We start from the raw sequence: 56,866 nt of genomic DNA, 5'->3' as shown, positions 1-56,866 counted from the left end.
CAGGTCGCCGCGGGCAGGCTGCTGTGCCTGTGCAGCAAGAACGAGGAGAAGGACGTCCGCGAGGTGTTCGCGCGGCATCCGGAGCTGCCGGTCGGCCTGGACGACATCGCCGCGATGCGCGTCGGGTGGGACGCCAAGTCGGTCTCGCTGCGCTCGGTCGCCGCCGAGCTCGGCCTCGGGCTCGACTCCTTCGTCTTCCTCGACGACAGCCCGGTCGAGTGCGCCGAGGTGCGGGCCGGCTGCCCCGAGGTGCTGACGCTCAGGCTCCCGGCGGACGCCGCCGAGGCGGCGGCCTTCCTGCGGCACTGCTGGCCGCTCGACCTGGCCGCGGTCACCGAGGCCGACCGCGAGCGCACCCGGCGCTACCAGGAGGAACGGCAGCGCGAGCAGGCCAGGGGCGAGATGTCCCTCGCCGACTTCTTCGCCACGCTCGACCTGCGGGTGACCATCACCCCGGCAGGTCCCGAGCACGAGGCGCGGGCCGCGCAGCTCGCCGAGCGGACCAATCAGTTCAACCTCTCGGGGACGCGCCGCCTGGACGGCGACGAGAAGTTCGTCGTGGACGTGCGCGACCGCTTCGGCGACTACGGCGTCGTCGGCCTCACCGACGTGCGTACGGACGGCGACACGCTGCGCGTGGGCGCGTTCCTGCTGAGCTGCCGGGCGCTCGGGCGCGGGGTGGAGCACCGCATGCTCGCGCACCTGGGGGCGCTCGCGCGGGAGCGCGGGCTGGCCCGGGTGGCCCTGGCGTTCCGGGAGACCGAGCGCAACCGGCCGGCCAGGGACTTCCTCGCCGCGCTGCCCGCGAAGGTCGAGCCGTACGGCGAGGAGTCGGCCTGGTATGTCCTCGACGCGGCCGACGCGGCCGCCGTCGTCCACACGCCGGGCCCTGCTGAGGAGAGGGCAGCGGGGCCCGCCGGGACCACCGGCTCGGTCGAACCCGCCGGGCCCGCCGGATGGGCGTCGGTCGAACGGATCGCGACCCGGCTGACCGGCGCCGACGCGATCCTCGACGCCATGCGGGCCGGCCGCCACATGACGGAGGTGGCGGGGGCGAGCCCCGTCGAGGCGGCCGTCATGCGGATGTGGGCCGAGCTGCTCGACGTGGCGCCTGCTTCCGTGAGCGACGGCTTCTTCCAGCTCGGCGGCCACTCGCTGCGGCTGGTGCAGTTCATGGCGCGGGTGCGTGCCGAGTTCGGCGTCGAGCTGCCCTTCGACACGCTCTACACCACCTCGTTCACCGTCGCCGAGGTCGCCAAGGCGATCGAGGAGCGGCAGCTCGCCGACGCCGACGACGAGGAGCTGGCCGGGCTGCTCGACGAGCTCGCGGGCCTGTCGGACGAGGAGATCGACGCCCTGCTCGACTCGGAGAACGGCTGATCCGCATGGCCACGATGCTGCTGAGCACCCACGGCACCAACGGCGACGTGCTCCCGTTCGTACGGATCGGGCGCGAGCTGGCGGAGCGCGGCCACGACGTCGTCGTGATGACCCACGCGTGGTTCGCCGACCGGATCGCGGCCGCCGGCCTGCGGCACCTGCCGATCGACACGGACGAGGGCTACGACCGCCACCTGGACGACGCCCGGCGCTACATGCTCGATCCACTGAAGGACCCCGAGGGCGTGCTCGCGCTCTACCGGCGCAACGGCCTGTTCGAGCTGCTGGCCGACGAGGTCCGCATGATCGAGGCGCACTACCGTCCGGGGGAGACCGTGGTGGTCGCCCGGCACACGTCGGGCATCGCCGCGCTGATGGCCGCCGAGCGCCGCGGGGTGCCGGTGGCGCTGGTGTCCGTCACGCCCCACCAGTACGTCTCGCTGCCGGTGCTCGCGAACCTCTTCAGGCGCGTGCTCGGGCAGGGGTACGACGAGGTCTTCCAGGAGTTCGGCCTGCGACCGGTCCGCGACTGGTCCGCCTATCTCAACAGCGCCAAGACCCAGCTCGCGCTGTGGCCGGAGTGGTTCGACGCCGCGGGCCAGCCGGCTCCGGAGGGTGTCGTCCGCTGCGGGTTCGTGCTCGGTGACACCGCGGAGGGGCCGGTGCCCGACTGGGCCGAGCCGCCCGTGCTGATCACCGGCGGCACCGGGCAGGTGCTGCACGACCGCTTCTACGACGTGGCGGCGCGGGCGTGCCGGCGGATCGGCAGGAAGGCCCTGCTGGTGAACCGGCATCCGGCGTTCCAGCCGGAGTCGCTGCCCGACGGGGTGGAGTGGATGCCCTCGGCGCCGTTCGCCTCGTTCATGCCCCGGGTCGCCGCGGTCGTCCACCACGGCGGGATCGGCACGCTCGCCCGGGCGCTGTCGTCGGCCACCCCGCAGGTGCTACTGGCGCACGGCGTCGACCGTCCGGACAACGCCGAGCGGCTGGAGCGTGCCGGGGTGGCGACCTGGCTGCCCGTCACGCACTGGACCGAGGACCGGGCGGCCGATCTGCTGGCGCGGGCCCTTGAAGACAGCGGGGAAGACGGCGGATATCGGGAGCGGATCGCGCCGCTCGCCGCCGACGCGGCGTCGGAGAACGCCGTGCGTGTCGCGGCCGACCACGCCGAGGCGCTGCTCGGCATCGACGCGGTCATGACGCGGCCGGATCCGCGTGAGCGGCTGGCGCGCCTCACCCCGGAGCAGCGCACGCGCCTGGCCGCCATGGCCCGCGCCCGCCGGGCCGTGTAGAGGACCGTGTGACAGGCCGTCACGGTCACCCGGCGGGGAGCGCGGCGGCCAGGCCGTCGAGCACCTGCCGCAGGCCGGACGCGAAGATCCGCTCGCCCTGGTCGGCGCGGTGCGGCCCCTCGGCCTCCACCATGATCCGGATCAGCGGCGTCGAGGCCGAGCCCGTCGACCGCCCGCAGCCACGCCTCCATCCAGGGCAGACTGCCGGGGCCGAGCCCGGGCCGCGCCGCCGTGGCGAGCGCGAACCAGGGGCGGCGCAGCATGAGCGCGCGGGTGCGCTCGGCGAGCTCGCGCAGGTCCGCGCGCCATTCCCCGATGGGCTCCGGCGGCGCGTTCTCGCGCAGCACGGCGTCCACCATCAGGTCGATGAGGTCGTCCTGACGTGGTGGTGGCGGGTGCGGGCCCGGCCGGGCTGATGCTCGCCTGCGAGCTGCGGCTGGGCGGGGTGTCGGTGCTGGTCCTGGAGCGGGAGGCCGAGCCCGGGGCGGCGCACAAGGCGGGGGCGATGGGCGCGCGGTCGCTCAACGCGCCGACGGCCGACGCCTTCCACCGGCGGGCCGGGGCTCGCCGCACGGGCCGAGGGTTTCGCCGGCCGTCTCACCGTGCTCCCGGGCGCGCCGGCCATGCTCGTACGGCCGGACGGGCTCGTGGCGTGGACCGGCGAGCCGCCCGCGGACCCGTTCGCGCCCTGGCTCCGCTGAGCGGACCCGGGCCCTTGTCGGGCGGCCCGGGCGTGGGTGACGATGGCGCCTGAAGACGCGGAGAGTGAGGGCGCCGTGACCAATCCATGGCTCGCGCTTGAGTCCGGGGCCGACGCTGCGGAACGCACCGGTGAGCTGCGCCGCGCCCATGAACGCTTCCTGTCGGCCGGGGTGATCGACGGCCCGATCGACGGCCCGGTGCGCTCCGTCGTCGCGGACTCGTGGCGGCGCTCGGCGCGGGCCGTCGATCCGGACGCGCTCGCGCCGCTGGAGCTCAGCGACGCCGAGCTGGAGGAGTATCGCCGCGCGCACCCGCTGGCCCAGGTGCTGCCGCTGTTCCGCGACCTGCTGGGCGGCATCGCCGACGACGGGCGGCACCTGCTCGCGGTGTGCGACGCGGCCGGGCGGCTGCTGTGGGTCGAGGGCCATCGCGGGGCGCGGGCGCGGGCCGAGCGGATGAACTTCGTCGCCGGGGCCCGGTGGGACGAGTCCCACGCGGGCACCAACGCCCCCGGCGTCGCGATCACGGTCGACCATCCGGTGCAGATCTTCGCGGCCGAGCACTTCGCCGTGCCGGTGCAGCCGTGGACCTGCGCCGCCGCGCCGATCCACGACCCGCACACCGGCCACCTGCTCGGCGCGGTCGACGTGACCGGCGGCGACAACCTGGCCAGCCCGTACAGCCTGGCCCTCGTGCAGGCGGCGGCCCGCGCGGCGGAGGCCCATCTGGCGACCCTCCCGGCACCGGATCTCGCGCCCGCCGTGACGCTCACCGCCCTGGGCCGGGACGACGCCGTGCTCGGCGAGGGCCCGCGCCGCATCAGGCTCGGCCCCCGGCACAGCGAGATCGTCGTGCTGCTGGCCTGCCACCCCGAGGGACTGGGCAGCGACCAGCTCAGCATGGAGCTGTACGGCGACCGCGCGCTGAACCCCGTCACGCTCCGCGCGGAGCTGTCCCGGCTGCGCCACCGGCTCGGCCCGCTGCTCGACTCCCGTCCGTACCGGCTGCGGGTGCCGGTGCGGGCCGACTTCCAGGAACTGGCCGAGCACCTGGCCGCCGCGGACGCCGACGCCGCGCTGCGGGCCTATCGCGGGCCGCTCCTGCCCGGCTCGGACGCGCCCGGCGTCGTCTGGCAGCGCCGCCTGCTCGACGACGGCGTACGCGACCTGCTGGTGGCCCGGCGCGACCCCGCGCTGCTCGAACGGTGGACGCGCGCGCCGTGGGGGAGGGACGACATCGTCGCCTGGCAGGCGCTGCTGGCCGCGCTGCCCGCCGGATCCCCGGCGCGGGCGCGGGCCGCCCGGCGGGTGCGGTACCTCGACGCGGAGTACGGCCTGCCGTCGCTGTGAAGGCTCAGGCGAGGTTCCTGAGCCATCGGACGGCGACCGCCGCGGCCAGGCGGGGCGGCACGGTGCCCGCTCCGAGCCCGACGTCGACGAGCAGGTCGAACACCTCGGTGCGGCGGGCGGCGACGTCGATCGCCGCGTCGATGAACCCGGGGGAGCGGGCGGCCAGGGCGAGCGTGTCGGTGGTGCGCAGGTGCCGTCCGAGCGCCCGGCGCAGCCCGCGCCGGTAGGCCCGCAGCGGGGCGTCCGGTGACCCGATCGCCGCCTCGGCGGCGAGCCGTCCCGACACCAGCGCGTAGTAGATGCCCTCGCCGGTCAGCGGGTTGATCAGGCTCGCCGCGTCACCGGCCAGCAGCACCCGGCCCGCGCCCGGCACCGGCCGCCCGCTCGACAGCGGCAGGTGGTGGGCCCGCAGGTCGCGCACCTCGCCGGGCGGGCTCTCCATCATCTCGGGAAGCAGCCGGGCCAGCCGGCCGTGCAGCACCTCGCGGCCCGGCAGCCCGGTCTCCCGCATGCGGGGCAGCAGCAGGCCGTAGCCGACGTTGGCCGTGCCGTCGCCCACGGGGAACGACCAGCCGTAGGCCGGCCACGCCTCGCTCTGCATGACGATGACCTGCACGTCGTCGTCCGGGGGCACGTCGGCGTACCCGCGCACCGCGATGGCGGTGTGCCGCTCCGGGCTCGGCGGCACCCCGATCAGCCGCCGTACGGCCGAGTTGGCGCCGTCGGCGGCGACGACCGTCCGGGCGACCAGGTGACCGTCGACCACGACGTGCCCGCCGAGGGCGGTCAGCGTGCGCACCCGGTGGCGGCGCACCTCCACGCCGCGCGCCCGCGCCGCCTCGACCAGCCGGGCGTCGAAGACCCGGCGGGGCACCACGTGGTTGGGCCGCGCGACGACGGCCGAGACGTGGGCGCCGCCGGGCGACGTCACCGACAGGCGCGGCGTCGGCCGGTGGTCGTCGAGCAGGCCGGGCAGCCCGAGCAGCGCGAGCTCCTGCCGTGCGTGCGCCGCGATGCCGTCGCCGCAAGGCTTGTCCCGCGGGAAGGCCGCCCGGTCGAGCAGCAGCACCCGGCAGCCGGGGTCGAGCTGCCGGGCCCGCAGCGCGGCGGCAGAGCCCGCCGGCCCGGCGCCGACGACCACCAGATCCCAGACGTCGTCCACATTTACAGACCGTACGTGGAGAAGAGGTCGGTGGTGGGCCAGGACTTCACCGAGTTGGCGGCGGTGTGGAGAAGGGAGTCGATGTCCCCGTAGCCGAGCCCCGAGGCGTCGTCGCGCTGGTCGAACAGCACCACCCAGCTCAGCCCGTCGTAGCGCCGCACCATGAGGGTGGAGGTGCCGGCCAGGGAACCCGTGTGCCAGGTGTTGCGGCCCCCGGTGACCGGGCGGACCTGCCAGCCGAGGCCGTAGTACCAGCCGTTGGAGTTGATCCCGATCGACGGCTTGGCGAACGCCTTGGAGATCGACGCCGAGGTCAGCACGCCGGCCGCGTCGAAGAGGGTGGTGAACTTCGCCAGATCGACGGCCGTGGCGAGCCAGCCGCCGTGGGCGGCCATGTTCTCCAGGTTGAACTCGCCGTACGGGTAGGGCAGCACGGAGCCGGAGGTGTCGATCACGCTCGTGCCGGTGTACTTCGAGAAGTACGGCACCTCGCCCGATTTGCGGAGACTCTTCGCCGTCCTGCCGAGCGTCATCCGCTTGATCTTGAGCGGCGTCAGGATCTTGCTCTGAACGTAGCTCGCGTACGAGACCCCGCTCGCCTTCTCGATGACCTTCTGCAGGAGGAGGTATCCGTAGTTCGAGTACGCGTACGTCGTCCCGGGCGCGTGGTCGAGCTTGCGGCCGGTGACGTACTGGATGATGTGCGCCTGGGTGACCGGCAGCGGGACGCCGAACTTGGCCGCGATCGTCCGGTCGCTGAACATCGGATCGCCCGACACCTCGGAGTCCCAGCCGCCCAGGTGCTGCAGCAGGTGGGTCACGGTGACGGAGGCGAGGCGCGGGTCGGCGGCCGTGCTCAGCCCCAGCAGCGGCGCGACCTTGGCCGTGAGGCTGAGCTGGCCGTCCTGCACCAGCTTCAGCACCGCCGCGGCGGTGATCGGCTTGCTCAGGCTCGCGATGCGGAACAACGAGGTGGGCCCGGCCGAGAACGAGGTGTCCGCCGTCCAGTTGTAGCCCCGGGCGAGCACCAGCTTGCCCTTGCGGGCCACGGCCAGGGAGGCGTGCGGGATCGTCCGCGCCTGCATGAAGCTCTTGAGCGTGTCGTCGAAGGGCTTGAGCGACGTCGCGCCGCTGCCGGTCACACTCCACGTGCGGGCCGCCGCGCTCGCGGGCGACGCGGGCAGCCCGGCGGCGAGCCCGGCCGCGGCGCCGCCCGCCAGCAGGCGCAGCGCGTCCCGACGGGAGGCGGAAAACGATTCCGAAATCATGACGCGTGATTTTAGGACAGACTTGACCGGCCGTAACCTTATTTCTGACTATCCGGATCGGAGGCTCAGCTCGGTGAGAGGCTGTTTCCGGAAAGGCGCCGGGAACATGGACGCAACGTGTCGGCAACGTGCCCGTGACTAAGGTCCGGGGCGTCAGACCCACACCCTGTCCGGGAGGTCCATCCCATGACCCGTTACGCCGCGCCGGGACAGCCGGACGCCCTCATGGCGTACGAGCAGCGTTACGACCACTGGATCGGCGGGGAGTACGTCCCGCCGCAGCGCGGGCGGTACTTCGAGAACCCCACGCCGGTGACCGGTCAGACCTTCACCGAGATCGCGCGCGGCACGGCCGAGGACGTCGAGCGCGCCCTGGACGCCGCGCACGGCGCCGCCCCCGCCTGGGGACGCACGTCCGCGGCCGAGCGGGCGAACATCCTCAACCGGATCGCCGACCGCATGGAGCAGAACCTGGAGCGGCTCGCCGTCGCCGAGACCTGGGAGAACGGCAAGCCGATCCGGGAGACGCTGGCCGCCGACATCCCGCTGGCCATCGACCACTTCCGCTACTTCGCGGGGGCGATCAGGGCCCAGGAGGGCAGCCTGTCGGAGATCGACGCGGACACCGTCGCCTACCACTTCCACGAGCCGCTCGGCGTCGTCGCGCAGATCATCCCCTGGAACTTCCCGATCCTGATGGCCGCCTGGAAGCTCGCGCCCGCGCTGGCCGCCGGCAACGCCGTGGTCCTCAAGCCGGCCGAGCAGACCCCCGCGTCGATCCACTACTGGATGAGCCTGGTCGCCGACCTCCTCCCGCCGGGTGTCCTCAACATCGTCAACGGGTTCGGCGTCGAGGCGGGCAAGCCGCTGGCCTCCAGCGCGCGGGTCGCGAAGGTGGCCTTCACCGGGGAGACCACCACCGGGCGGCTGATCATGCAGTACGCCAGCGAGAACATCAAGCCGGTCACGCTGGAGCTCGGCGGCAAGAGCCCCAACATCTTCTTCGACGACGTGTCCTCCGCCGACGACGAGTTCTTCGACAAGGCGCTGGAGGGCTTCACGATGTTCGCGCTCAACCAGGGAGAGGTGTGCACCTGTCCCTCCCGGGCGCTCATCCAGCAGGGCCACTACCAGCGGTTCCTGGAGGCCGCGGTCGAGCGTACGGAGAAGATCGTGCGCGGGCACCCGCTGGACCTGGCCACGATGGTCGGCGCCCAGGCGTCCAACGACCAGCTGGAGAAGATTCTGTCCTACCTCGACATCGGCCGGCAGGAGGGCGCCAAGGTGCTCACCGGCGGGCAGCGCGCCGACCTCGGTGGCGAGCTGTCGGGCGGCTACTACGTCGAGCCGACGATCTTCGAGGGCGCCAACCACATGCGAGTGTTCCAGGAGGAGATCTTCGGACCGGTCGTCTCGGTGACCTCGTTCACCGACTTCGACGACGCCATCAAGATCGCCAATGACACGTTGTACGGCCTCGGGGCCGGTGTGTGGACCAGGGACGTCAACAAGGCGTACCGGGCCGGCCGGGCCATCCAGGCCGGGCGGGTCTGGACGAACTGCTACCACGCCTATCCCGCCCACGCCGCCTTCGGCGGCTACAAGCAGTCGGGCATCGGCAGGGAGACCCACAAGATGATGCTCGACCACTACCAGCAGACCAAGAACCTGCTGGTCAGCTACTCGCCCGCGAAGCTCGGCTTCTTCTGATGCCCGAGGTGTCCCGCGTGGACCTCACCCCCGCGGCCGCCGACCTCATCCGGCGGCTGCGGGCGGCCCACGGCCCGCTGATGTTCCACCAGTCCGGCGGCTGCTGCGACGGCAGCGCGCCGATGTGCTATCTGGAGGGCGAGTTCCGCACCGGCTCCTCCGACGTGCTGCTCGCCTCACTCGCCGTCGAGGGCGTCGACGAGCCGGTCACGTTCTGGATGTCGGCAAGCCAGTTCGAGCGCTGGCGGCACACCCATCTCACCGTGGACGTCGTCCCCGGCCGGGGCAGCGGCTTCTCCCTGGAGGCACCCGAGGGCGTGCGCTTCCTGATCCGCTCCCGCCTGCTCACCGACGCCGAACGCGCCGCCCTCGACAGCTGAATGTCGATTACGCGTTGACGTCGCAATGTGACGGTAAGTAATGACTTCGCTGTAGTTGGGCGCGGTGGTGGACGGACCGGGAGGGGCACGGTGAGCATGCGGCTGATCCGGGGAGGAGCGGTGATCAGCATGCCCATCGATATGCCGAATCCTCTGGCGGGTCCGTGCTGTCCATACTCCTGGCGGCACGGGAGCTGGACCTGTCGGTGACCGAGACCCACCTGGTGGGGCTCCTTTATCTCACCGACGTCGCCGCCGTCGAGGCGGGACACGCGCCGATCAGTGGGGCCACCTGGCGCCTCGGGCGCCGTGGCCCCTACGACCCCGCCCTGATGCGGGCCCAGGACTATGTGGTGGAAAGCGAACTCGCGGAGCGTGGCGACGACGAGTCGGCCGACGCGGGGGCGGGCGTTCTGTCCCTAACCCTGGTTGTGGACGATCCTCTCGATCGTGAGGCCATGGACTTCGTCCGTACGGTCGTGGCTCTGCATGGCGGCAAGGACACAGCCGCTCTTCGGAGCGTGGTGGACGCCACCGTGCCCGTCATCGAGGCGCAGGCGGGCGGAGAGTCCGGCGTTCTGCTCGACCTCAGCCGGGCGCGGCGGCGCAGGCAGGCCGAGGCGCTGCTCGCGCGAGCGAGGACGACGCTCAAAACGGAGTATTGCGTCAAGCTCGCGCAGGGAACCGCCAATCTGCCCAGCAAGTGCTGGGTGCGCACCGTTTGCGCGCAGCCCTTTCTCAAGGAAGAGCTCGGCGACTACCTGGGGCGGCTTCCGCCGCAGGTGGTGGCCCTGATCGAGGACAACCTGCTCGCGTGTCTCGGCCTGGTCGACTGACGGGCGAGCGGAGGCCGCGGCGTGGGGAGCCGCGGCCTCTGGGGTCTTCCCTGGGCTCAGATCTTGCCGGTGCCCGCGTTGGCGAGGACGTTGGCCTTGACGCCACTCGGGTTGTCCACCGTGTACGAGTACGGGATGGAGGCGACGCTGCCGGCGGTCTGCGGCGTGCCGGAGTTCACGAAGTAGTTGTCGCGGGCGACGATCGACCCGCCCGGCGACGAGCCTTCGGCGGTGTGGGTGGGCTCGGCGATGTTCTCGAAGTAGTTGCCCTCGACGAGCACCCCGGCGCCGCAGGTGGAGGCGATGCCGTAGCTGTAGCCGGTGTAGGACGGGTCCTTGTAGTAGTAGTTGTTGAACACGTGCACCGGGTTGGCGAAGCGCACCCGCGGGTTGCGCTGGGCGCAGGTCTGGAATGCGTTGTGGTGGTACGTCACGCGCAGGTGCCCGGTGTCCTCGGAGCTGTTGTTGTCGCTGTGGCCGACGAGCGAGCACTTGACGTGGTCGTGCAGCTTGTTCCAGGAGACGGTGACGTAGTCGGAGCCGTGCGTGATGTCCAGCAGGCCGTCGTAGTAGTCGGTGCCGTGGCTGGTGTCGCTCGACAGGTCGTTGTGGTCGAGCCACACGCGCTTGGCGTTGTCGAGGTGGATCGCGTCGCCGTTGCCGTTCCCGGCCCGGACCTTCGAGATCTTCATGTTGCGCACGATGACGTTGTCGACGTCACGGATGTTCAGGCCGCAGCCGGTCAGCCCGGAGTCTGCGCCCACGCCGACGATGGTGGTGTTGCCGCCCACGCGCACGTCTTCCGAGCAGGTGAAGTTGCCGTTCACCTGGACGATCTTCGCGGCGCTGTCCTTGACGGCGGCGGTGAGCGCGGTCAGGGAGGTGACCGTCGTCGTGCCGCCGCCCGCGCCGCCGGTGGTGCCGCCGCCCTGGGTCGCCCAGCCGATCAACCCGGTGGTGGGCGGAGTGGTCGGGCCACCGGTGGGCGGGGTGCTCGGCGAGGGGGTCGGGCTGCTCGTCGGCGTCCTGGTGGGGGTGGGGGAAGCGGGCGGCTGGGAGCCGGTGGGCTGGAGTGACCACTGTTTGGTGGACACCGAGTCGCAGGAGTTCTGCTGCACGAGCGCGCCTGAGGAGGTGGAGTTGTCCTTGGTGTTGAGGCACTTGTCGCTGTTGGCGTTGACGATGCGGTAGTTGGAGCCCGAGGCGGTCAGTTCCCAGGTCTGCGATGTGGAGCCGGTGCAGGACTCCTGCTGGACGGCCCTGCCCGCGGAGGTGGAGGCGTCCTTCACCCCGGCGCACTTGCCGCTGTTGGCGGCGGCCAGGCGGAAGCCGCTGCCCTGGGTGGACAGGTTCCAGGTCTGGTTGCTCGCGCCGTTGCAGCTGGACACGGTGAGCTGCACGCCGTCGGCGGTGCTGTTGCCGGGGACGGTCAGGCACAGGCCGCTGGCGCCGTTCACGATCCGGTAGGCGCCCGCGCTGGGTCCCGCACTGGGTCCCGCACTGGGTCCCGCACTGGGCGCCGCGTTGGACACGCCGACGAAGACGCCGCCCACCAGGGCGGCGACCCCGACAACGGTGCCGATCACCCCGACTCCGGTTCTCGTTGTGGTTCTCAAAGCCGAGCTCCTTGCATGTCGTGCAGGACCCCTGACCGAGGGGGGCTACTCCTGGTCCCGCGAAGGGCCGTTCATGAATGCGAACAGCATTCATGAGGAGGAACAACACGCATCAAATTACGGACCTGTTAAGCACCGGTCAATGGATCCGCCCGCCCGCGTTCCGGCCCGCCGGGGTCGCGCGTACCGGCTGGGCAGGTGGAGGCGGACGGACGGCCTTTGAGATCATCGTGAAACGTTCACGCCGCGACACGGGGAGAGATGCCGGATGACCGAGGAATCGACGACGCCGTTCAGCGAGTGGTTGCGGTCGGGGAGCGAGCCGGACTGGACGGCGGTGGTCACGCACCCCTTCGCGGAGGCGATCGGGAGCGGCACCGCCGACATGCGCCGCTATCTGGAGCAGGATTTCCAGTTCGTGGACGCCTTCACGGCGCTGCTCGGTGCCGCCGTCGCCGCCGCCGACGCCTTCGAGGCACGGGTGGCCGTGGGCCGCTTCCTCGGGCTGACCGTCGCCGACACCGAGCGGGGCTACTTCCACCGCGCGCTCGCCGAGGTCGGCGGTGAGACGGCACCGGCCACGCTGGAGCCGGTGACGGTCGAGTTCCGGGATCTGATGGACGAGGTGCGCCGCGGCCAGGACTATCCGCTGATCCTGGCGGTGCTGTGCGTGGCCGAATGGACCTATCTCGGCTGGGCCTCCCGGATCACGAAACTCCCGGAGGGCTTCGTCCACCGGGAGTGGATCGAGCTGCACAGCGGGCCGGAGTTCGAGGCGTGGGTGGGCTTCCTGCGTGGCGAGCTCGACCGGCTCGGCCCCGGGCTCGACGCGGACGGCCGGGCCCGGGTGCTCAGGGTCTTCCGGCGGGCGACCGCGCTGGAGCGCCGCTTCTTCGACATGGCGCTGGGCTAACCGCGCAGGGCGAGGGCGGCGAGGCGGCGCAGGGACAGGCGCAGGAAGACCGCGCTCACCGGCCCGGCGATCCGCCAGCCGATCCGCCCGGCCAGGCCGAGGGGCAGGTGGAGGTTCTCCTCCCAGATGATCCTGCTCCCGCCGTCCGGGCGGGGCAGCACGTGGAACCGCCCGATCCCGCGTATGACACGGCCGGTGTGGCGGACCTCCACCTCGTGTGGGGGCCGCCAGCCGGTGACGTCCATCGTGTCCACGAACGACAGCGGGCCGACACCGGTGGACGCCGCGAGCCTGCTGCCCCTGCTGCGCCCGTCACCGGCCACCACCCACGCCCGGGTCAGCACCATCCACTCGTGATGCCTGGGCCAGTCGGTCAGCACGGCGAACACCCGATCCGGGCTCGCCTGCGCGTCCACCGCCACCGAGAGGGTCTCCACCCCAAGGGTCCTACCCCAGGAAGCGGATGTCGCGCGCGGGGGCGTCGCCGGCCGCGAACTCCAGCAGGCGCTCGCCCCCCCGTTCTCGTCCCGGTAGGCGACCAGATCAAGACCCTTCACGACGGAGCGCAGCCCGGTCAGCCCCGACCAGACCTGCATGTCCTTTACCGACGCCGGACCGAAGGCGCGCAGATAACGCAGCACCATGTCGCCGGCGGCCGAGCCGTCGCCGAGCGGGCGGCCCAGCCACGACTCGGCGGGGACGTGCCGGGCCTGGCCCGAGGCGCCCCACACGCCACGCGGCGGCACCTGCACCAGCGGCACTGCCGCGCGTACGGCCTGGGCCAGCGCGTCGTGGCCCGGCCACCGCTCGCCGAGCAGCTCGTCGAGCTCCGCGAAGCTCAGCGGCCGCTCCTCCATGAGGGCGCGGGCGGCGCTCGCCACCTCGCCGAGATCCACCCCGCCGAGGCGCCTGCCGTACGACGTGCGCAGCAGCCGGTCGAGGAGCGGCTGCACGACCGGGCGCAGGGCGAGGCAGTCGTCGGCGCTGACCAGGTGGATGGTGCCGCGCATCAGCACGATCCGTACGGCACTGCGGTCGGTGAGCAGCCCGGCCAGGTCCTCGTGCCGGAAGCCCCGCAGGCGGGTCCAGAGGCCGACGTAAGGTGAGAGAGGAGTCTGCGACTGCATGCCGACCAGGTGCTCGATCGCGGCAAGAGCCTTGACGTCGTGGCGACGCAGCAGCATCTGGCGGTCGAGCAGCGCGCGGTTGAGCAGTGTGCGGTCGAGCAGTGTGCGGTCGAGCACGCGTCGGGTCAGCACACCGCAAATCTAACGACCGGCACCGACAGAACCGGGGGAGTGCCGATGATCAGAATTGACGTCCCGCACTGGGCCGCCCGGCTGCGAGCGCTGCGCCGCGGCCGCCTGTGGAGGCGCCGGGACCTGGAAGAACGGCTGAACGAGGCCGCGGAGGAGACCCAGGAGACCGAGCCCCCGCCCGCGGAGGCGGTGCGCGCATGGGAGACGGGGGAGCGGCGGCCGGATCCCGGCCATGTCGAGCTGCTGTCCCGCGTCTTCGGCATGGACGAGGCGGACCTGTTCGTCGGTCCGTCGTCGGGCACCGTGCTGTGGCACCACCTGACCGGCATTCCGCTGATGCCGGGCCTGTTCTCCGAAGAGGAGGAGGAGCGGGTCGGCCGGGCCGTCGAGCGTCCCTGGCGCGCCGACGCCGCCACGGCCGGCTACTTCGAGCGGATGCTCGACGCCTGCGCCGCGCCGTACGCGCGGCCCGCCGATCTCGTGGCGGCGCTGCGGCCCGTCTTCGCGGGCATCGAGGCGTTCCGCCGCGACGCCGGGTCGTCCGTGCGGGGTGCGCTGGTCGCGCTCGCCGCCCGCGACGCCGAGCTGATCAGCGGGATGGGGCACGAGGCGGGCGACGCGCCGGGGGCGCGGGCCTGGTCCGACCGGGCGATCCGGGAGGCACGCGAGACCGGCGATCCTCTCACCGAGGCCTTCGCGCTGGTCCAGCGGGCCGGGCTGGTCGACGCCGCCGAGCCGGGCGAGATCGTCGCGGCGGCCGTGGCCGCCCGCGAGCGTGCTGGGGTCCCGGCCGAGGTCGGCACGCTGTCCCGGCGGCACGAGGCCCAGGCGCACGCGCTGGCGGGCGAGATAGAGCCGTGCCACCGCTGCCTTGAGGAATGCGAGGCGGGGGCGGAGCTGTGCGCGGGCTGCCTGGTCGACCTCGGGCGGCCGGGAGGCGCGATCGAGATCCTTGAGAGCGAGCCGCCCCTGTCCGTGCCTGCCTATCTGGCCGCGTACGGGCTGGCCCGCAGGGCGCACGCGTACGCCGAGGCGCACGAGCGGGACCAGGCGGCCGACCTCGCCCGGCAGGCGCTCGCGCTGGCCCGTCGTACGGGTGCCGCCCGGGCCCTGCGTGAGCTGGGCCGCGTGCACCTGCCGCCGCCGGTGGAGGCGGGCAGGCGCGTACTCGTGTGACGACACGGCACTGTTAAGTTGTGGGCGTTTCGCCTGATTCTTCCTGAAAGGGACGCCCATGACGGCCGGATCCTCGTTGCCGCCCTCCCTGCTCCGGGCGCTGGCCCGGCCGGTCCCGCCGGGGAGCCTGGCCGACGTCGAGCACGTCGTCTTCGTCATGCTGGAGAACCGCTCGTTCGACCACTACTTCGGGCGGATGCGCGGGGTGCGGGGATTCGGCGACCGCAACGCGGTGTCCACCCGAGCGTGGCGGCCGATCTTCGAACAGGACGGCGTGCTGCCCTTCTCCGTACGGGAGGCGGCCGAGCGGGCCGGTGCCGACCCGATGCTGCTCGACACCCACGACCACACCTGGCTCGGCACCCAGAACGCCTGGGCCCTGGGCTGGAACGACGGCTGGGTCGCGAGCAAGGGGCCCGGCTCGATGGCCTACTACGACCGGCGCGACCTGCCCTTCCACTACGAGCTGGCCGACACGTTCACGATCTGCGACGCCTACCACTGCTCGCTGCTGAGTTCGACGACGCCCAACCGCAACTACCACATGACCGGTCACACGGGCTACGAGCCGGGCACCCGGCAGCGCGCGCTGGACAACGTCGCGTCCGAGGGGGCGGAGGGGCACCCGGGCTACGACTGGGTCACCGTGCCCGAGCTGCTGACGCGGGCCGGCCACACCTGGCAGGTCTACCAGGAGTGGGACAACTACGAGTGCAACAACCTGGAGTTCTTCCGGCCGTACGTGGCCGTGATGGACCGGCTCGGGCTGGGCAGCATGCGCGCGTTCTACGAGAAGGTGCGGGCGGCGGAGGACCCGGCGCCGTTGCTCGCGGAGCTGGAGGCGCGGGTGGCCGCCCTGGAGCCGGCCGACCGAGACCTCTACGACCGGGCGCTGCGCCGTGCCCCTGCGGGCGGCCTCGGGGAGTGGTTCGCCGCCGACGTCGCCGCCGGCCGCCTGCCCGAGGTGTCGTACGTCGTGCCCTCGCTGGCCGACTGCGAGCACCCGGAGGGATCGTCCGCCGTGGAGGGCGGGCGGATCCTCTACCGGCTGCTCGACGCGCTGGGGTCCCACCCCGAGGTCTGGGCGCGCACCGCGCTGTTAGTCACGTACGACGAGAACGACGGCTTCTTCGACCACGTGCCGCCGCCGGTCCCGCCCGGCGGCACCCCCGGGGAGTTCGTCGGCGGGCGGCCGCTCGGCCTCGGCGTCCGCGTGCCCATGATCGTCGTGTCGCCGTGGAGCGTGGGCGGCCACGTCTGCTCGGAGACGTTCGACCACACCTCGACCGTACGGTTCCTGGAGCGCCGGTTCGGGATCACCGCGCCGATCGGCGAATGGCGGCGCCGGGTGGCGGGCGACCTCACCTCCGCCTTCGACTTCGGCACGCCCATGACCCCGCCTCCCGTTTCGCCGCCGGTGGAGACCGCGGCCGCCCCGCGCTCGGTGCCGGCCGGGAACCGGTGGTATCCCCAGGTGCCCGATGAGCAGCGGATGCCGGTGCAGGAGCCGGGGGTCAAGCCCGCCCGCGCGCTGCCATACCAGCCGGACGCGGAGGCGGTCGTGCGCGGACGGGCGGTGGAGATCGCGATGCGCAACTCCGGCACCGCCTCCGCCCACTTCATCCTGTACGGCTACCTCGGCGAGGTGGCCACGCCGCTGCACTTCGACGTGCTCGGCACGGCGGAGGAGGTGGTCTACTTCCCCTGCCCGACCTACGACCTGGTGCTCGTCGGGCCGAACGGGTTCCGCCGGGAGTTCCGGGGCGGGACGGCCGACCCGGTGGAGGTCACCAGTGCGATCGACGCCGCGGCCCGCGCCGTCGTGATCGACGTGGCGAACCCTGGACCCCTCCCCGCCGAGGTGTCGGTCACCCCGCTGGCCTACGGAGGCGAGGCGCGTACGGTACGGGTCGAGCCGGGAGCCACCGCCCGCGTCGAGTGGCACGCCCCCACCGGGTGGTACGACCTGGTGATCGGCGTGGCCGGGCATGACGGGTTCGCCCGGCGGCTGATGGGACACATCGAGAACGGCCGCCCGAGCGTCACGGGGTGACGCCCGGGCCGGGTACGCGGGTCAGGAGCGGACGAGCGGCGTGTCCACGAGATGCTCGGCGAGGAACCACGCCTGCAGCTCACCCGTACGGATGACCTCGGAGACGAGCAGGTCGTTGGTGCCGTCGTCGCCCATCTCGGCGGCACGGGAGGCGGCGTCGTGCGCGGCGACCAGGATCGTCTCGTGCGCCTCCAGGAGCCGGGAGAGCATGGCGGGCACCTCCTCCACGCCGTCCGGCGGGCGCGGGATCACGGTCATCTCCGCCACCTGGCGGGGATCGCCGACCGCGACGCCGCCGAGGGTCTGGATGCGTTCGGCGACGGCGTCGATGATCGGGAGCTGTTCGCTCGCGTGCTTGTCGAGGAGCAGGTGGAGCTGGTAGAAGGTCGGGCCCCGCATGAGCCAGTGGTGCTTCTTGTAGAGGCTGTAGAGGATCTGCGTGTCGGCCAGGATCTGGTTGAGCCGCTGGCAGGAGTATTCGCGGGTCTCCCTCGACATCCCGACCGGGAAGTCGCGCACGGTGCCGAACGCCTGTATCTCGGTGCCCCTCTGGTGAAGCCAGGGCTGGCTGCTCTCACGCATTCTGGAGGAAGGGTTGACGCTCAAGATGTCTCTCCTCGTTCAGTAGGTTTGTCCCCAATAGGGAGTCTTTCGCCGGGCATGACCTTTAAACGCCTGCTTAGGGCATATATCCCAAGGTGAACCATGTCACACCGGTTATCCGAGTGGCGCTCGCGTTGGTGCTGCTCGCGGTGACCGGCTGCGGCGGCGGCGAGGGGAAGACGCTCACCGTGTTCGCCGACACCTCGCTCACCGGGACGTTCGGCCCGCTCGGCAGGACGTTCGAGGCCACCCATCCCGGCGTCGCCGTACGGTTCGACTTCGGCGGCAGCGACGCGCTGGCGCGGCGGATCGCGGGGGGAGCGCGCGCCGACCTGTTCGCCGCGGCAGGAGAGGCGGCCATGCGCGCGTCGAGGGCGCCGAACGCGCGGGTCTTCGCGCGCGACAGCCTCCAGATCGCCGTGCCGAAGGGGAACCCCGCCCACGTCGCGAACCTGAAGGACCTGGCCGCCCCCGGCGTCACGGTGGCCCTGTGCGCCGAGACGGCGCCGTGCGGGACGGGCGCGGGCATCGCGCTCGCCGACGCGGGCGTGACCGTCACGCCGGCGAGCCGGGAGCGGGACGCCGCGGCGGCGCTCGACAAGGTCAGGCTCGGGAAGGCGGACGCCGCGCTGGTCTACCGTACGGACGTCAGGGCGGCGGGGGGAGCGGTGGAGGGCGTGGACGTCCCCGAGGCGGCGAAGGCGGCCCTCGACTACCTGGTCGCGACCGTCCCCGGCACCGAGAACATCGCCCTGACCAGGGAGTTCGTCGACCTCCTCCTGTCCAATGAGGGCCGCAGGGTGCTCGCGGGCGCCGGCTTCACCCCTGTGACAGGGTGACCTGCGGGCTCTCAGCGAGCCGCGCCGCCGTACGCTCGGCCGTGGCCCTGGCCCAGCGGCCGGTCGTCAGGAGGGCGACCGCCAGCACGATCAGGCCGTACAGGGCGTTGACCCGATGGGCCGCGGCGCTGGAGGCCATCGATCCCGCGATGGCCACGCCGAGAGACTGGCCGACCTGCCTGCTGGTCGAGGCGACCGCGGCGGCCACCCCCGCCTGCGCGATCGGCATCCCGGAGACCGCGGTGTTGGTGATCGGAGGGTTGAGCAGGCCGAACCCGACACCGAAGATCACGTAGATGCCGAGCAGCAGCGGAAGCGGCGTGGTGAGCGTCACCTGCGACAGCAGCCACCCGGCCACGGCGAGGCACACGCCCGCGACGACGGACGGCAGGCGCGGGCCGCGGGTGCCGACGAGCCGGCCCGACAGCGGCCCCACGACCGTCGTGATCCCCGCGACCGGCAGCGTGCACAGCCCCGCGGCGAGGGCGGAAAGACCGCGATGGCTCTGCAGATATAGCGTGTTGAGGAACAGGAAGGCGCCCAGGGAGGCGAAGCCCGACACCGCCATGACGGCCGCGCCCGAGAACGGCGCGCTGCGGAAGAACCGCATGTCGATGAGGGGTTCGGGCCTGCGCAGCTCCCAGACGATCAGCGCGGCCAGGGCCGCCGCCGCGAGGATGAAGCCGACGGCGCTCACGGCGGGGCCCGCGGCCCGGCCCTCGATGATCCCGTACGTGAGCGTGCCGAGCAGGACGATGACCAGCAGCTGCCCGATCGGGTCGAGCCTGCGCGCCGACGGCGCCTTCGACTCCGGGACGAAGCGCCAGGTCAGGAACAGGGCGAGCAGGCCGATCGGCACGTTGATCCAGAAGATGGCCCGCCAGTTCACCGTGTCGGTGAGCAGGCCGCCGACGACCGGGCCGAGTGCCATGCTGACGCCGACCACGCCGCCCCACACGCCGATCGCCTGGGCCCGCTCCCTGCGGTCGGTGAACGTGTTCGTGATGATCGACATGGCCACCGGGTTGAGCATCGACCCGCCGACGGCCTGGACGATCCGGGCGGCCACCAGCCAGCCCAGGCTCGGAGCGAGGCTGCACAGCAACGACCCCGCCGTGAAGACCACCAGGCCGGTCTGGAACGTGCGGCGGCGCCCTATCCGGTCGGCCGTCGAGCCGGCCAGCATCAGCAGGCTCGCGAGCGTCAGCGTGTAGGCGTCCACCGTCCACTGGAGGCCGGAGATCGGGGCGTGCAGGTCGTGCCCGAGCGACGGCAGTGCGACGTTGACGATCGTGTTGTCGAGAGACACGATCAGCAGGCTCATGCAGCAGATGAGCAGGACGAGTCTCCGCCGCCGGCGGGTCATTTGCGACACCACATCACACAACCGTACAGATCTGGTCAGGTGGTGCTTGCGGCAGGGCAAACCGAATGAAATTCTGGCTCGCATGCGTGCGACGGCTAACGGCATCGAGATCTGCTACGAGGTGTTCGGCGAGCCCGGGGGACGTCCGGTCGTCCTCATCATGGGGCTCGGAGCACAGATGATCAGCTGGCCCGAGGAGTTCATCGGCCTGCTCGTGGAGTCGGGTCACCGCGTCGTCCGGTTCGACAACCGGGACGTGGGCCTGTCCACCCACTTCACCCCGGCGGACGGCGACGCGCCCGCCCCCTCCTACCTCCTGGACGACATGGCCGACGACACGGCCGGCCTGATGGACGTGCTGGGCTGGGAGAGCGCCCACGTGGTGGGCGCGTCGATGGGCGGCATGATCGCCCAGGCCCTCGCCATCCGCCACCCCGCCCGGGTCCGTACGCTGACCTCGATCATGTCCACCCCCGGGCCCCGCGTGGGGCGGGCGACCGAGGAGGCCATGGCTGCGCTGACGGCGCCCGCCCCGCAGGACCGCGACGGGGCGATCGTCCGCGCCCTGGAGAACGCGCGGGTCATCGGCTCTCCCGGCTACGAGATGGACGTCGAGCGGATCACCCGCCTGGCCGGGGAGGCCTACGACCGGGCGTTCGACCCCGCGGGCACCGCCCGGCAGTTCATCGCGATCCGGAGGTCGGCCGACCGTACGGAGGGGCTGCGCGGGCTCTCGGTGCCCGCGCTGGTGATCCACGGCGAGGACGACCCGCTGGTCACCCTCGAAGGCGGGACCGCGACCGCGGACGCCATCCCCGGCGCGAAGCTGCTGACCTTCCCCGGAATGGGCCACGACCTGCCCCGCCCGCTCTGGCCGGTCATCGCGGAGGCGATCACCGAGTTGACCGGGAGGGTGTGACCCGGCCGGGTGGTCATCCGCGTCCGGCGAGGGCGGCGATCCTGTTCGCCGCCCTGAGCCCCTCGATCCGGAGCTGGCGGAGATCGGCTCCCTGACACGTGCGGACGGCGAGGACGAGCGTGGGGCCCGCGGCGTAACACGCGGTGTGTCCCTGGGTGCCGGAGATCAGCGTCTCCTTCAGCAGCCCGATCCTGGCGAGGTCGGTCATCTTCCGGCTCAGCGACAGCAGCGCCGACGTGAGCGCCGCGGTCTGCTCGGTGTCGGCGGTCAGGTCCGTCGTCACGAGCATGCCGTCGATCGTGCAGGTGAGCGCTCCCGTGATCTCGGGCGCGCGTTCGCGCAAAGCGACGAGCTCCTCGTGTATGCCGTGATGTACGTCGTGGCGCAGATCCACCGGGACACCCTTTCCCCGCACAGCCGGTGCAGCGCGGCCAACACTAGAGGAGCAGGTGGACGGGCATCCCGGGCCGAAAACGGCTCGGATAAATGGATTAGTCCGGAAGAATAAGAATTCTTCCTCTTGGAATGGTAATTCCGATTTTCGTGAGCTTTCCTCATGTCGTCGGGGCCGGCACGTGCACCGCCGTACGGTGGCGAGAATGGGAGGCGTGGAACGGATTCTCGTCAGCGCCTGTCTGCTCGGCAGCCGGGTGCGCTACGACGGCGGGGCCAAGACCAGCGACGACGAGCTGCTCGCCCGCTGGCGCGCCGAGGGACGTCTGGTGCGGTTCTGCCCCGAGGTCGAGGGCGGGCTGCCCGTTCCCCGGCCGCCCGCCGAGATCGAGGGCGGCGCGGGCGGCGCGGCCGTCCTGGCGGGCGAGGCCCGGATCCTGACACCGGAGGGCGACGACGTCACCGCCGCGTTCGTCTCCGGGGCGCGGCAGGCCCTCGCCGTCGCCCAGTCCCGCGGCGTACGGGTCGCGATCCTCAAGGAGGGCAGCCCGTCGTGCGGGTCCCTGCGGATCTACGACGGGAGCCACCGGGGGAGGACCACCCCCGGGCAGGGCGTGACGACCGCGCTGCTCGAGCTGAACGGCATCCGCGTCTTCGGCGAGGACCGGATCCCCGAGGCCGCTCAGTATCTTGCGAGCCTTGTCAGGGAGACAGGGGATCCGACGTGACGATCACGGCCTTCTCGTCGGGCTTGTGCACCAGGACGTTGTCCACGTAGGACCGCACCGCCGCCTCCAGGCCGACGTCCCTGCCCGCGGCCTCCGACATGTACCAGCGGTGGTCGAGCACCTCGTGGAAGAGCTGGGCGGGCTCCAGCTTGCGCCGCAGGTCGGCCGGGATCGCGTTCACCACCGGCTGGAACACCTCGGCCAGCCATCGGTGGGCCACGATCGCCTCGTCCTCGTGCCGCAGGCCGGTGGACACCCGGAACGAGTCGAGGTCGTTGAGCAGCCGCCTGGCCTGGTTCTCCTCAACGTCGAGGCCGGTCAGGCGCAGCAGGCGGCGCTGGTGGTGCCCGGCGTCGACGACCTTCGGCCGGACGATCAGGCGGGACGTGCCGGCCTTGCGGCGCACCATCATCTCCGCGACGTCGAAGCCGAGCGAGTTGAGGCGGCGCACCCGCTGGTCCACGCGGTGCCAGTCGACCTCCTCGATGATCTCGTCCTCGGTCAGCTCGTCCCACAGCCGCTGGTAGCGCTCGACGAGCTGCTCGGCGAAGGCCAGCGGGTCGATGGTCGGGTGGAGCAGCCCGCCCGCCTCCAGGTCGAGCATCTCGCCATAGATGTTGACGTGCGCCACGTCGATGTCGTGCGACCGCTGGCCCTCGCTGATCGCCGGATGGAGCTCCCCGGTCTCGGCGTCCACCAGGTAGGCCGCGAACGCCCCGGCGTCCCGCCGGAACAGCGTGTTCGACAGCGAGCAGTCGCCCCAGTAGAAGCCGCTCAGGTGCAGCCGTACGAGCAGGACCGCGAGCGCGTCGAGCAGGCGGATCAGCGTGTCGGGCCGCACCGACCCCGACAGCACCGCGCGGTAGGGCAGCGAGAACTGCAGGTGCCGCGTGATCAGGGCCGAGTCCAGCTCGGTGCCGTCCGGGGTGGTCCTGCCGGTGACGACGGCGACCGGCTCGACGGCGGGGGCGTCCTGCCGCGCCAGGTCCCACAGGAGCTGGTACTCCCGCTTGGCATACCTGGTGCTGATCTCCTTGATCGCGTACACCCGGCCGCTGAGCCGGGCGAAGCGCACCACGTGACGCGAGATGCCGCGCGGCAGCGTCACCAGGTGGTGGACGGGCCACTCTTCGAGGGGGACGTCCCACGGCAGCCGGATCAGGTCGGGGTCGCTCGGGGCGCCGGTGATCTGCAGGGGCACCAATCGCTCCTTATCTGGGGGCTTCTACCCAAGTGTCGCGGATAGAGTCGAGCGCTATGACGCTGGTGGACGAGTTCATTGACTGGTACCTGGCCGAAAACCCGGTCAGGGCATCCCTCCTCGGAGCCGACGGATACGACCGTACGCTGGGCGACCTCAGCGCGAGCGGCTTCGCGGCGAGGGAGCGGGCGGCCGAGGAGTGGCTGCGCAAGTTGTCGGAGGCGACGCCCGAGAGCCCCGAGGACGAGATCGACAGGGACCTGGTCGTCGCGCACCTGCGCGGGCAGATCGCGCAGGCCCGCTGGCCGGAGTGGCGGCGCGAACCGGCCGCCTACCTCGGGGTGATCTTCGCGTCGATGTTCACGCCGTTCCAGCAGCGCCTCAAGCCGGAGGCCGAGCTGGTCGACGCCGCCGTCGCGCGGCTGGCCGAGGTGCCCGCCGTGCTCGCCGCCTGCCAGGCCAACCTGGACCCCGGCCTCGCCGCCGGCCTGCTCGTCAAGCGCGGCCTCGACCAGGCCCGTACGGGACGCCGCTTCCTGACCGAGACGCTGCCCGCACTGGTCGGCGACCCGGACCTGCGGGCGCGGCTGGCGAGCGCCGCCGAGCCCGCCGCCGACGCGTTCGACGGGCTGGTCCGGTTCCTGGAGGGCTTCGAGGCCAGGGGCACCTGGCGGATGGGCGAGGAGCTCTACTCCGCGCTGCTGCGCGAGCAGGAGATGCTCGGCTATGGCGCCGCCGAGCTGCACGAGAAGGGCCGCCAGGCCTGGGCCGAGCTGGACGGGCAGATGACCGAGGTCGCCGCCCGCCTCGGCTCCGGGAGCTGGCGGGAGGCGATGGAGTCGCTCATGGACGACCACCCGCCGACCCTGGAGGCCATGCGCGCCGAATACGAGGCCGAGACGCAGCGGGCGCGCGAGTTCGTCCGCGAGCGCGGCCTGGTGACCTTCCCCGAGGGGGAGGTGTGCCGGGTCGAGCCGTCTCCGGAGTTCCAGCGGCCCATCATCGCCGTGGCCAGCTACCTCGCCCCGCCGCCGCTGTCGTCCTCGCGCGACGGCGTGTTCTTCGTGCCGTACACGCCGGACGGCTTCACCGAGGAGCAGGTGCGGCAGCGGCTGCGGACCAACTCCCGCCCCCAGATGCCCTCGATCAGCGTGCACGAGGCCTACCCCGGCCACCACTGGCACCTGTCCTGGATGGCCGGCAACCCGCACCGCGCCCGCAAGATCTTCCGTACGCCCTACTTCGTGGAGGGCTGGGGGCTCTACGTCGAGAAGCTCATGCACGAGCAGGGCTACTTCGACACGCCCCAGACCGAGCTCGCCCACCTCGACTGCCGCATCTGGCGGGCCGCCCGGATCGTGGTGGACACCGCGCTGCACTGCGACGACATGTCGATCGAGCAGGCGGAGGAGTTCCTGACCACGAAGGCGTCGCTGTCGCCGGGCACCGCCGCCGGTGAGGTCAGCCGCTACTGCGCCTGGCCCACCCAGGCGCCGTCCTACCTCACGGGCGCGCTGGAGATCGAGCGCATCCGGGCGGACTACACGGGCGACCTGCGGACCTTCCACGACACGATCGCGGGCTCCGGCGGCCTCCCGCTCGGCCTCGCCCGGAAGGTCGTCCTCGGTTAGGCGGTCTTGTCCAGCCGGTTGCGTCCAGCCGGTCGCGTCAGCCCTGCAGGGCGCGCTCGATGACGGCGGTGAGCTGGTCCTCGGTGAGCACCGTGGGCCGGCCCACCCCGAGGGCGCGGACGTAGACCTCGCACAGCCACTCCAGCAGGCGGGTCGCCTCGAACGCCTGCTCCATGCCGCCTTCATCGCCGCCGCCGATCGTCACCGCGCCGTGATTGGCCATCAGGGCGGCCTGCCTGCCCTCGATCGCCGCGATCACGTTGCGGGCCAGCTCCGGCGTGCCGTACGTCGCGTACGGGGCCACCCGTACGGCGCCGCCGAGCAGCAGGGCGTTGTAGTGGATCGGCGGCAGCTCGGTCATGGTCGAGGCGACCACGGTCGCGAAGACCGAGTGGGTGTGCACCACCGCCCGGGCCCCGGTCTCCCGATACAGCGCGAGATGCATCGGCGTCTCGGAGGAGGGCTTGCGCTCCCCCCGTACGACCCGCCCGTCGAGGTCGACCACCGGGCAGTCCTCCGGGCTCAGCCGGTCGAGCGCCACGCCCGATGGCGTGACGACCACCAGGTCACCGTCGCGGGCGCTCAGGTTGCCCGACGTACCGATCACCAGGCCGAGGGCCGCCGCCCGCCGCCCGTACTCGCACAGCTCCCGCCGCAGCGCGTCGACCTGCTCGCTCACCTGCTCGTCCGCCTGCTCGTCCACGCGGCGAATCTACACAATCGGCCGAGTTTCGTGATGTCCTGATCTCATGTACGAGGCTTCCGAATGGCGCCGGGAGGGAGACACGATCCGCAGGACCGTGGTCGCCCGAGACTTCCGTACGGCCATCGCGATCGTGAACGACATCGCCGAGCAGGCCGAGGCGCTCAACCACCATCCCGATATCGACATCCGATGGCGCACCCTCCACCTGGCGCTGACCACCCACGACGCCGGAGGCCTGACCGACCTCGACTACAAGCTCGCCGCCCGCATCGACGCCATCGTGGCCGACCACGAGTCCGGAAAGTCGTAGGTCACGGCCGGCGACGTGGGGCTCTCACACGCGAAACGGGCCGGGGAGCCGTGGCGGGTCGGCCCTGCGTCATCCTGGATTCCCGCTCGCGACGTTCTGCCGGAGTCTGCTCGGACAGAGGCTGCTCAGAGCGCGTTCAGGGCGGCGAGGAGTTGCTCCTCCTCGCGGGCGAAGTGGGCCTCCAACTCGGCCGACAGGCGGGCGAACCGGTCCTTGAGGGCGGCCGGGTCGCCGGAGCCCGCCTCGCCGACCGCCGCGCGCAGGTCCTCCCTGATCTCGGCCAGCCGCACGTGCTCTTCGCGCAGGCGGTCGAGGGCCGGGGCCAGCCCGGGGTAGGCCCGCTCCAGCAGGGGGAAGCCCCGCTCGCTCTCGTTGATGTGGTGCTCGTGGAAGGCCGTGCAGAAGGACAGGCAGCGCTCGCGCAGCGCCTCCTCCAGGTCACGACCCGGCAGGTTCACCGGGATGCCCGTGGCGGCCCCGTCCTCGGCCGCGTTCCCGGCCGCGTCCTCGACTGCGTTCCCGGCCGCGTCCTCGATCGCGGCCAGCAGCGCGGCCATCTCCGCCCGCATCCCGTCGTGGATCCGTACAAGCTCGTCGCCGAGCGCCCGGGCGCGCTTGGGATCCCGCCGGTAGAGGGCGACGACAGGGATGACCCGGGAGGCTTTCTTCTGGTAGTCGGCGAAGACCGGCGCCACCTCGGCCTGCCGGGCATAGATGCGGTCGCGCTCCTCGCCCGACAGCGGTCTGGCCGTGGCGATGAACGTCTCGATCGCAGTCCCGTCGCCCACCTCGACGGTCACCGTGGGATTGGCCAGCAGGTTGTGATACCAGTCCGGGTGGCGTGGCGCGCCCGCGTTGGAGGCGAACACGAGGATCCTGTCCCCGTCACGCCGGCAGGCGACCGGGTTCGTCCGGGCGGCGCCCGTTCTGGCACCGGTGGTCGTCAGCAGGATCAGCGGTGTCCCCTCGAACGGTCCGCCGACCATGCCGGCGTTCGCCCGGAACTCTTCAATGATCTTGTCGTTCCATTCGGACATGCGACGATGGCTCCCCAGCCTCAGAAGTGTTTGCTTTGATAGCAAAGCTATTTTGGAGATCAATATATGTCAACGGATGACGGACTGAGCCTGGACGAGGGGATCCGTACCCTCCTGCTGCTGATGCCGCGTCTGGTAGGGCGTGCCAAGCGCATGCCCGTTCCAGAGTCGCTCCGGACGCTCGACCTGGCGCCGCGCCACCTGTCGCTGCTGTCCTATCTGCTGTTCGACGGCCCGCTCACGGTGAACGAGCTCGCCGCCCGCCTGGAGGTCGCCCCGGCCACCGTGAGCCTGATGGTGGGCGACCTGAGCCGCAAGGGCGTCGTGGACCGCCGTGAGGACGATGCGGACCGCCGCCGGACGATCGTGAGCATCGCCGAGGCCAACCGGGAGGCGGTCGACGCCTGGCTCGCCCGTGGCGCCAGTGCCTGGCGCAGCGCCCTTGAGCCGCTGACGAGCGAGCAGCGGCGCATGTTCGTCGAGACGCTCCGCTCGTACGAGCGAGCCGTCACCGGTGACGCCGAGTAGCCGGCCGGATTTCCGTCTCGCCTGTGACCCCAGCTCAGAGGGCTTGCGAGCTTGCTTCCTGCTCACTCAGCGTGAAAGAATCCATACATCAGTTCGAATCGAGTGAGGAGGGTGTGATGGATCTGTTCGACATCGATCCTGAGCGCCTTCGTCATTCGAACGATGCCGATGGCGAGTGGTGGGACCGTCTGATCGCCAACTCGCCGCTGTGGTCGTCCGACGGCTCATCCGCCCGCGATCCCTTCCCGATCATCGACTTCGGGCTCCGGCAGCGCGCCGACGCACCCGTTGTCGAGAGCACGAACGGCCCGGTGGCGGACGCCCCAGGCGCCGAGACCACGGACGGTCAGGGCGCCGATACCGACTGCGCAGATGCCACGCGTAGGACCGCCGCCGGTGCGGCTGCCGCTGGCGCGGATATCGCGCGTTGGGCCGCCGACAGCGCGGGGTCTGACGCGGATGCCGCCCGTGAGGCTGCCGATTGCGCGGATGGCACTGGTGCGAATGCCGCTGGCGCGAACGCCGCGCCTTGGACCGCCGACAGCGCGGGATCTGACGCGGGCGCCGCCCGTGGGGACGCTGATGGTGCGGCTGCCGCCGGTGCGGATGGCGCTGACTTTGGTGCCGCGCGTGGTGCTGCCGACGGTGCAGATATCACTGGCCCGGACGCTGCTGGCGCTGCTGGTGCTGGCTTTGGTGCCGCGCGTGGTGCTGCCGACGGCGCGGACGCTGCAGGCACAAACGGCACTGGCGCGAACGGCACTGGCGCGAATGGCACTGGCGCGGCCGGCCCGGGTGCGGGTGCTTCCGGCGGTGTGGGTGGGCGTGATCGTGGTCGGGGTCGTGTGCGGTCGTCGTGGGTGGTGGTGGGGTCGGTTCGTGAGGTGGCCCAAGAGCTGGCGCTGACGCCGCTTCCCGATGACGTGGATGTGTGCCTGGCCGAGGCGGAGGAGTTGCTGTTCGCCCGGGATCGGATCACCAGCGCGCTGGCCGATCGGGTGGGGCGGGTGCATCGGGCGGGGCAGGCCAGGCAGCATGGCCATGCCTCCACCCGGTGTTGGTTGCGCACGAGTGGGGGGATGACGGTGGGTGGTGCGGGCCGCCTGCTCACGTTGGGGGCGGAGTTGCCGCGCCTCCCCAAGGTGCGGGAGAAGTTCGCTGCGGGTGAGTTGGCGGCGGGGGTGGTGGAGGCCATCTGCGCCGCTGTGGCCGGGCTATCGGATGAGCAGGCCGGCCTGGCGGAGCCGATCTTGGTGGACCTGGCCGGCAAAGCGGGGGCGGCGGAGGTCGCCAAGGCCGGCCGCCACCTGCGGGCGGTGCTCGACCCTGATGGGGAAGAACGCGATGAGCGGGCCGATTACGGGCGGCGGTTCCTGCGGGTCCGCCCGGGCAAGGGCGGCGGCGTGGAAGGAGAGTTCTACCTGCCGCGTGAGGCCGGCGCCCGGTTGATGGCCTTGTTGCAGGCGTACGCCAAGCTGAGGGCACAGGGGGATGACCGCCCGCTGACGGTACGCCAGGCGGACGCGCTGATCGCCCTGCTGGAGCAGAAGATCGCCGCCGAGCTCCTCGTCGTGGTCAGCGCCGAATCCCTCCCCACCGACCCCGACAACACCGACCCCACCGACGACAACCCACACCCCGCCGACGACACCAGCGACCCGGCCACCGAAGACACCGACCCGGCCACCCAAGACCCCGCTGCCCCGGCCACCGAAAACACCGCCGCCGACGACGCCGTCTCAGACGTGATGGGCGACCCGGGTGCTGCGGGCGGCGCCGACGGCCCCGAGACCCCGGACGGGCTCGACATCGCCGAGGCTGTCCCCGCCACCGACCCTGCCGCTGGCTCCGGCGACGCTGCGACCGGACTTCGCGATGAGGAGCCTTGTGGCTGGGGAGCCGGTGAGCGCGGGGCCGGTGAGCGCGGGGCCGGTGAGCGGCGGCCCGGCGAGTGCGAGCCGCGCGACACCGCAAGCACCGCCGCTGCTGAGGGCGACCACGCCGCGAACGCCGACTCCGCCGAAGACGACAACATCACGAGCGCTGGCTCTGCCGAGAGCGACGAGACCGCGCCCGCCAAGGGCGATGGGTGGGATCGCGGCGCGGCCCGGTCCGGAGCAACCCATGTCCGGCGGGGTGCGTCAGCATGGCCTGCTCACGGTGGCGGGCATTGGCACACAGCGCCTTCGCACGCTGCCCCTTCGGACACAGCACCTTCGGACATAGCGTCTTCGGGCGCGACGGCTTCGGATGCGCCGCCATCGCAGGCGGCGCACTCGCAGGCGGCGCACTCACAGGCAGCGCCTACGGAGGTGGCGCCTTCGGAGGCGGCGTGGCCGGACCCTCCGCCCGAGGACGCCTCCGTACGTCACACCCACGCCGGGCCTGGGCCTGCGGGGGACTGCCGGCATGGCCACAGCACGTGCCGGTGCGACGGCCAGGGCGCGTGGCGGTGCAGTGGCGAGGTGCGCTGCTCGCGTGCGACGCAGGCGTCGGGGACATCGGGACCGTCGGGAGCGACGCCCGGCGGGCCCGGACCGGAGCGGGAGACACCACCCGGATGGGCATCGGGAACGGCACCGGGAGCCAGGCGAGCGACACCGGAGACGGCGCAGGAGGCATCGCAAGGAGCCGCACAGGGGGCATCGCGGGGTGCATCACCGGGAGCAGCTCCCGGGGCGTCACCCGCAGCAGCACCGGGTGCGTCGGCGGGCACGATGCCCGGGGCGTTCTTGGGTGCGTCGCTGGGAGCGTCGGCAGGCACGTTCCTGGGTGCGTCGTTGGGGATGGCACCGGGGACCGCGCCGGGGACAGCGCCGGGGTTGCTGCTGGCGACCGGGCAGGTGCTGCCCGTCTCCAGCGTGCACCGCCTCGCCCGGACCTCGACTCTGGTGCGGATCGTCATGAACGCCGAGGGACAGGTCCTGGACATGGGGCGTAAGGTCCGTCTGGCGACTCCTGCCCAGCGGCGGGCCATCTTCGCCCGGTATGCCACGTGCTGGGTCGACGGCTGCCCGCTCCCGGCGACCATGTGCCAGATCGACCACGCCGACAACTGGAGCACCGGCGGCCTCACGGACCTGAAACTCCTCGGCCCGGCCTGCCAGTTCCACAACCGCGACCGCTACCAGCACCCCGACCGCTACACCCGCCGCAACGTAGGCGAAGACCGCTGGGCCTTCACCTACCACCGCCTCGGACGAGCCCGACGACTACACGAGTAAGACGGGGCACACAGGGAGCGCGACGCGGCACCGAGCGACGCGCGGACAGGCCAGCACGGCTGCCGGAGTGAGGCGGAAGGCGCCGGACGGTGTGCGGACGCGCGGACCGGCCCGGACGGCTGCGCGAGTGAGGCGGGAGGCACAGAGGGCGACGCGCAGGGCAGGCCCGGGCGAACGCGCGAGTGAGGCGGGAGCCACGGGGGGTGGGCGATGCGCGGGCAGGCCCGGGCGGACGCGCGGACAAGTTCTGCGGCTGCGTGCATGACCATCAGGACCGAGGAGCGAGGCCCGACGCGAGGCACGAGGCACGAGGCGAGGATCGCCGGTGCGCTGTCCGTTGGGCGTCATAGTGCTCCGCACATGAGGCCTCACGGTGCCCGTCGGGGCTTCACGCTGTTCCCTAGGGCCAACATGCTCCCTGGGGCTTGATCTGCGTCGTAGTGCTGCGTGGGGCTTCACAGTGCTTCGTCGGGATTACCCCGGTGGGATCGAGGGAGCGGAGCGGAAGGGAGCGAGGACCGCAGCGAAGGCCCAGCGGAGCGGGCTTCGCGAGGACCGTGCCGACCCGACCGACCCGGCTATGGGGCCGTGGACAACCCCCTAGCCAGTAGAAGCCCTGCTAGTCGAACAGGCCGGGCGGGGGAACGGGGGCGAGGACGGCGTCGCCGTCGGAAATGGGGGCGGCACCTGCGACCAGGCGGGTCAGGTCGTCGTCGGCCACGCATCGCGCCTGGGTGAGGCCGCCCGCGGCCTTCCTGGTGAGCGCCTCGATCGGCAGGTCGCCGGACGAGGCGGCCAGGATGACGTTGCCGAACCTGCGCCCGCGCAGGATGCCGGGCTCGGCCAGCAGCGCGGCATGCGGGAAGACCCGGCTCACCGAGGAGGCGACCCGCTTGACGAACGGCAGGCCCTTGCCGTCCGCGACGTTGATCAGTGCCATGCCGGAGGGGCGCAGCACGCGGGCGATCTCCGCCATGTATTGGACGGTCGCCAGCTCGACCGGCATCGTCGCGCCCGAGAACGCGTCGAGCACGAACAGGTCGGCCGAGTCGTCGCCGAGGGCCGTCGTGGCCGCGCGGCCGTCCGTCACCCGGACCTTCAACCGCGGCACCGACTTGAGGTTGAGCTGGTCGCGTACGAGCTGGACGAGTGCGGCGTCGGGTTCCACGACGATGTGCCGGGAGCCGGGCCGCCGCGCGGAGATGTAGCGCGGGATCGTGCATGCCCCGCCGCCGATGTGGACGGCGTCGAGCGGGCCTTCGGGCAGGCAGTCGATCACGCTGGCCATGAGCTGCGTGTACGAGAAGTCCAGGTAGGTGGGATCGGTCAGATCGACGTACGACTGAGGCACGCCGTCCCTGATCAGCATCCACCCGTCGGGCCGGTCGAGGTCGCGCAGGAGCTCCACCTCGCCGAAGGACACCGGATAGCGGCCTGGCAACGGTTCTTTGCTCCTCGCCACCTATGACTCCTTTCGCGTGATATGAGAACCGTATGCGGAACAGGGCCCTGCTCGCCCTCGTCGTGGTCGCCGCGGGCATCTTCGTCTTCGGCGTTGCCGGACTCATTGTGTCCGGCAGGCAGGAAGCGAGTTCGGACTTCGTCGCCGCGCCGCGGGGGACGCCCGCGGGAGGGGGCCCGCAGACGCTCCAGCTCCGCCCCGACTCGTCCCCCGAGCCGTCTCCAGAGCCGTCTCCCGAGAGCTCGCCGGAGGGCTCCCCGGACCAGACGGCCGCCGCCTACTTCCAGGCCTGGGTCAAGAGCGACTACGACGCCATGCGCGAGCTGGTCGACGAGCCCCCGGACGATTTCGCGGACCAGCACCGCGAGTTCGAGGACGCCGCCCTCTCCAAGTCGCTGCGGATCACGGTGGGCAATCTCGTACGCACCGGGAACGACACGGCGGAGATCCCCTTCACCCAGGAGCGGGACGAGCAGGACGCCGGCACCTGGCGCTTCGACTCCAGTCTCCATCTGGCCGTACGCGATCTCACCTGGAAGGTCGTCTGGACGCCGGCCGTCCTGCATCCGGACATCCAGCCCGGCGGCAGCCTCGTCAGGACCGAGCCCGAGGCGGGGCCGCTGCGGCCGGTGACGAGGGGAGGGCGGGAGTTCCCGCAGAACTCGGGCGCCGAGGCGTACATCGACAACCTGATGAACCAGGGGGTGGCGCCCACGACGGGGGTGGCCGTGGGATGGGCGCTTGAGGTCGAGAACCCGGGCATGCCGGCGAAGACCATTCTGTCGTACAAGCCGGAAAAGCGGCCCGTCGGCGTACGCACCACCATCGACTATGCGACGCAGGTCGCGGCGGCACGGGCGCTGGACGGCGTGCAGCGGGGCGCCCTCGTGGCCGTACGGCCGTCCACGGGGGAGATCCTCGCGGTGGCCGACCGGCTGGGCGGCCGGGGGGCGTTCGAGCGGAAGTACGCCCCCGGCTCGACGTTCAAGACGATCACGGCGGCCGCGCTGCTCGCGAACGGGCTGTCCCCGGACAGTTCGGTGGAGTGCCCGGCGTCCTACCAGATCCCCTTCAATCGGTCGATCCCGAACTACCAGAACGAGGACCACGGGACGATCACGCTGCGCCAGGCGTTCGCGCTGTCGTGCAACACCACGTTCGCCCGGCTGACGATCGAGCGGCTGAACGCCGACACGCTGGTCGACCAGGCCAGGGCGTTCGGCTTCGGCGAGGGGGAGGGCGGCGGCGCGGGCACGTGCGGCAGCCTGCGGCGGCCGGAGAACCCGGACGCGCTCGCCGAGGACTCCTTCGGGCAGGGCACGGTGGAGGCGACCCCGCTGTGCATGGCGCTGGTCGCCGCCGCGGTGGAGAGCGGCGAGTGGCGGCCGGCCCGCCCGCTGGCGGACGAGGCGCCGCAGGGGGAGCTGCCGCAGAGCGTGCCGCTGCCGTCCAACGTGGCGGAGGGGCTGCGTTCGATGATGAGCGCGGTCACGGCCGACGGGACCGCGGCCGGTTCGGGGCTGCCGCAGGGGACGGCGGGTAAGACCGGCACCGCCGAGGACTGGCACGGCGGGCAGGACCACGCCTGGTTCATCGGCTATCGGGGCGACCTCGCCTTCGCCGTGTTCGTCGAGCACGGCGGCACCGGACGTGGCGCCGCCGTCCCGATCGCGGCCCGCTTCCTGAAGGCCCTCTGAACCCCAGCTTCACACGCCGGGCCAGGCGAACCGGTGGGTGTGGATGCCGAAGTAGGTGAACGCCTCGGCCCTGGTGACGCCCGGCACCCGCTTGATGTGGTCGTTGAGCACGGTGAGCAGCTCGGCCGGCTCCCGGCACACCACCTCGGCGAACAGGTCGAACGAGCCCGCCGTGAGCACCACGTAGATCACGCCGGACAGCTCGCTGATCCGGTCGGCGACCTCGTGCACGTCGCTGTCGACGCGGACGCCGATCAGCGCCATGACCGGCAGGCCCAGCGCCATCGGGTCGGTGACGCCGACGATCTGCACGACTCCCTCGTCGCGGAGCCGCTGCACCCGTTGCCGTACGGCGGGCGCCGACAGGCCGGTGGCCTCGGCGAGCGCGGTGTAGGAGGCCCGGCCGTCCCGCTGCAGCTCGCGCAGCAGGATCCGGTCGGTGTCGTCGAGCGTCATGCGACCAGCTCCGCGACGGCCGCGGCGAACACCTCGTGGTGCAGGTGTACGTCGGCCTCGGTGGTGGCGGGGGACATCAGCGCCATGTTGTGGAACGGCGTGAGCAGCACGCCCCGGTTGGCCAGATAGACGTGCAGGTAGTCGTCCAGGCCGGGGTCGCCGGCCGCGTTCGACTCGCCGCCGTTGCGCGGGGCGGGGCGGGTGAAGCGATACTCGGCGCGCGCCCCGAGCTGGGTGACCGACCACGGCAGGCCGTGCGCGTCGATCACTTCCTGGACGCCCTTGGTGAAACGGGTCGCCAGCTCGGTCATGGCGGCGAACGCGTCGTCGGTGAGCACGTGCTCCAGCGTGGCGCGCATCGCCGCGACCGACAGGGCGTTGCCGGCCAGTGTGCCGCCGACGCCGCCCATGTCGACCAGGTCGAGCCCGTCCATCGCCTCGACGCGCGCGGCGACGTCGGCGGACAGGCCGTAGCCGCCGCTGGGGATGCCGCCGCCGATAGCCTTGCCGATCGTGACGATGTCGGGGCGCAGGCCCCACGCCTTCGTGCAGCCGCCCGGGCCCACCGAGAAGGTGTGCGTCTCGTCGTTGATCAGCAGGCTGCCGTACCGCCGGGTCAGCTCGCGCACGCCCTCCAGGTAGCCCGGCTCGGGCAGCACGATGCCGATGTTGGTGAGAGCGGGCTCCATGAGGACCGCCGCGACGTCGCCGTACGCGAGCTCGCGTTCCAGCGCGGGCAGGTCGTTGAACTCGACGACGCGCGAGGTGACGGTGGGATCGACCGGAGCGCCGACGTTGCCCTCGCGGGACACCTGCCGGCCGTCCGGGCCGACCACGAGCAGCACCTCGTCGACGCTGCCGTGGTAGCAGTAGCTGTTCACGAGGATCTTGGGCCTGCCGGTGACCGCCCTGGCCAGCCGGATCGCCCATCGGTTGGCGTCCGTGGCCGTGAGCGAGAAGCTCCAGTAGGGCACCCCGAACCGGCGGCCCAGCTCGGCGCCGACCCAGGCGGCGTCCTCGGTCGGCATCATCACGGTCGCGCCGCCCCGGCGGCCGAACCGGTCGGCGACGGCCTCCACGGTCGCCTGAGGGGAGTGCCCGGCCATCGCGCCGGTGTCGCCGAGGCAGAAATCGACGTACTCGTGGCCGTCCAGGTCGGTGACGCGGGCACCGCGGGCCTCGGCCAGGTAGAGCGGGAAGCCGGCGGCCGTCTTGTTCATCCACGTCATCGGCACGCCGCCGAAGAGGTGGCCTCTCGCCTGCTCGTACGCGGCGGCCGAGCGTGGGTTGCGCTCCCGGAACGCGTCGCGTTCGCGGTCGAGCAGCCGGGCCAGGCGAGTGCGGTCGATCATCATCCCTGCCTCAGAAAAGATCGCGACATCCGGTTTAAGCCACGGAATCTGAAGTAAAGGTACACAATCGCGTTCGAATCGTCAGCATGCGGCCCGTGGTGGGGTATCGGGCGCGGATCTACCCTCACGGCCTGAAAAATGTCCTCTTAAGGTGCTATCTAAGCGGAAACCCTTCACATAGAAGGCCAGATATGAGGGAATCATCTCGTATCCCAGCGTGACGCGGAGGCGAAATGGACCCCACCACTGTGCACGACGCCCTCGCACGGCACCTGCTCGTGGACGGTTACCGCCTCGTGCTCGACCTGGACAGGAGCGCCGGCTCCTGGCTGGTCGACGCCCGGGACGGCCGGAGATACCTCGACTTCTACACGTTCTTCGCGTCGTCGCCGCTCGGGATGAACCCGTTCGCCGACGACCCGGAGTTCGTGGCGCTGCTCGGCAGGGTGGCCGCCAACAAGCCGGCCAACTCCGACATGTACACCGTCCACCTCGCCGAGTTCGTGGAGACGTTCCGGCGGGTGCTGGGCGACCCCGAGCTGCCGCACCTGTTCTTCGTCGAGGGCGGGTCGGCGGCGGTGGAGAACGCGCTCAAGTGCGCCTTCGACTGGAAGAGCCGCTGGAATGAGGCCCACGGCCGCCACCCCGGGCTCGGCACGCGCGTCCTCCACCTCACCCGGGCGTTCCACGGCCGCGGCGGCTACACGCTCTCGCTCACCAACACCGACCCGGTCAAGACCGACAGGTTCCCGCGGTTCTGCTGGCCGCGCATCGACGTCCCCGCCATCCACTTCGGGGACGTCGAGCAGGCGGAGGAACGGGCGCTCGCGCAGGCCAGGGAGGCGTTCGAGCGGTTCCGCCACGACATCGCCTGCTTCATCGCCGAGCCGATCCAGGGCGAGGGCGGCGACAACCACATGCGTCCCGAGTTCCTCCAGGCGATGCAGGCGCTCTGCCACGAGTACGAGGCACTGTTCGTCGTGGACGAGGTGCAGACCGGCGTCGGCCTGACCGGCACCCCCTGGGCGTACCAGCAGCTCGGCCTGGCCCCCGACATCGTGGCCTTCGCGAAGAAGGTGCAGGTCGGCGGCATCATGGCGGGCCGCAGGGTGGATCTCGTGCCCGACAACGTGTTCAACGTCAGCGGCAGGATCAACTCCACCTGGGGCGGCGGCCTGGTCGACATGGTGCGCTCCCGCCGGATGCTGGAGATCATCGAGCGGGACGGTCTCATCCCGAGGGCGGCCATCCTGGGTGAGAAGCTGCTGGGCGCGCTCCAGAGCCTGGAGGCCGAGGGCATGGTCGCCAACGCGCGCGGACGCGGGCTGATGTGCGCCTTCGACGTTCCCGACCCCGCCGGCCTGGTCACCCGGCTCCGGGAGGAGCGCGCGATCCTGGTCCTGCGCTGCGGCGAGTGGTCCGTACGGCTACGCCCGGCCCTGTCCGTCCAGCCGGACGAGCTTGAGTACGGCCTGGCCGGGCTGCGCGCCGTCCTCACCGGGGACCTGGCCGGGCGCTGACGACACAGGGGTTGACGGCGCCGGTGGCGTGGTCTCGGCACGCCACCGGCAAATGGCCGTCATGCGTGAATCCACGCCCAGCTTCGCGTAGATGCGGTTGACGTGGTTTTTCACGGTCTTCTCGCTCAGGAACAGCAGCCGCGCTATCTCACCGTTGGAGTGACCGGTCGCGATCAGCTCCATGACCTCGGCTTCTCGCTTGCTCAGCCCGTCGATTCTCATCCGGCCTCCGTAGAAGACGATCAGAGATCGCCGAGGCCCCCGCACGGCGGTTGTGAGGCAGCATAACCCGCATCGTCCACCTTTGGGGAAAAGTGCACTGACTTGCCCGGGTCAACGCCTCTCGTGGACCGTGACGGTTTCGAGATGCGGATCGGCGGCGATCTCGGCCGCGGTGAAGCGCTCGGTCACCCACCCGCCCCGCGAGAACAGGGCGGTCTGGTCGGCGTGGTGGGGCGACGCGGGGTTGGCGGACAGCGAGTAGGTGAGGACGGTACGCGTGCGCGGGCCGGCGGGGGTGAGCTCGACGGCCATCATGAAGCTCGATCCGGTGTCCACCTCCGGGTAGCGCCCGTCGGTGCCCAGCGGCCCGCCCGTGCGCACCCGGTCGAAGCAGCCCTCCCCTTCGGTGCAGCCGGGAATCGGGATCGAGGCGTAGCTCTGCGCCTGCCCGGGAGTGAGCGTCAGCGGGATCCCGTTCGAGCGGAAGAACCCCACGGCGTCGGCGAGGGCCTGCCGTACGGCCGGGACGTCCTTGAGACCGCGCGGGGTGGTCAGCGGGTGCGCGGGGTCGAACGGCACCCGCCACGGGCTGTAGGGGGGATCTCCGGCCTTGACGGGACGGCCGAGCCGCGTGAAGAACTCGCGCCAGAGGATCGCGCCCGCGCCGTCCAGGGTGGCCCGCCCGTCCCACTTCTCCAGCGTCCGGCAGCCCTCGCGTACGTCGTTCCGGGAGTCGGTGTCGCACATCTTGAGCAGGTCGTCGCGCATCAGCTCGAAGGTGAGGTCGCGCTTGCCGCGCACCGTCGCCTGCAAGGTGTCCAGCGTGAAGCCGGGCGCGCCGAGCCCGTCGGCCCCGGACAGCCGCTGGGCGATCATGTCGAGGCTGACCCGGGGGCGCGGCTGCAGGTCGGTGCCCGTCTTGCCGTACGCCGTGGGATAGCCGGTGAGCGGCTTCGCCGGGTTGGTCATCCAGTAGGTGTTGTTGGAGTTGGCGACGTAGTCGGCGCGGATCAGCGCCGGCTGCTTGGCGGGCCCGAAGATGCCCGGCACGACGGCGTCGCCGTCCCTGCCCCACAGGCACGCCGAGGTCGAGCCGTCCAGGACGTACGCGTCGAGGCCGGGAACGGGCGAGGGCTTGGCGCAGCGCTCGGCCTCGGCGTCGGTGACGTGGGGGACGACCGAGGTGTCGGCGAAATAGGCGGTGCCGCTCACGTCGGTGGCGAGGGTGTGGACGAACGGCATCCCCTGGTAGGTCCGCTGGGCCGCGCGCAGCTCGTCGAGGCTGCCCGCCCTGGCCATCGCCAGCCATTCGTCGGCCGCCCGCAGGTTGGCGGCGTTCGCGTCGGCCAGCGCGTACGCGGCCTCGTCGCTCTGCCCGACGGCGAGCACCGGGCCATAACGGGAGGTGAGGAGGGTGTGCTGGGAGACGGTGCCGTCCGGCAGCGTGACCTCCACCTCCTGCTCGCCCATCGGCTCCACCCGGCCGTCGACCGTGTAGCTGTGGCCGCCCGCGAGCGCCAGCCGATAGACGGTGAAGTGCTGCGCGTGGGTGACTGTGTGGGTCCAGGCGACCTTGGCGTTGTGGCCGATCTGGACGACCGGGGTGCCGTACAGGCTGCCGCCCGAGACGTCGAGCACGCCGGGGATCGTGAGCTGGACCTGGTAGAAGCGGCGGATTCCCTGCCAGGGGAAGTGCGGGTCGGCCAGCACCATGCCGCCGCCGTCCCGGGTGGCCGTACGGCCGAGCGCCCAGGCGTTGCTGCCCGCCGCGGGCATGGGCCGTGGTTTCCCGGGTCCGGCCATGCCGGTGATGGCCTCCTTCAGGCTGGAGCCGGAGGCCATCCGGCTGAGGTCGAGCAGGTTGGTCCACATGTCGGTGGCGCTGATCGGGCCGACCCACGCCTTGCCCCGGCACCGGGGATCGGGCAGGTTCGCCACCCCGGTGTCCTCCAGGTAGCGGTTGTATCCGGCGACGTAGCCGTCCACCAGGCGGCGCAGCTCGGCGCTCGGGCCGACCGGCGCGGGCCGGGCAAGCAGCCGCGGTACGACGCCGGAGCCGGCGATGCTCTTGTAGTAGACGTCGCTGGCGAGGTCGGCGACCGGCTTGGCGGGGTCGTCGGACTCGGCCTCCGGGCCGAAATAACGCGAGCGTTCGCCGCGCAGCGTCACCACCCAGGAGGCCAGCGTGCACAGGTTGTCCTGGGCGAAGGCGTAGCCGTACCCGAACCCGAGGCCGCCGTAGTCCTTGGCGGTGATGTGCGGGATGCCGTATTCGGTGCGCCGGATCGTGGCCGAGTAACCCCCGCCGGCCGCCGCCGTCGCGGGCGCTGCCGGGACGGCGGGGGCGAGCAGGGCCAGCGCGACCACGAGGGGTCGGAGCTTCATCGGTCTCCTATTCGAAACGCGCGTTGTCGGGCGTGGTCATGCGCCGCAGCAGCGGCAGCGTGGTGAGGATCACCAGCAGGGACGCGGCCAGGCCGCCGCCGAGCGAGGCGAAGTAGACGGGCCCCGGCATCGCGAGCGACGTGCCCTTCATCCGGAGAGCGTCGATGAGCGGCTCGGCCACGCCGAAACCGGCGGCCGCGGCGAGCACGGCGGCCAGCACGAGCGGCAGCGCCGACTCCAGCAGCACCACCGCGGCCAGGGTGCGCGTGGGCGTGCCCGCCAGCCGCAGCAGGGTGAAGGGCTGCCTGCGCTCCACCAGCCCGCCGCCTGCCGCGACCACGAGGCCGCAGGCGCCGGCGACCAGGGTGAGCCCGACCATGGCCAGCGCGATGTTCTCCGCCCGGGTGTACAGGTCGGCCCTGACCTCGGCGACCTCGGCGAAGGTCATCGGCGCTTCGACGGTGTAACCGGCCAGCAGGGTGCGCAGCCGCTCCAGCGTCCCCGTGTCGGACGTGGTGATCATGACGGCCGCCAGGTCGAGCCCGTCGGTGGAGGCGGCCGGGCTGTCGGGGCCCGCCAGCGGAAGGAGCCTGTCGACGGTGAGGGGGTTGTCGGCGCCGATGATGCGGGCGAAGTTGCCCGCCACGGCGCGCGTACCTTCGGGGCAGCGGCCCAGCACGGGGAAGAGGGCCAGGCCCGCGCACTCCACGACGTACGGCCTGGGCGGCGGGCCGTCGGGCCGCGGAGGCGCCTTCTCCGCGTCCACCCTGCCGTAGATCGGCAGCACCTCCACGCCCGGGTGGGCGCGCAGCCGGGCGAGCAGCTCCGTCCCCGCCCGCTGTGACAGGCCGGAGACGCCCGGCCGCTCGAACCTGGCGCCCAGGACGTCGTTGAGGGTGCCCCCGGCCACCTTCTGCTGCCCGGCGACCACCGCCGGCACGAGGGCCGCGATCGTCGTCCCGATGAACACCGCCAGCACCAGCCCGCTCACCGACCTGAAGGCGGTCTTCGGATCGGCGGCCAGGCGCCGCGTGGCCAGCAGCGTCGCCCCGCCCCGGGTCAGGCGGGCGGCCAGGCGCGCGGCGACCATGGTCAGCCAGGGCCCGGCCAGCATCAGCCCGACCATGATCAGTGCGAGTGCGACGACGGCGAGCAGCTCGTCGGGCTTGCCGTTGCGATACACCGGGCCCGCGAACATCCCCAGCCCCGCCAGCAGCGGGATCACCCGCCACGCCCGGGGCGGGGAGGCGGTGGTCTTCCGGGCGACGCCGAGCGGTGAGATCCGCACCCGGCGCAGCGACCACAGGGCGGCGCCGGCCGCCACCACCGGCACTCCGGCCAGCACGGCCGCGTACTGCCAGGCGTGCGGGGCGACCAGGCCGGGGAAGAACCGCGCGCCGGTGACCCGCACCCCGGCCACGGCCGGCCGTACGAGCTGGAAGATCGCGAGGCCCGTCAGCGCGCCGGCGAGCGCGCCCAGTGCCGCGTCCACCGTGGCGAGCACGTTGATCTGCCGCGTGGTGGCGCCGACCAGCCGGATCGCGGCGAAGCGGCTCTCGCGGCGGGCCGCGGCCAGCCGGGTGGCGGTGCCGACGAGCACCAGCAGCGGGACGATCAGCCCGACGGCGGCGACGCCGAAGGCGAAGCGGTAGACGTCCGCGTCGGCGCCGGCCGCGGGCCCGGTGGACGCCGTAGGTACCGTGGATACCGCGTCGACCTGCCGCGCGCCGGGCAGGGCGGCGACCTCGTCCGGCGTCCGTCCCACCACGACGACCAGCTCGTCGGGCCCGGACAGCGCCGCGTCGCCGATCAGCCCGGCGCGCGTGCCGGGGAAGCGGGCGGCGAGCTCCTCGCGCGGCGCGGAGTCCAGCAGCCCGGCCAGCGCGGGCGAGGCGTAATACCGCCCGGGGCCGGGCATGCGGGACAGGCCGGGGATGACCGGCGCCCGCGTGCCGAGCGCGGCGGCGTCGAGCCGCTTGATCGTCCGGCCCGCGTAGAAGTCCTCGCGGTAGCTCCACAGCGCGCCGTCGGCCGTCGCGTCGAGGGCCCAGCCGCTGGGCGCCGAGCCGGTCGTGCACTCCCAGCAGGGACGGCCGTTGGTGGCCTGGAACGCGTTGAACAGCGACAGCGTGGACAGCAGCACCGCGACGCCGGCCGCCACCCCGACGACGACCAGCGCCAGCCGCGCCACCGCCTCCCTGCCGCTGCTCAGCGACAGCCGCAGGCCCAGCCGGATCATCGGACCGCCCCGGTCGCGTACGGGTCGCTGACCCGGCCGTCGCGCACCACGACCTCCCGGTCGGCGCAGGCGGCCACCCGGGCGTCGTGGGTCACCAGGATTACGGTGGCGCCCTTCTCGCGGGCCAGGCCCACCAGCAGGTCCATCACGTGCTCACCGGTGAGCGTGTCGAGCGCGCCGGTCGGCTCGTCGGCGAACACGATCCGCGGCCGTGTGACCAGCGCCCTGGCGATCGCCACGCGCTGCGCCTGCCCGCCGGACAGCTCCCCGGTGCGCCGGCCGCCCAGGTCGGCCAGCTCCAGCCGTTCCAGCCATTCGGCGGCGCGCCGCTCGGCGTCCTTCCTCCGCGTACGGCCCAGCAGCAGCGGCAGCATCACGTTGTCGGCCGCGGTCAGCTCCGGCACGAGCTGGCCGAACTGGAAGACGAAGCCGAAGGCGGTGCGCCGCAGCTCGCTGCGGCGGCCGTCGTCGAGGGTGTCGAGGCGGCGCCCGTCGAACCACACCTCGCCGCTGTCGGGCGTGAAGATGCCGGCCAGGCAGTGCAGCAGCGTCGACTTGCCCGACCCGCTGGGCCCCATGATCGCCACGACCTCGCCGGCGGCCACCGACAGGTTCGCCTCGCGCAGCGCGACCGTGCTGCCGTAGGAGCGGCTGACCTCCCGCGCCTCGATGATCATGACGTACGCACCATCTCGGCCAGCGCCCCCAGCCGGGCCTGGGTGACGTCGATCCACCGCAGGTCCGCCTCCAGGTGGAACATGGCGTGGTCGGCCAGCAGGGCGTCGGTCAGGGGGCCGCTGCGCTTGACCTCGGTGAGCTCCCGCATGCGCCGCATGTGCGTGGCCCGCTGCGCGTCCAGATAGCCCGCCGCGTCACGGCCCAGCATCAGCGCCAGCACGACCTTGGTGAACAGCACCGTCTGCAGGTAGGGCTCGGCCGCGACCGGCTCGGCCAGCCATGTGGCGACCTCCTGCCTGCCCAGGGGGGTGATCGCGTAGCGCTTGCGGTCCGGCCCGTCGCCCGGCTCGCTCTGCCCGGTGACCTTGCCGTCCCTGGCGAGGCGGCCGAGCGTGGAGTACACCTGCCCGAAGGGCAGCGGCTTGCCCCGGCCGAAGAAGGTGTCGTAGTCGCGTTTCAGGTCGTATCCGTGGCTCGGCTCCCGCTCCAGCAGGCCGAGCAACGCGAGGGGTACGGTCATGCCCGCAGACTATATCCCGAGTGTATACACGCGGCGCATAGTCACTCATGAAAAAAGGCCGATGAAAAAGCGAACGGCCGGTCCGTGAGGACCGGCCGTTCGCCGTTGGGGTGAGTGATGGGACTTGAACCCACGACATCCAGGACCACAACCTGGCGCTCTGCCAGCTGAGCTACACCCACCATGTCCGCCGTTCGAGGCGTACGAAGAAAGTGTAGCGGCATTTGGGAGTTGTTCGCGCCCCAATACCGCCGCCTGCGGAGGTCAGGGACCGGAGACGGCCTCCGCGACCTCGCGGGCGGTGGCGGAGTCGGGGCCGGGCTGGGGCACGAAGACCGCGGCGCGGTAGTAACGCAGCTCGCGGATGCTCTCGGTGATGTCGGCCAGCGCGCGGTGCCCGCCCTGCTTCTCCGGGGAGGCGAAGTAGACCCGGGGATACCAGCGGCGGGCCAGCTCCTTGATCGACGAGACGTCGACCATCCGGTAGTGCAGGAACGTGTCCACCTGCGGCATGTCCCGGGCGATGAAGGCGCGGTCGGTCGCGATGGAGTTGCCGCACAGCGGCGCCTTCTTGGGCTCGGGCACGTGGGAGCGGATGTAGTCGAGCACGACGGCCTCGGCCTCCGCCAGGGTCACCCCCGTCGAGAGCGCCTGGAGCAGCCCCGAGGCCGTGTGCATCTCGCGCACGACATCGGACATCTGCTCCAGCGTCTCGGCGGGGGGCTTGATGACGACGTCCACGCCCTCATCCAACTGGTTCAGCTCGCTGTCGGTGACGACACAGGCCACCTCGATCAGCGCGTCACGGCCGAGGTCGAGCCCGGTCATCTCACAGTCGATCCAGACCAGCGGGTCAGTCATGGCTCAAGAGTAATGCTGAAGGGTAAATGGGGACGTCACTGAGACTGAAGCGAGTCCTCCACGCGCTTGAGGATCGACTGGTCCAGGTTGTCCGGCACCGAGACGTACAGCATCGCGGGACGGGCGTTCAGACCACGGTCCACCAGGACGATCGCGCCCTTCTCCTTCTTCCACTTCAGGCCGTTGGCCTCGGAGACCTTGGTGAAGTCCATCTCGAACTCGAAGATCCAGCCCTGCTTGCCGCTCACGGTCAGCGCCTCGTTGCGCAGGACCTTGCGCTCGTGTGGGATGCCGTAGAAGTCGTTCTCGTAGGTGAGCAGCACCGCCTGGGACAGCTGCCCCAGACTCTGCGGGCCGCTGTAGGGGAAGATCTGGGGCACCTCGGCGGTGTAGACGCTGGCGACCCAGTCGTTGCCCCTGCCGTCGTAGTTCGCCTGGGACGTCTCCGTGCAGCCGCTCGTCCACAGCGGCCGCTGCTGGTCGGCCGGGTTGTTGATGTTCTTCGACTCCGGCACCTGACACTTGTCGCCCGGGTACGCGTACGACAGGCCGGTCACGGGGTCGGAGATGCGGCCGCCGGACGGCTGGGGGAGCTGCGGCACCGGCGGGACGGACTGCTGCGGCTCCTGCTCGGGCGGCACGGTCTGGTCGAGCTGCGGGGCTGTCGTGTTGACGTCCGGCCGTGCGCTCGCCGTGTAGGCGCGATCGCGCAGCACGATGACCGCGCCACCGATGACCAGCGCGAGCACCACGACGGCCGCGATGCCGCCCACGACCCACGGCCAGACCGGCGCTGTACGCCGCGGCGTGCCGAACTCGGGCACCGGAAGCTGCGCCGTCTGGTTGATCGGCCCCCACTGCGCCGTCTGGTTCATGGGCCCCCACTGCGGAGCCTGCTGAGGGGCCTGCTGAGGGGCCTGCTGAGGGGCCTGCTGTGGCGCCTGTTGCGGCGCTTGCGGGGCTCCGGCCTCCTGTCCGGGAGCGTGGGTGGCGTCGGTCCACTGAGTGCCGTCCCACCAACGCAGGAGAGAGGAGCCGTACGGGTCCGGGTACCAGCCGGCGGGGGTCGTCGTCATGCGCGCCAGACTAATGAAATCAGCATTTGTAGGCGAAACTTGCTTTGTCCTGGATCGGCTTTCCGGACGTCGTGGGGGACAGGATGCGGAGCGTGGCCGTGCCCTTGAACGTTCCCGATCCGGTCACGTTCCAGTGCAGGGGGAGATCCACCGACGTGTTCCCCGAGGAGACCTGCTGCTCCCCTTCCACCGGCTTGCGGCCGTCACTGCGCAGCCAGCGATAGCGGATGGTCCCCGCCTCGCCGTTGGTCGTGACGATGCCCACGAAGTCGGCGGTGCCGTCGCAGCGCACCGTCTTCGAGGGCGCCTTGACATCGACGTCGGTCACCGCGAGCGGCGCGGCGGGTGTCTGGCGCAGCCAGAGGATCGCCGCCGCGATCAGGATCGCCAGCAGCAGCGTCCCCGCCCACGCCGTCGAGCGCCTCCGGCGCCGCCGGGGCGCCGGACGGCCGGTGTGGGTGGCCGTGACGGCGGCGGAGGTCTGCCCGGCCCGCCAGATCTGCGCGGCCGTGGTCTCGGTCGGAACCCCGGGCCCGAACCGCATCATCACGTTGCCGGAGCCCTCGGTGGCGTCCGGCAGGTCGAGCAGGGTCACCGCCTCCCCGCCGGAAGAACCGGCCGCCGCGACGGTGGAAGGTTCGGGGAACGCCGGGGACGCGGAGAACGCGGGCGCGGACAGGCCCTGAGCCGCGTGAGCGAGCCCTTCCCTTCCCATGCCGGGGAACGCGCCGCGCTCGGCGAGCAGGGTGTCTCGTGCGGCGGCCAGCCCGTGGGCCGCGGCGGCGGACGCGCGCCGCAGTGCCGTCGCGGCGTGTCCGTCACGGCAGTCCGCCGCCAGGGCACCGGCGAGCGCGGCCCAGGCCGCCACGTCCTGTTCCGCGGACGCGTATTCGCCCCGCAGCGCCCGGAGCAGGCCGCGCTCGGCCAGCAGCGCCGAGCCGTCCTCCCCGATGACGACGGTCCCGGCGTGCAACGCGCCGTGGGCCGCCCCGGCGGCGTGTACGGCGAGCAGCGCCTGCGCGGTCTCCAGGAGCACGGTCGCCGCGCCGCCCGGGTCGAGGCGGCCGGCGGCCATCAGGCCGGCGACGGACGGCGTGGCCCGTGTGGTGATCAGCCAGACCTCGTCACGCGCGGCCACCAGGTCGATCACGGGCAGCAGCCCGATCGGCCCGCCCGACTGGAGACGCAGGTCGGCGCCGACCGTCGCGACGAGTCGTTCGCGTGCCCCGGCCGTGGCGACGGCCGGTGGATCGAATAGCAGCGCGCCGGACGGCCGTCCGTCGGGGGACACCGCGTCCGCCCAGGTGCCGACCTCGCTGCGCCGGGTCCGGCCGGTGAGCCGGTGCCCCGCGACCGTCGCGCCTTCTCGCATCTACCGCCGCCTTCGGTGCCGTCCGCGCATGCGCCCCATGGCCAGTGTGGCGGGAACGAGGCCGGTCGTCACCAGGGCGGCGGCAAGTCCGACCGCCGGAGTCTCCGAAGATGGAGTGGGCGAGAACGTCAGCACGGGCGGCGGATCGCTGGGGGTGCCGGGCGTCGTCGGCTGGGTCGAGGGCTGAGTGGGCTGGGTCGTCGGCCGGGTGGGCTGGGTCGAGGGCTGGGTGGGCCGTGTCGTGGGCGGCCGGGTGGTGGTGCTGGGCCGCGGGTTCGCCGGCGTGTTGCCGCCCGGGTCCACCGTGACCGAGCCGTCCGAGGGCACGGGCGCGGGCGACGGCCTCGGCTTCGGCGTGCGCCTGAGCGTCGGCGTGGGCCTCGGCCTCGCGGTCTTCGAGAGGCTGGGCCTGGGGGTCGGCCGGGTGGTCGTGCTGGGCCGCGTGGTCGGCGCCGTCGGCAGGGTGTTCGGCTCGGGGCTGGTGATCGCGGGTGTGGGGGTGGCGTCCTCGGGATCCTGGGTCGGCTCGCCGCCGGACTCGTCGCCCGAGTCGTCACCGGAGCCGACGCTGGACTCGTCCTCCACCTCGATGGACGAGGGATCGATCGCGGGCGTGCTCGACGTCTCGATCGACGACCCGGCCTGCAGGGTGGCGTCGCCGTTCATGGTCTGCACCAGCGCCACCGTGCCGGCCGCGATCACGACCATGCCTGCCAGGGTCAGGCCGATCTTCATGCGGGTCCGGCTCAGCAGCCCGCCGAGGCTCGTCTCGGCCAGCGCGGTGCCGGCCTCGGGGGCGTTCTCCTTCAGCGGGAAGAACGGCACGAGCAGCCCGGCGAGCGCCGCGAGGCGGCGCCGTCCGCGGTCCTCCCAGGCCGGGCCGTACACGTCGGAGGCGACCGTTTCGAGCGCCTGCAGGAACTCCTCGGCCGACGCGAACCGGTCCTCGGGCCGCTTGGCCATGCCGCGCTGCACGAGGTCGCGCAGCGGGGGCGGCACCTCGTCGACCGGAGGAGGGGTCGCCTGGTGCTGGCGGGCCAGCGCGGCCATGTTCTGCGCCCGGAACGGCCGTCCGCCGGTGAGGCACTCGAAGAACACGACCGTGGCGGCGTAGACGTCGCTCGCCGGCCCGGCCTTGCCGCCCTGCCACTGCTCCGGTGCCATGTACGGCGGCGTCCCGGCCGCCCTGACCCCCTCGCCGGCCTGCGCCGCGATGCCGAAGTCGACGAGCTTGCTCGTGCCGTCGGCCTCGATCATGACGTTCTCGGGCTTGTAGTCGCGGTGGACCACGCCGATGGAGTGCGCCGCGGCCAGGCCGAGCAGCGAGCCCTTGAGCACGGTGAGCGCGGCCTCGGGACCGGTCGGGCCCTCCGAGCGGAGCATCGCGCGCAGCGAGACGCCGTCGATCAGCTCCATGACGATGGCGGCGCCGCGCGCGGTCTCGAGGTACTCGTAGAAGCGCGCCGCGTGGGGGCTCGGGTCCATGGAGGCGAGCAGGCGGGCCTCGTGCCGGAACCGGGCGACGAAGTGGAGGTCCGCCATCATCTCGTCGGACAGGTACTTGATCGCCACCGGGGTGTCGTCGCCGTCGTGCCGTGCGAGCACCACTCGCCCGGCGCCCCCGGTCCCGAGTTCACGAATCTCCGTATAGCCGGGGACGCGCCAGGCGCCCGTCTGGCCGTGCATAACGGTCTGTCTCCTCATCGCCTGGGGCCCCCGCCGAATGACGAGACCGTAGCTTAGTGACACGCCGGGTGATGCGCCGAGAAGTCACGATTTAGTCAGACCGGGTTGTCAGTAATCGTCTGGTCGCGTCCGGTGCTATTTGATGCACGAATCCGTTTGCCGGGTGACCGTGGAGGCGCCGCCCGCCGCGGCCGGCGAGGTGGACGCGGTCACGCCGTAGGAGCCGCAGGGCCAGGTGGAGTAGGTGTACGTGGCCGTGACGGTGTAGGCGGTCTTTCCCGACAGGCTGAGGGTCCGGGTGGACACCGTGGAGCCGCCGGACGCCCAGGCGAGGTTCAGCCGCACCGCGGAGGTGTTTCCCGCGGTGACGGCGATGGTGGCCGTGGCCGTCGTCCCGCTGATGGTCAGGCTCTGCACACGCACCTGGCCGACGGAGGCGGGGCAGGTCACCGTGGCCGCACTCGTCGCCGTGCCGCCCGGGGCCGCGGGGTCGGTCGATGCCTCGAACGTGACCTTCTCGCCGCAGGGGCGGCGGGAGAAGGTGTGCGACAGCGTCCGCGTGTAGGTCGTCGCTCCGGACAGGCGGACCGTCTTCGTGCCGCCGCCCGCGGAGGGCGCGGAGAACCGCCCGGTGAGGTCGACCGGGCCGGTGCCGTCGGTGGTCACCGTGACGGTGGCCGTCACGGTCGCCGTCGCGGCCCCCGCAGCCCGGGCAAAGGACGCGGCAGAGGACACGACCGGTGCGCCGACCTTCACCGAGGTGACGGAGGTCGGGCACGCCGGCACCTTGGCCATGGCGGTCCGGGTGCCGCCGGGCCAGGCGGGGCTGGTGGTCACGCTCATGCCCCAGGTGCCCGAGCAGACGCGGCCGAGACCGCCGGAGACGGTGCGCGTGTAGGTCGTCGCGCCGCTGAGGGTGAGCGTGCGGGTGGCGGTCACCGTGCCGTTCGCGGTGAAGCGCACGGTCAGGGTCACCTTGCCCGGCCCGCTCGTCCTGACGGTGACCGTGCCGGTGCCGGTGCCGGTGCCGGTCGCGCCGTGCGCACCCCTTCCTGTCCGGTACGACAGCCCGCCGACGTCCAGCTCGGCGACCGTCGTGAGCGAGGGCGAGGGCGAGGGCGAGGGCGAGGGCGAGGGCGAGGGCGAGGGCGAGGGGGAGGCCGAGGGCGAGGGGGATGGCGAGGGCGAGGGCGAGGGGGATGGCGAGGGCGAGGGCGTGGGGGACGCCGAGGGCGATGGCTTCACCGAGGGCGACGGCTTGGGGGAAGACACGGGAGACGGCATGGGGGACGGCATGGGAGATTCCGGATAGGTCACCACGGGTGTCTCCGACGGCGTCGCTTCGGGCGTCGCCTCCGATGTCGCCTCGGGCGTCTCGTCCGGCGTCCCCGTGGGCGTCTCGTCAGGTGTCTCGCTCGGTGTCGGGCTCGGTGTCGGGCTCGGGGTCGGGCTCGGGGTCGCGCTTGAGGTCTCCTCGGGGACGACCGGCGACGCGGACGCCGTGACGGGCACCGTGTTCCCCGCGTCCGTGCTCCCCGGGTCTGTGATCCGGGTGGCCGGCGACGTCGCGGCGGTGCGCGTCCCGGCCGAGCCGAGGGCGTACGCCCCGATGCCGCCGCCCGCGACCACCACCAGCGCGGCCCCGGCGGTGAGCAGGACGCCCTTGCTCCGCAGCGCCCGCAGTGACCGCAGCGTCGTGGTGAACAGCGAGGAGCCGGTCTCGGAGGGGCGCGTCGGGTTCAGCGGGAACGTCGCGGCGAGGGCGGCGGCGAGCGCGGCCAGCCTGCGACGGCCCCGCTCCTCCCAGTCCTGCCCGTACGCCGCCACGGCGGTCCGCTCCAGCTCGTAGACGAACGCGGCGGCGCTCGCCGGCCGCAGCGCGGGATCCTTCGCCATGCCGCGCGCGACCAGGGGCCGCAGCGGCTCGGGGACCTCCTCGACCGGCACGGGCGCCGTCTGGTGCATGTGCCGGAGGACGGAGTGCTCGGTCGCCCGGTACGGCCGGCGCCCGGTCAGGCACTCGAAGAAGACCGCGGTCGCGGCGTACACGTCGGACGCCGGCGAGGCGGCCGCGCCCGTCCACTGCTCGGGGGCCATGTACGGCGGGGTGCCGGCCGGGGAACCGGGGGCTCCTCCGGCCCGTACGGCGATGCCGAAGTCGGCGAGCTTGCTCGCCCCGTCGGTGGTGACCAGCACGTTCTCGGGCTTGTAGTCACGGTGGACGACGCCGGTCGCGTGCGCCGCGGCCAGGCCGAGCAGCGAGCCCTTGAGGACGGCGAGCGCGGCCTCGGCGCCCGTCGGGCCCTGCCTGCGCAGCAGCGCCCGCAGGGTGGGGCCGTCGACCAGTTCCATGACGATCGCGGCGCCCTGCTCGGTCTCCAGGTATTCGTAGAGCCGCACCACGTGGGGGTCGCTCAGCTCGACGAGCAGGCGGGCCTCCTCCCGGAAACGGGCGACGAACGCCTCGTCCCGGCGCAGGTCCTCCGACAGATACTTGATCGCGACCGGAGCGCCGGAGCGCTCGTGGACGGCGAGGACGACGCGGCCCCCGCCTCCGGCGCCCAGTTCACGCGTGACCGTGTAACCGGGCACATTCCAGTGCTCGGCGGAACTCATGCGGCCTCCCTGGTCGATGAAAGGTCGGTCGCAGTTTCGGCGAAACCGCTTGCAAACCGCTTACAGCCGCGGCTGCCGGTTCCCGATGTGCGGGGGAACCGGGATGCCGGGTGTGAGGCGCGGGTCGGGCTCGGGTGCGCCCCACGCCACGGTGAGGGGCAGCACACCCGCCCAGACGGGCAGGTCGTAGTCCTCCTCGTCGTCTTTCGGCGGTCCCTGCCGGACCTTCACCGACGCCTCCTCCAAGGACAGGGCGACCACGGCCGTGGCGGCCGTCTCCTTGCGGCCCGGCGGACGTACGACGTCCCACTGCCCGGGGGCGAGCTGCTCGGTGATGGCCCGCAGACCGGTGAGCTGTTCCTCGGGGTCGTCCACCACCCGGGCGAGGCCATAGACCATGGCGGACCGGTAGTTCACGGAGTGGTGGAAGGCGGAGCGCGCCAGCACGATCCCGTCGAGGTGGGTCACGGTGACGCAGACCGGGCCGCCGAGCGCGGCGCGCAGCGAGGTCGCGCCGGTGGAGCCGTGCAGATAGAGGGTGTCGCCGATCCGTCCATATCCGGTGGGGATCACCATGGGCGACCCGTCGGCCACCACGCCGAGATGACAGATGAGCCCGGCGTCGAGGATCGCGTAGAGGTCGGCGCGGTCGGTGCGGGCGCGGTCTTTCGCCCGTCGAAGGGTGGTGCGGGAGGTTGGGGAGAGCATGTCCGTTAAGTTAGGCCGAAGTGGACCGGTGGAGGACGTCCACTTGCGGGCCATATGGGGAGACCACTTTGCGCGTGACCATAGACCTGCCGCTGGCCGTGGACCGCGAGTGCCCGGTGCCGCTCGCCGTCCAGGTGGCCGATCAGTTACGCGAGGCCATGCGCACCGGCCGGCTCAGGGCGGGGGAGCGGCTGCCGTCCACGCGGGCCCTCGCCGCCCTGCTCCGGGTCAGCAGGACCGTCGCGACCGACGCCTACCAGCAGTTGTACGCCGAGGGGTGGCTGGACGGGCGGCACGGCTCGGGCACCTACGTGGCCGACGAGGCGCTGCCGTACGAGAAGCCTGCCGAGAAACCGGCCGCCGAGAAGCCGGCCGAGAGGTCCGCCGAGAAGCCGGCCGAGGCCCGCCGGGCCGAGCGTCGCGAGCCGCCGCCCCCGGGGGTGGTGGACCTGCGGGCGGGACGGCCGTGGGTGTTCGGTTATGACACTGCGGCCTGGCGGCGGGCCTGGCGTTCGGCCGGCGAGCTCGCGCTGAACGCGTTCCCCGACCCCTACGGCCACCCGGAGCTGCGCGAGCTGCTGGCCGACCACCTGCGCAGGGCCAGGGCCGTGCCGGTGGGCGCGGGCAACGTCATGGTCACCAGGGGCACCGGCAACGGGCTCGACCTGATCGCGGCCACGCTGCTCGGACCGGGCACCCGGGCGGGCGTGGAGGAGCCCGGCTGGCGGGCCGCCCGGCGGATCTTCGCCTCCCGGGGCGCGGAGGTCGTGCCCTGCCCGGTGGACGAGCAGGGCGTGATCGTCGAGGCGCTCCCCGACGACCTGCGGGTGCTCTACACGACGCCCGCACACCAGTTCCCACTCGGCGGCAGGCTGCCGATCCCGCGCAGGGAGAAGCTGCTCGCCTGGGCGCGCAGGACCGGCGCGATCGTCGTCGAGGACGACTACGACGCCGAGTTCCGCTACGACGTCGCGCCGCTGCCCGCGCTCTACGGGCTCGACCCCGGGCGGGTGGTGCTGCTCGGCACGCTGTCGAAGTCGCTCGGTCCCGACGTCGGGCTCGGCTGGCTGGTCGCCCCCGCCGGCCTGCTCGACGCCGTGGCCGAGCGCAGGACGCAGCTCGCCGACCGCACGTCGGGGCCGGTCCAGCGGGCCGTGACGACCCTGCTGGAACGCGGTGACCTCGACCGGCACCTGCGCAGGATGCGGCTGGAGTACGCCCGCAGGAGGGAGACCATCGTCGAGGTGCTCGGGCCGTACGTGCGAGGCGACACGGCCGGGCTCCACGTCATGGTCCCCCTGCCCGCCGAAGTGGTCCCCGGCCTGGTGCGGCGGGCCGGGGAACGCGGCGTGCTCCTGGACACGGCCGAACCCCACCACATCGGGCCGCCTCGGGTGCACGGCCTCGTGCTGGGCTACGGCTCGGCGTCCCGGGCCGACGTACGGCGCGGGTGCATGGTGATCAGGGAGCTCATACCTCCTGCAGAAGCCTGAGCTCGCTTCGGGGCACGGGGACCTCCAGGTTGGGCGCCTCCTCGCCGATGATGCGGGCGATGTCGATCGATCCCGGGTCGCCTTCCCTTGTGCCGGGCACCTGGGAGTGGCCGAAGTGGCCGCCCCGTGCCCACAGCCGTTTGCTGCGTTCGGCGGTCAGGGAGTGCGGATAGGGCAGTGGAGGGCCGGCCGGCCATCGGCGCGGCACCTCCCACGAGTCGAGCCAGGCCAGGATGTCGTCCAGGCCGTCGAGTTTGGTGTCGGTGAACGGTTCCCTCGCCGAGCCGATGACTTGGATCTGCACGCAGATCCGTCCGTTCCTGCCGCGGTCCGCGGCGAGCCCGCCGCCCGCCCTGGTGGGCGGGAGCAACTGGACGATCTCTCCGGTCACCGGATTCCACACCAGGTGGGAGGGCCGGTGGAGCTGGACCAGCCGCTGGGCGACGGACCTGGCGGAGACCCCTTGGGGGTCGGCGGGCCAGATGAACCAGACGGTCCTCGGGGCTCCTCCGAGCATTGATCCGGAGTCCCCGGGGGAGGGAAGTCGGCTTGCGCCGGGCAGCCATGCTTGGGCCACAATGCCCCCTCAAATCCTCGGTCGCGTCGTTTTTCCCCTTTCAAACTTCCGCTGACACCTCGCGAATCCTGATTGTTACTGGCGAGTGCCAAAGTTCCAACAAGGGTGTAACAAATGGTGATTGTGTGGCGGATGCGTCAGGTAGAGGGCGTGGCGGCGGCCTCGCCGGCCGCGGACGGGCCGTCACCCGTCTCGCCGGACCCGCCGGACTCGCCCGGCTCATCCGGTGGCTGGGAGGAGGAGCCGCCGCCGGGGGGACGCGTGGGGCGGGTGGGGGCCGTCGTGGGCTCGGAGCTCCGGTCGGGCAGCGGGTCGGTGTCACCGTTCCCCTCCCGGCCGTCCCAGGTCATCCGGCACGAGGGCCGGCCGGCCGAGGACGTGAAGGTCACGATCCCTTTGCCCGCGACGCCCGGATCGACGACGGAGAGCGTGACCCGGCCGCTCGCGCCCGCGCGGAGCCTGCCGTGCCGGGGTGAGACCGTGATCCCGCCCGAGGCGACGGCCGTCCACTCGATCACGGCGTTGCGGGCGGCCAGCGTGATCGACGCGCCCGTGGCCGTGCCCAGGTCTCCGGGGCACAGCGCCGTCAGTGCCGGCTCGGGCGTACGCCGCGTGGAGGGGGAAGACGGCCGCGACCGCCCCGAGGGTGCGGTGTGGGGTGGGGCGGTCGCGGCCGATTGGGGGGAGTCGTTCGGTGGGGGTGTCTCGTCTCCGGGGGCGGCGGGCGTCGCCTCCGGCGGGCCGTTCCCCTCCCGGCCCAGCACGGGCTCTTCGGACGCTTCGGGCTCCTCGGGCTGTCCCGGGTCCTGCGGGGCCGCCGTCGGGGAGACGCGTATCGCTTCGAGCCGCTCGGCCGGGGCCTGACCGGAGACCAGCGCGAGCCCGCCGGCCGCGCCGAACACGCAGACGGCGGCGAACATGACGGGGGCGGTCCGCAGCGGGCGGGAGCGGACCCGTCTGCGCTCGTTCCGCCCGGGTTCTGTTCGCGCGTGCCCTGTTTGGGGGTGCCCTGTTTGGGGGTGCCCTGTTTGGGGGTGCTCTGTTTGGGGGTGCCCTGTTCGGGAGTGTGCTGTGTGCGCGGGTTCTGTGCGCCGGTGTTCCGCCCGCCTGCCGGTGGTCGCGGGGAAACCGCGCTGGTCGAACGCGGCGGTGGCGACGTCGTCACGCCGGTCGGCGTGGAGCGCCGATTCGATCACCCGGCGGCGCAGCGACAGCGGCGGGAAGGCGACGGGGATCATGTCGAGCAGCCGCCCGGCCGACACGTGCCTGCCCCGGCCCTCGCGGCAGATCTCACAGCCCGCGATGTGCTTGCTCAGCCGCTTGCGCAGCGGAGCGGCGAGAGGGCCGTCCTGCCAGGCGGCGCCCACGCCGTGGTCGACCAGGGCCGACAGCTCCGGGCAGTGCGCCCGGCCGACCCTGGCCAGCACGAGGGCCGCGGCGGCGTTCTCCAGGTGGTCGCGGGCCCGGGTGAGCCGCGCCGACACCTGCCGGGAGGAGAGCCCGAGAACCGACCCGACCTCGGCCGCCGTCAGGCCGTGCCGTACGGCGAGCTGGAGCACCTCGCGCTCATGGTCGGCGATCTCCCCGAGCGCCTCCCGCACCAGCGCGGCGAGCGGCGGGTCCGCGGACTCCGTCATCTCCATGACGGGCCCGGTGACCTGCGCCGCGCCCTTCCGGGTAGAACGGGTGGCGCTGTGGAACCGGGTCAGCGCGTACAGCCACGCCCGCAGCCGGGCCGGCTCCTTCAACCGGCCGGCGCAGCAGGACGCCGCCACGAGCGCGTCGTGCACCGCGCGCTCGGCCGTGTCGAGGTCGCGCACCAGCTCGTACGCGTAGTCGCTCAGCCGGTCGGCGTAGGCGTCGTACAGCGCGGCCGTGGCCTGGGCGTCCGCGCCGCCCCCGCGGCGCAGCGCCTCCAGCAGTCGGTGGTCGTCGGCTCGCCCGACGCCGGGCCATTCGGGCAACGAACATTCCTCCCCGTGTGACGGAACCTGGTCTCGCCGGTCCCCACACGAGTGGGACGCCGTCCCCTCTGGCGTCGTTTACGGGTCGCGGGGCCATGCCCAACGGGTATGACCTGCGAAAACAGCGACTGCTGTTACTGGAGTCTGCGGGCGATCCCCTTGAGGAAGATGTTCCGGATCTCCAGGATCGTCTGCGGGAAGTAGGCCGCGCCGCCGGTCGCCTTGGCGATGGAGGTCATCTGCGTGCGGTCCTCGTCCTTCTGGGTGTTGAACGAGATGATCAGGATGCTCACCGGCCGCTTGGGGTCGTAGGCGTCCTTCAGCTTGCGCAGGATCTCGGTGTTGGAGATGCCGCCGTTCGGGTCGTCGTTTCCGACGCCGTCGGTGAACAGCAGGATCGTGTTCACCTTGTCGGGCTCGTACTCCTTGGTCATCTTCTGGTACGCGGCCCACAGGGTGTCGTTCAGGCCGGTGTTGCCCGTGGGGATGGCCTTCGCCTGGCGCAGGGCCTTCATGATCACGTCGCGGCGGGTCACCCCGTTGATCTGCTGGGCCAGCGGCCCGATCTGCACGACGGGCTTCCAGTCGACGCCCGGGCCGCGGAGGTTGTCGGAGAAGGCCCAGATGCCGATCTCGGCCTTGTCGGGGAACAGCTTCAGGCCCTCGACGGTGAGGTCGGTGATCGCGCGCATCCGGCTGACGCCGCTCTTGTCGGCGGGCAGCGCCATGGTCCCGGAGATGTCGATGAGGGCGAGCAGCCGGGTGCCGAGCTTGATCTGCTGCCACGCCTGCGCGAGGCGGGTGACGGTCGCGGAGTCGGGCAGCGGGATCGCGGCCGGCTTCTTCGCGCTGACGCCGTTGTCGGGCTTCAGCAGGCTGCCGCCCTTGCCGTCCGGTGCACGGAAGCCGAAGTCCTGCACGGTCTTCCTGCCGCTGGGCGAGGTCACCTCGGTCGCGAGGGCCTGCGCGGCCTTGCGCGTCGCGGCGTCCTTCGTCGTGACGATGATCGGGTAGTCGAGGCTGATCGTGCCCTCGGCCGGATAGAGCGCGACCGCCGGGTTCGATGGGGTCGTCGTCGTGTTGTAGGACCACACGGCCTGCTCGGACGTCACGCCGACGGGGATGCGGGCCGCGGCCTTGGTCAGCGTGGCGAACATGCTGTCGGGGGTCGAGACGGTGGACTCCGACAACTGGCGCAGCACGCCGACGAGCGTCTCCTCGCTGCCGCCTCCCTGCTTGAGCACGGCGGCCCCGGCCAGCAGCGCGCCGAGACCGGCGGCGTTCTGCGTGGGGTCGAGCGCGAGCACGCGCACCTTCCGCGCCAGGCCGTCGGGGTTGGCGGCGTTGGCCGCGCTCATCAGGCCGGTCCAGCTCGGGCTGAAGGCCGACTGGAGCTTGTCC

At 72.2% G+C, this 56,866-nt stretch carries 48 protein-coding genes, 1 tRNA gene and 1 pseudogene (2 of these 50 cut by a window edge); 21 read left to right on the top strand and 29 right to left on the bottom strand.

Annotated features, from left to right (window positions below; all coding sequences use genetic code 11):
- Both OHB01_RS01775 and OHB01_RS01770 read left to right on the top strand, forming a co-directional pair.
- Nucleotides 1-1,380, top strand: partial view of an HAD-IIIC family phosphatase gene (locus OHB01_RS01775; RefSeq protein ID WP_328854853.1) — the 3' portion only. The gene continues 705 nt to the left of window position 1, outside the view; the window shows 1,380 of its 2,085 coding nt (coding positions 706-2,085); the start codon falls outside the window, past its left edge; it ends in the stop codon at nt 1,378-1,380.
- A gap of 5 nt (nt 1,381-1,385) precedes the next feature.
- Nucleotides 1,386-2,672 (top strand): glycosyltransferase, encoded by a 1,287-nt coding sequence (locus OHB01_RS01770; RefSeq protein ID WP_328854852.1) that lies wholly within the window; start codon nt 1,386-1,388, stop codon nt 2,670-2,672.
- 155 nt (nt 2,673-2,827) lie between these two features.
- Here the strand turns inward: OHB01_RS01770 and OHB01_RS39815 are convergent.
- A pseudogene (locus tag OHB01_RS39815) lies at nt 2,828-3,031 on the bottom strand (TetR/AcrR family transcriptional regulator C-terminal domain-containing protein); the annotation flags it as partial.
- Between the two features lie 23 nt (nt 3,032-3,054).
- On the opposite strand from OHB01_RS39815, the gene OHB01_RS39810 reads away from it, so the two are divergent.
- Together OHB01_RS39810 and OHB01_RS01760 are read left to right on the top strand one after the other, a co-directional pair.
- On the top strand, nt 3,055-3,426 hold the full coding sequence (locus OHB01_RS39810; RefSeq protein ID WP_142645891.1) for an FAD-dependent monooxygenase: 372 nt from the start codon (nt 3,055-3,057) through the stop codon (nt 3,424-3,426).
- Nucleotides 3,427-3,448: 22 nt separating this feature from the next.
- Nucleotides 3,449-4,723, top strand: a complete 1,275-nt coding sequence (locus tag OHB01_RS01760) for a helix-turn-helix domain-containing protein (RefSeq protein ID WP_147943424.1) — start codon at nt 3,449-3,451, stop codon at nt 4,721-4,723.
- Between the two features lie 4 nt (nt 4,724-4,727).
- On the opposite strand, the gene OHB01_RS01755 is transcribed toward OHB01_RS01760, so the two are convergent.
- Together OHB01_RS01755 and OHB01_RS01750 are read right to left on the bottom strand one after the other, a co-directional pair.
- A complete protein-coding gene (locus OHB01_RS01755; protein WP_261985785.1) occupies nt 4,728-5,885 on the bottom strand; it encodes an NAD(P)/FAD-dependent oxidoreductase in 1,158 nt (385 codons plus the stop codon).
- A gap of 2 nt (nt 5,886-5,887) precedes the next feature.
- Nucleotides 5,888-7,153, bottom strand: coding sequence for a serine hydrolase domain-containing protein (locus OHB01_RS01750; protein WP_328854851.1), 1,266 nt, complete (start codon nt 7,151-7,153; stop codon nt 5,888-5,890).
- A 186-nt stretch (nt 7,154-7,339) separates the two neighbouring features.
- On the opposite strand from OHB01_RS01750, the gene adh reads away from it, so the two are divergent.
- The 3 genes from adh (at nt 7,340) to OHB01_RS01735 (ending at nt 10,079) form a co-directional block, all read left to right on the top strand.
- On the top strand, nt 7,340-8,863 hold the full coding sequence (gene adh / locus OHB01_RS01745) for an aldehyde dehydrogenase (RefSeq protein WP_142645888.1): 1,524 nt from the start codon (nt 7,340-7,342) through the stop codon (nt 8,861-8,863).
- Entirely contained in the window at nt 8,863-9,243 is a 381-nt protein-coding gene (locus OHB01_RS01740; RefSeq protein WP_142645887.1) for a DUF779 domain-containing protein, read from the top strand. Before adh ends, OHB01_RS01740 begins: the two co-directional genes overlap by 1 nt.
- A 164-nt stretch (nt 9,244-9,407) precedes the next feature.
- Nucleotides 9,408-10,079, top strand: coding sequence for a hypothetical protein (locus OHB01_RS01735; protein ID WP_328854850.1), 672 nt, complete (start codon nt 9,408-9,410; stop codon nt 10,077-10,079).
- A gap of 56 nt (nt 10,080-10,135) precedes the next feature.
- Here the strand turns inward: OHB01_RS01735 and OHB01_RS01730 are convergent, their stop codons facing one another.
- A complete protein-coding gene (locus tag OHB01_RS01730; protein ID WP_328854849.1) occupies nt 10,136-11,695 on the bottom strand; it encodes an RICIN domain-containing protein in 1,560 nt (519 codons plus the stop codon).
- A gap of 268 nt (nt 11,696-11,963) precedes the next feature.
- Here OHB01_RS01730 and OHB01_RS01725 point away from each other — a divergent pair, with 268 nt between their 5' ends.
- The gene (locus OHB01_RS01725; protein WP_147945356.1) at nt 11,964-12,608 is read left to right on the top strand and encodes a TenA family protein; all 645 of its coding nucleotides are present in this window, start codon (nt 11,964-11,966) and stop codon (nt 12,606-12,608) included.
- On the opposite strand, the gene OHB01_RS01720 is transcribed toward OHB01_RS01725, so the two are convergent.
- A complete protein-coding gene (locus tag OHB01_RS01720; protein WP_328854848.1) occupies nt 12,605-13,867 on the bottom strand; it encodes a DNA glycosylase AlkZ-like family protein in 1,263 nt (420 codons plus the stop codon). The genes OHB01_RS01725 and OHB01_RS01720 overlap by 4 nt on opposite strands.
- Nucleotides 13,868-13,912: 45 nt before the next feature.
- Between OHB01_RS01720 and OHB01_RS01715 the strand changes: the two genes are divergently transcribed.
- The gene (locus OHB01_RS01715; protein WP_328854847.1) at nt 13,913-15,043 is read left to right on the top strand and encodes a hypothetical protein; all 1,131 of its coding nucleotides are present in this window, start codon (nt 13,913-13,915) and stop codon (nt 15,041-15,043) included.
- A gap of 58 nt (nt 15,044-15,101) precedes the next feature.
- Nucleotides 15,102-17,096, top strand: coding sequence for a phosphocholine-specific phospholipase C (locus OHB01_RS01710; RefSeq protein ID WP_328854846.1), 1,995 nt, complete (start codon nt 15,102-15,104; stop codon nt 17,094-17,096).
- A gap of 21 nt (nt 17,097-17,117) precedes the next feature.
- On the opposite strand, the gene OHB01_RS01705 is transcribed toward OHB01_RS01710, so the two are convergent.
- The gene (locus OHB01_RS01705; RefSeq protein WP_142651105.1) at nt 17,118-17,678 is read right to left on the bottom strand and encodes a Dps family protein; all 561 of its coding nucleotides are present in this window, start codon (nt 17,676-17,678) and stop codon (nt 17,118-17,120) included.
- A gap of 143 nt (nt 17,679-17,821) precedes the next feature.
- On the opposite strand from OHB01_RS01705, the gene modA reads away from it, so the two are divergent.
- The gene (gene modA / locus OHB01_RS01700; RefSeq protein ID WP_261986044.1) at nt 17,822-18,538 is read left to right on the top strand and encodes a molybdate ABC transporter substrate-binding protein; all 717 of its coding nucleotides are present in this window, start codon (nt 17,822-17,824) and stop codon (nt 18,536-18,538) included.
- Here the strand turns inward: modA and OHB01_RS01695 are convergent.
- Nucleotides 18,519-19,904, bottom strand: a complete 1,386-nt coding sequence (locus OHB01_RS01695) for an MFS transporter (RefSeq protein ID WP_328854845.1) — start codon at nt 19,902-19,904, stop codon at nt 18,519-18,521. The two genes, modA and OHB01_RS01695, sit on opposite strands and share 20 nt — an antisense overlap.
- 82 nt (nt 19,905-19,986) lie before the next feature.
- On the opposite strand from OHB01_RS01695, the gene OHB01_RS01690 reads away from it, so the two are divergent.
- On the top strand, nt 19,987-20,823 hold the full coding sequence (locus OHB01_RS01690) for an alpha/beta hydrolase (protein WP_328854844.1): 837 nt from the start codon (nt 19,987-19,989) through the stop codon (nt 20,821-20,823).
- Between the two features lie 13 nt (nt 20,824-20,836).
- On the opposite strand, the gene OHB01_RS01685 is transcribed toward OHB01_RS01690, so the two are convergent.
- Nucleotides 20,837-21,217, bottom strand: coding sequence for a roadblock/LC7 domain-containing protein (locus tag OHB01_RS01685; RefSeq protein ID WP_260617488.1), 381 nt, complete (start codon nt 21,215-21,217; stop codon nt 20,837-20,839).
- Nucleotides 21,218-21,431: 214 nt separating this feature from the next.
- Between OHB01_RS01685 and OHB01_RS01680 the strand changes: the two genes are divergently transcribed.
- A complete protein-coding gene (locus tag OHB01_RS01680) occupies nt 21,432-21,944 on the top strand; it encodes a DUF523 domain-containing protein (protein ID WP_142651091.1) in 513 nt (170 codons plus the stop codon).
- Here the strand turns inward: OHB01_RS01680 and OHB01_RS01675 are convergent.
- Nucleotides 21,919-23,145: a DUF4032 domain-containing protein gene (locus OHB01_RS01675; protein WP_185949076.1), complete on the bottom strand. Its 1,227-nt coding sequence runs from the start codon at nt 23,143-23,145 to the stop codon at nt 21,919-21,921. The genes OHB01_RS01680 and OHB01_RS01675 overlap by 26 nt on opposite strands.
- Nucleotides 23,146-23,201: 56 nt before the next feature.
- On the opposite strand from OHB01_RS01675, the gene OHB01_RS01670 reads away from it, so the two are divergent.
- Nucleotides 23,202-24,776: a DUF885 domain-containing protein gene (locus OHB01_RS01670; RefSeq protein ID WP_142651090.1), complete on the top strand. Its 1,575-nt coding sequence runs from the start codon at nt 23,202-23,204 to the stop codon at nt 24,774-24,776.
- A 37-nt stretch (nt 24,777-24,813) separates the two neighbouring features.
- On the opposite strand, the gene OHB01_RS01665 is transcribed toward OHB01_RS01670, so the two are convergent.
- Entirely contained in the window at nt 24,814-25,479 is a 666-nt protein-coding gene (locus OHB01_RS01665; RefSeq protein ID WP_261986045.1) for a class II aldolase/adducin family protein, read from the bottom strand.
- A gap of 46 nt (nt 25,480-25,525) precedes the next feature.
- Here OHB01_RS01665 and OHB01_RS01660 point away from each other — a divergent pair, with 46 nt between their 5' ends.
- Complete coding sequence (locus OHB01_RS01660) at nt 25,526-25,792, top strand: 4a-hydroxytetrahydrobiopterin dehydratase (RefSeq protein ID WP_142625170.1); 267 nt, start codon at nt 25,526-25,528, stop codon at nt 25,790-25,792.
- Nucleotides 25,793-25,917: 125 nt separating this feature from the next.
- On the opposite strand, the gene OHB01_RS01655 is transcribed toward OHB01_RS01660, so the two are convergent.
- Nucleotides 25,918-26,829, bottom strand: a complete 912-nt coding sequence (locus OHB01_RS01655; protein WP_328709358.1) for a nitroreductase/quinone reductase family protein — start codon at nt 26,827-26,829, stop codon at nt 25,918-25,920.
- Nucleotides 26,830-26,895: 66 nt separating this feature from the next.
- Here OHB01_RS01655 and OHB01_RS01650 point away from each other — a divergent pair, with 66 nt between their 5' ends.
- The 3 genes from OHB01_RS01650 to OHB01_RS01640 all read left to right on the top strand — a co-directional run bounded on the left by OHB01_RS01650 (nt 26,896) and on the right by OHB01_RS01640 (nt 30,581).
- Entirely contained in the window at nt 26,896-27,357 is a 462-nt protein-coding gene (locus OHB01_RS01650; RefSeq protein ID WP_142651088.1) for a MarR family winged helix-turn-helix transcriptional regulator, read from the top strand.
- A 570-nt stretch (nt 27,358-27,927) separates the two neighbouring features.
- Nucleotides 27,928-28,263, top strand: coding sequence for a hypothetical protein (locus OHB01_RS01645; RefSeq protein WP_328854843.1), 336 nt, complete (start codon nt 27,928-27,930; stop codon nt 28,261-28,263).
- On the top strand, nt 28,242-30,581 hold the full coding sequence (locus OHB01_RS01640; RefSeq protein ID WP_328854842.1) for a DUF222 domain-containing protein: 2,340 nt from the start codon (nt 28,242-28,244) through the stop codon (nt 30,579-30,581). Before OHB01_RS01645 ends, OHB01_RS01640 begins: the two co-directional genes overlap by 22 nt.
- Nucleotides 30,582-31,200: 619 nt before the next feature.
- Here the strand turns inward: OHB01_RS01640 and OHB01_RS01635 are convergent.
- On the bottom strand, nt 31,201-32,043 hold the full coding sequence (locus OHB01_RS01635) for a spermidine synthase (protein WP_260617486.1): 843 nt from the start codon (nt 32,041-32,043) through the stop codon (nt 31,201-31,203).
- A gap of 32 nt (nt 32,044-32,075) precedes the next feature.
- On the opposite strand from OHB01_RS01635, the gene OHB01_RS01630 reads away from it, so the two are divergent.
- Nucleotides 32,076-33,740, top strand: coding sequence for a penicillin-binding transpeptidase domain-containing protein (locus tag OHB01_RS01630; protein ID WP_328854841.1), 1,665 nt, complete (start codon nt 32,076-32,078; stop codon nt 33,738-33,740).
- 9 nt (nt 33,741-33,749) lie between these two features.
- Here the strand turns inward: OHB01_RS01630 and OHB01_RS01625 are convergent, their stop codons facing one another.
- Both OHB01_RS01625 and OHB01_RS01620 read right to left on the bottom strand, forming a co-directional pair.
- Complete coding sequence (locus OHB01_RS01625; RefSeq protein ID WP_142651084.1) at nt 33,750-34,196, bottom strand: Lrp/AsnC family transcriptional regulator; 447 nt, start codon at nt 34,194-34,196, stop codon at nt 33,750-33,752.
- Nucleotides 34,193-35,551 carry a transaminase gene (locus OHB01_RS01620; RefSeq protein WP_328854840.1) on the bottom strand — a complete coding sequence of 453 codons (1,359 nt, stop codon included), beginning with the start codon at nt 35,549-35,551 and terminating at the stop codon, nt 34,193-34,195. Before OHB01_RS01620 ends, OHB01_RS01625 begins: the two co-directional genes overlap by 4 nt.
- 230 nt (nt 35,552-35,781) lie before the next feature.
- Between OHB01_RS01620 and lat the strand changes: the two genes are divergently transcribed.
- A complete protein-coding gene (gene lat / locus OHB01_RS01615) occupies nt 35,782-37,068 on the top strand; it encodes an L-lysine 6-transaminase (protein ID WP_328854839.1) in 1,287 nt (428 codons plus the stop codon).
- On the opposite strand, the gene OHB01_RS39805 is transcribed toward lat, so the two are convergent.
- From OHB01_RS39805 to OHB01_RS01555, 12 genes are all read right to left on the bottom strand, one after another.
- Nucleotides 36,976-37,290: a helix-turn-helix domain-containing protein gene (locus OHB01_RS39805; protein WP_142651081.1), complete on the bottom strand. Its 315-nt coding sequence runs from the start codon at nt 37,288-37,290 to the stop codon at nt 36,976-36,978. The genes lat and OHB01_RS39805 overlap by 93 nt on opposite strands.
- A 111-nt stretch (nt 37,291-37,401) precedes the next feature.
- Nucleotides 37,402-39,675 carry a penicillin acylase family protein gene (locus OHB01_RS01605; RefSeq protein WP_142651080.1) on the bottom strand — a complete coding sequence of 758 codons (2,274 nt, stop codon included), beginning with the start codon at nt 39,673-39,675 and terminating at the stop codon, nt 37,402-37,404.
- 7 nt (nt 39,676-39,682) lie between these two features.
- Nucleotides 39,683-41,914 (bottom strand): FtsX-like permease family protein, encoded by a 2,232-nt coding sequence (locus OHB01_RS01600; RefSeq protein ID WP_147943596.1) that lies wholly within the window; start codon nt 41,912-41,914, stop codon nt 39,683-39,685.
- Nucleotides 41,911-42,591 (bottom strand): ABC transporter ATP-binding protein, encoded by a 681-nt coding sequence (locus tag OHB01_RS01595; protein WP_328709365.1) that lies wholly within the window; start codon nt 42,589-42,591, stop codon nt 41,911-41,913. The genes OHB01_RS01600 and OHB01_RS01595 overlap by 4 nt, the downstream gene beginning before the upstream one ends.
- The gene (locus OHB01_RS01590; RefSeq protein WP_142651077.1) at nt 42,588-43,112 is read right to left on the bottom strand and encodes a PadR family transcriptional regulator; all 525 of its coding nucleotides are present in this window, start codon (nt 43,110-43,112) and stop codon (nt 42,588-42,590) included. The genes OHB01_RS01595 and OHB01_RS01590 overlap by 4 nt, the downstream gene beginning before the upstream one ends.
- Before the next feature lie 106 nt (nt 43,113-43,218).
- Nucleotides 43,219-43,294: transfer RNA gene (locus OHB01_RS01585), tRNA-His, on the bottom strand.
- Nucleotides 43,295-43,376: 82 nt separating this feature from the next.
- The gene (gene orn / locus OHB01_RS01580; protein ID WP_142651076.1) at nt 43,377-43,973 is read right to left on the bottom strand and encodes an oligoribonuclease; all 597 of its coding nucleotides are present in this window, start codon (nt 43,971-43,973) and stop codon (nt 43,377-43,379) included.
- A 35-nt stretch (nt 43,974-44,008) separates the two neighbouring features.
- Entirely contained in the window at nt 44,009-45,049 is a 1,041-nt protein-coding gene (locus OHB01_RS01575; RefSeq protein WP_328854838.1) for a DUF2510 domain-containing protein, read from the bottom strand.
- 19 nt (nt 45,050-45,068) lie between these two features.
- Nucleotides 45,069-46,421: a hypothetical protein gene (locus tag OHB01_RS01570; RefSeq protein ID WP_328709367.1), complete on the bottom strand. Its 1,353-nt coding sequence runs from the start codon at nt 46,419-46,421 to the stop codon at nt 45,069-45,071.
- Nucleotides 46,422-48,107 (bottom strand): serine/threonine-protein kinase, encoded by a 1,686-nt coding sequence (locus OHB01_RS01565; RefSeq protein WP_328709368.1) that lies wholly within the window; start codon nt 48,105-48,107, stop codon nt 46,422-46,424.
- Nucleotides 48,108-48,242: 135 nt separating this feature from the next.
- Nucleotides 48,243-50,723 carry a serine/threonine-protein kinase gene (locus tag OHB01_RS01560; RefSeq protein WP_328854837.1) on the bottom strand — a complete coding sequence of 827 codons (2,481 nt, stop codon included), beginning with the start codon at nt 50,721-50,723 and terminating at the stop codon, nt 48,243-48,245.
- Between the two features lie 60 nt (nt 50,724-50,783).
- Nucleotides 50,784-51,431, bottom strand: coding sequence for a pyridoxamine 5'-phosphate oxidase family protein (locus OHB01_RS01555; protein ID WP_142651073.1), 648 nt, complete (start codon nt 51,429-51,431; stop codon nt 50,784-50,786).
- Between the two features lie 68 nt (nt 51,432-51,499).
- On the opposite strand from OHB01_RS01555, the gene OHB01_RS01550 reads away from it, so the two are divergent.
- A complete protein-coding gene (locus OHB01_RS01550) occupies nt 51,500-52,924 on the top strand; it encodes a PLP-dependent aminotransferase family protein (protein WP_328854836.1) in 1,425 nt (474 codons plus the stop codon).
- Here the strand turns inward: OHB01_RS01550 and OHB01_RS01545 are convergent.
- The 3 genes from OHB01_RS01545 to OHB01_RS01535 form a co-directional block, all read right to left on the bottom strand.
- On the bottom strand, nt 52,902-53,441 hold the full coding sequence (locus tag OHB01_RS01545; RefSeq protein WP_185949075.1) for a hypothetical protein: 540 nt from the start codon (nt 53,439-53,441) through the stop codon (nt 52,902-52,904). The genes OHB01_RS01550 and OHB01_RS01545 overlap by 23 nt on opposite strands.
- 197 nt (nt 53,442-53,638) lie before the next feature.
- Complete coding sequence (locus OHB01_RS01540) at nt 53,639-55,465, bottom strand: sigma-70 family RNA polymerase sigma factor (protein ID WP_328854835.1); 1,827 nt, start codon at nt 55,463-55,465, stop codon at nt 53,639-53,641.
- Between the two features lie 134 nt (nt 55,466-55,599).
- Nucleotides 55,600-56,866: the 3' portion of a substrate-binding and VWA domain-containing protein gene (locus tag OHB01_RS01535; protein ID WP_142651069.1), read on the bottom strand. 491 nt of this gene lie beyond the right edge of the window; only the last 1,267 of its 1,758 coding nucleotides appear in the window; the start codon falls outside the window, past its right edge; it ends in the stop codon at nt 55,600-55,602.

The sequence above is a fragment of the Microbispora hainanensis genome (assembly GCF_036186745.1).
In the GTDB taxonomy this organism is placed as follows: Bacteria; Actinomycetota; Actinomycetes; order Streptosporangiales; family Streptosporangiaceae; genus Microbispora.
The sequence above is the reverse complement of the archived record's forward strand: the minus strand, read 5'-3'. Positions and strand labels throughout refer to the sequence as shown.

What these genes read in the sequence shown, in the direction of transcription:
- OHB01_RS01655 (WP_328709358.1), bottom strand. Translation starts at nt 26,829, where the DNA reads ATGTCCGAATGGAACGACAAGATCATTGAAGAGTTCCGGGCGAACGCC.
- OHB01_RS01620 (WP_328854840.1), bottom strand. Translation starts at nt 35,551, where the DNA reads ATGATGATCGACCGCACTCGCCTGGCCCGGCTGCTCGACCGCGAACGC.
- OHB01_RS01670 (WP_142651090.1), top strand. Translation starts at nt 23,202, where the DNA reads ATGACGCTGGTGGACGAGTTCATTGACTGGTACCTGGCCGAAAACCCG.
- orn (WP_142651076.1), bottom strand. Translation starts at nt 43,973, where the DNA reads ATGACTGACCCGCTGGTCTGGATCGACTGTGAGATGACCGGGCTCGAC.
- OHB01_RS01690 (WP_328854844.1), top strand. Translation starts at nt 19,987, where the DNA reads ATGCGTGCGACGGCTAACGGCATCGAGATCTGCTACGAGGTGTTCGGC.
- OHB01_RS01590 (WP_142651077.1), bottom strand. Translation starts at nt 43,112, where the DNA reads ATGACCGTACCCCTCGCGTTGCTCGGCCTGCTGGAGCGGGAGCCGAGC.
- OHB01_RS01740 (WP_142645887.1), top strand. Translation starts at nt 8,863, where the DNA reads ATGCCCGAGGTGTCCCGCGTGGACCTCACCCCCGCGGCCGCCGACCTC.
- OHB01_RS01575 (WP_328854838.1), bottom strand. Translation starts at nt 45,049, where the DNA reads ATGACGACGACCCCCGCCGGCTGGTACCCGGACCCGTACGGCTCCTCT.
- OHB01_RS01715 (WP_328854847.1), top strand. Translation starts at nt 13,913, where the DNA reads ATGATCAGAATTGACGTCCCGCACTGGGCCGCCCGGCTGCGAGCGCTG.
- OHB01_RS01565 (WP_328709368.1), bottom strand. Translation starts at nt 48,107, where the DNA reads ATGCACGGCCAGACGGGCGCCTGGCGCGTCCCCGGCTATACGGAGATT.
- OHB01_RS01705 (WP_142651105.1), bottom strand. Translation starts at nt 17,678, where the DNA reads ATGCGTGAGAGCAGCCAGCCCTGGCTTCACCAGAGGGGCACCGAGATA.
- OHB01_RS01710 (WP_328854846.1), top strand. Translation starts at nt 15,102, where the DNA reads ATGACGGCCGGATCCTCGTTGCCGCCCTCCCTGCTCCGGGCGCTGGCC.
- OHB01_RS01660 (WP_142625170.1), top strand. Translation starts at nt 25,526, where the DNA reads ATGTACGAGGCTTCCGAATGGCGCCGGGAGGGAGACACGATCCGCAGG.
- OHB01_RS01545 (WP_185949075.1), bottom strand. Translation starts at nt 53,441, where the DNA reads ATGCTCGGAGGAGCCCCGAGGACCGTCTGGTTCATCTGGCCCGCCGAC.
- OHB01_RS01630 (WP_328854841.1), top strand. Translation starts at nt 32,076, where the DNA reads ATGCGGAACAGGGCCCTGCTCGCCCTCGTCGTGGTCGCCGCGGGCATC.
- OHB01_RS01750 (WP_328854851.1), bottom strand. Translation starts at nt 7,153, where the DNA reads ATGATTTCGGAATCGTTTTCCGCCTCCCGTCGGGACGCGCTGCGCCTG.
- OHB01_RS01595 (WP_328709365.1), bottom strand. Translation starts at nt 42,591, where the DNA reads ATGATCATCGAGGCGCGGGAGGTCAGCCGCTCCTACGGCAGCACGGTC.
- OHB01_RS01605 (WP_142651080.1), bottom strand. Translation starts at nt 39,675, where the DNA reads ATGAAGCTCCGACCCCTCGTGGTCGCGCTGGCCCTGCTCGCCCCCGCC.
- OHB01_RS01695 (WP_328854845.1), bottom strand. Translation starts at nt 19,904, where the DNA reads ATGACCCGCCGGCGGCGGAGACTCGTCCTGCTCATCTGCTGCATGAGC.
- OHB01_RS01650 (WP_142651088.1), top strand. Translation starts at nt 26,896, where the DNA reads ATGTCAACGGATGACGGACTGAGCCTGGACGAGGGGATCCGTACCCTC.
- OHB01_RS01600 (WP_147943596.1), bottom strand. Translation starts at nt 41,914, where the DNA reads ATGATCCGGCTGGGCCTGCGGCTGTCGCTGAGCAGCGGCAGGGAGGCG.
- adh (WP_142645888.1), top strand. Translation starts at nt 7,340, where the DNA reads ATGACCCGTTACGCCGCGCCGGGACAGCCGGACGCCCTCATGGCGTAC.
- OHB01_RS01570 (WP_328709367.1), bottom strand. Translation starts at nt 46,421, where the DNA reads ATGCGAGAAGGCGCGACGGTCGCGGGGCACCGGCTCACCGGCCGGACC.
- OHB01_RS01725 (WP_147945356.1), top strand. Translation starts at nt 11,964, where the DNA reads ATGACCGAGGAATCGACGACGCCGTTCAGCGAGTGGTTGCGGTCGGGG.
- lat (WP_328854839.1), top strand. Translation starts at nt 35,782, where the DNA reads ATGGACCCCACCACTGTGCACGACGCCCTCGCACGGCACCTGCTCGTG.
- OHB01_RS39805 (WP_142651081.1), bottom strand. Translation starts at nt 37,290, where the DNA reads ATGAGAATCGACGGGCTGAGCAAGCGAGAAGCCGAGGTCATGGAGCTG.
- OHB01_RS01625 (WP_142651084.1), bottom strand. Translation starts at nt 34,196, where the DNA reads ATGACGCTCGACGACACCGACCGGATCCTGCTGCGCGAGCTGCAGCGG.
- OHB01_RS01770 (WP_328854852.1), top strand. Translation starts at nt 1,386, where the DNA reads ATGGCCACGATGCTGCTGAGCACCCACGGCACCAACGGCGACGTGCTC.
- OHB01_RS01555 (WP_142651073.1), bottom strand. Translation starts at nt 51,431, where the DNA reads ATGCTCTCCCCAACCTCCCGCACCACCCTTCGACGGGCGAAAGACCGC.
- OHB01_RS01560 (WP_328854837.1), bottom strand. Translation starts at nt 50,723, where the DNA reads ATGAGTTCCGCCGAGCACTGGAATGTGCCCGGTTACACGGTCACGCGT.